This is a genomic window from Staphylococcus lugdunensis, from assembly GCF_002901705.1.
GTDB classification, from domain to species: domain Bacteria; phylum Bacillota; class Bacilli; order Staphylococcales; family Staphylococcaceae; genus Staphylococcus; species Staphylococcus lugdunensis.
The window spans coordinates 225,483-278,909 of sequence record NZ_PPPV01000012.1; the positions used below are offsets into that span (position 1 = coordinate 225,483).

The window sequence follows — 53,427 nt, forward strand, 5'->3', positions numbered from 1 at the left end:
TTTTAACTTGCGAGCTATCGTTTGTTTGGATTATTCTAGATACATAAGTAAATAATGAGGTGTTTATGTGAAAAAAGGTAGTAGAATAGTTGCATTTATATTACTTATTGTCCTCCTCTTTGCAGGAATGGGGCTTACATATAAGAATGTAATTAAAAATGTTAACCTTGGTTTAGATTTACAAGGTGGTTTCGAAGTCCTTTATCAAGTTAAGCCATTGCAAAAAGGCGATAAAATTGATAAAAAAGCGCTTCAATCAACGGCTCAAACTTTAGAAAATCGTGTCAATGTGCTGGGGGTATCAGAACCACGAATTCAAGTTGAAGATCCAGACAGAATTAGAGTTCAACTTGCAGGCGTTAAAAATCAAAACCAAGCTCGTGACGTATTATCTTCCCAAGCTAATTTAACAATTCGGGATGCGAATGATAATGTTAAACTGACAGGAAAAGATATCGTACAAGGTTCAGCAAAACAAGAATTTAAACAACAAACTAATGAACCTACCGTTACATTTAAATTAAAAGATCGTGATAAGTTTAAAAAGGTAACTGAAGAAATCTCTAAGAAAAAAGAAAATATGATGGTTGTATGGCTTGATTATGAAAAAGGAGATAGTTATCACAAAGAACTTCAGAAAAAGAATGAAAATGATAGAAAATATGTGTCAGCTGCTTCTGTAAATCAACCAATTAATTCTGATAGTGTTGAAATATCTGGTGGTTTCCATGGCCAAGAAGGGGTTAAAAAAGCTAAACAAATTTCAGAATTGCTCAATGCTGGTTCATTACCAGTTAAACTTGACGAGTTGACATCTACATCAGTTGGTGCACAATTCGGGCAAGATGCATTAGATAAAACTATTTTTGCCTCATTTATAGGTATTGCTGTTATTTATCTATTTATGGTTGGTTTCTATAGATTACCAGGTTTTGTAGCAATTATCGCATTAACGACATATATTTATTTAACACTTGTCGCATTTAATTTCATTTCTGGTGTATTAACATTACCTGGTCTAGCTGCGCTTGTTTTAGGCGTAGGTATGGCAGTGGATGCCAATATCATTATGTACGAGCGAATAAAAGATGAATTGCGAATTGGTCGAACGCTTAAGCAAGCTTATACTAAAGCAAATCGAAGTTCGTTCCTTACCATTTTTGATTCAAACTTAACAACAGTTATTGCAGCCGCTGTATTATTCTTCTTTGGTGAAAGTTCGGTTAAAGGTTTTGCGACAATGCTGTTATTAGGGATATTAATGATTTTTGTAACTGCAGTCTTCCTTTCTAGAGGGCTATTATCATTACTGGTATCATCTAATTACTTCAAGAAAAAATTCTGGTTATTTGGTGTTAAGAAAAAACAATGTCATGATATCAATGAAGGTAAAGATGTTCACGATTTGAAAACATCTTTCGAAAGATGGAACTTTGTAAAACTAGCCAAACCGTTAATTGGTTTGAGTATTCTTATCTTAATCGTTGGTATTGTTATTCTAAGTATTTTCAAACTGAATTTAGGTATTGACTTCTCAAGTGGTTCTCGTGTTGATGTTGAATCGAATCATTCACTATCACAAGCTAAAGTTGAGAAGACAATGAAAGATGTTGGCTTAAAAGCCGATGAAATACAAATTAATGGTGATGGTAAAAAGCAAGCAACTATTATGTTTAAACATGATTTAGCTAAAAAAGACATTGCCAAATTAAATGATAAATTTAAAAATGAATTTGGACATAGTCCTTCTGTAAATACAGTGTCACCTGTCATAGGTCAAGAGTTAGCTAAAAATGCTTTGAAGGCTTTAATATATGCTTCAATCGGTATTATCATTTATGTATCATTGCGTTTTGAATGGCGTATGGGATTGTCCTCAGTACTCGCATTATTGCATGATGCCTTTATGATTGTGGCAGTCTTTAGTTTATTCCGTATCGAAGTAGATATCACGTTTATAGCTGCTGTATTAACAATCATTGGTTATTCCATCAACGATACGATTGTAACGTTTGACCGCGTACGTGAAAACTTGCATAAGCTAAAAGTAATTACGTCGCCAGAACAAATTGACGATATCGTTAACCGATCAATTCGACAAACAATGACACGCTCAATCAATACTGTGCTTACCGTCATAGTTGTTGTAGTTGCCATATTACTATTCGGTGCACCAAGTATCTTTAATTTCTCGTTAGCTTTACTTGTAGGATTAATTTCTGGTGTATTCTCTTCAATCTTTATTGCTGTACCGCTTTGGGGTATTATGAAAAAACGACAATTAAAAAAATCTGATAAAGGTAAGTTGGTTGTCTATAAAGAGAAAAAATCAAATGACGAAAAAATTCTAGTTTAATCAACTGAAACATCATCGAATCATCTAATTAGTGGTTCGATGATGTTTTTTATTGCTATATTACTTAAGAACAACAGATTTTTTAAAATGCTTGGCAAAATTATGATTTTCTTTACGCTTTCTACTAACTTTATAAAAAAACGATAGTACTTCTACAAAGAAGATTTTTACAAACATCATAAAACTTAAAAAAATATATGTTGAAGCTTTTTATTTAAGCAGATTTTCGATATAATGGCTTTTGGAAATGAGGAAGGCTAATGATTAAATCAAAATATACTTGGAATCACAATGAACCAACTCAATATATAGATGAACAAATAGCAAAGAAATATAAACTTTCTCCAATTATAAAAAAAGTGTTAGAAAGTAAACATATCGTAAATGAAAAAGATATTGAAGGATTATTGAATGGGCAACAACAATTGCATGAGCCATGGCTATTAAGTGATATGACCAAAGCCATAGAACGCATTAATTTGGCAATTGATAAACACGAGCGCATTTTAATCTATGGTGATTATGACGCAGATGGTGTGACATCAACAACGATTATGGTAAAAACGCTTCAATCTTTAGGAGCAGAAGTAGGTTGGTATATTCCAAATCGTTTTTCTGAAGGTTATGGTCCGAATGAGTTAGCGTTTAAAAATGCTTATGATGAAGGTGTTTCACTTATCATTACAGTTGATAATGGTATTCAAGGACATCGTGAAATTGAAATGATTCAAGAATTAGGCGTAGATGTTATTGTTACAGATCATCACGAAATGGGAAGCACTTTACCAGATGCTTTTGCGATTGTTCACCCCATGCACCCAGAATTCGACTATCCATGTCCGAACCTTTGTGGTGCAGGGGTCGCTTATAAGGTTTCGCAAACGCTACTAAAAAATAATGTACCGCCATATTATATTGCTCTTGCTTCAATAGGAACCATTGCCGATTTAGTATCGTTAACAGATGAGAATAGAACCATTGTAAAAACGGGGTTATCTATATTAAATGATTATCAGCCTATTCAAATTGCAGCACTATTAAATGAAGCAAACTATAACGATCCCATTGATGAAGAAACAATTGGCTTTATCATCGGCCCGAGATTAAATGCTGTTGGACGATTAGAAGACGCATCATTAGCTGCTGAATTACTTATGACAGAAGATGCTGAAGAAGCAGCATTTTTAGCAGAGCAAGTTAATCATTTTAACAACGAACGAAAAGATATTGTATCAAAAATTACAGAAGAGGCTTTGTTACTTGCCAAAGAAGAAGTGGCTAAAGGGCGTCAATTTCTGCTGTTAGCAAAAGAAAATTGGCACGAAGGTGTGTTGGGAATTGTAGCGTCTAGAATTGTAGAAACATATGGATTGCCAACGCTCATTCTTAATATTGATGATGAACAACATTATGCAAAAGGATCAGCTCGTAGCATTGAACAAGTTTCAATGTTTGAAATCTTAAGTGACCATCAAAATTTAATATCTAAATTTGGTGGCCATCATATGGCTGCTGGGATGACAATGCCTATCGAAAACATATCTGAATTGCGAGAAGGCCTAAATGCATGGATGGCAAATTTGGCTCAGACGACATCGTTTGATCAGAAAAAACAAATAGATGTGAAAATTACAGAAGACGAGATTACCGTTAATAACATTTACGATATAGAGCGATTAAAACCATTTGGAATCGACTTTAATAAACCATTATTTGAATTAGATGATGTCAATGTTAATTCATTGAAAGCGATTGGAAAAGATAAGAATCATTTAAAAATGACAATTGGTAACTCTAATTTGGCTACACTTTATTGGAATAGCGGAAGTTTAGTCGATGAGTTAGAGCTGAACCAACCAATTAACATGATAGGTCAGTTACAAATCAATGAATGGAATGGCAATCAATCACCACAATTTATCATTCAGGATATTGCTATCAATCAACAGCAAATTTTGGATTATAGAAGTAAACGGAAACAGCTATCAATCGATTTTCATGACGAGCAATTAGCCATATTAATTCATCCACAAAAAGAAAAATTAGATCATAATTATTATCATTATGGCGAAACTATTGATGAACATGTAAATCGTGTCGTATTACGTGATTTACCCCTTTCATTAGCACATTTATCAGAAAGTATGAATGGTCATCAATTTTCTCAAATATATGTTGTTTTACAACATCAACATTCAATTTATTTCGAAGGTATGCCTGATAAAAAAACATTCAAAGCTTGCTTTAAAATACTGATGTCAAAACAGAAAGTAAATTTAGTCAACGATGGGATGGCATTATCGAAATTTTTGGGGATTCAGCCTAATACATTAAAATTTATGTTAAAAGTTTTTCTTGAACTAGGCTTTATTATAGATAGCAATGGTATAATATCAGTAAATCAAAATCCTAATAAACAGGATATAGAAGCAAGTCAAGTTTATCAAACGAGAAAAGCAAGAATAGAAGTTGAAAAATTAATGCTGTATGATGATTTTCAGCATTTGAAACATTGGATTATCGAGCAAATGGGTTAACTATTAGGAGGAAACAAAGATGGATTTAAAGCAATATGTATCAGAAGTACAAGATTGGCCTAAGGCAGGGGTTAGTTTTAAAGATATTACAACAATCATGGATAATGGAGAAGCATATGGTTATGCAACTGACCAAATTGTTACTTATGCCAAAGAAAGAGAAGTAGATATTGTTGTAGGTCCTGAGGCAAGAGGATTTATTATTGGTTGCCCTGTTGCCTATTCAATGGGTATAGGTTTTGCACCAGTGAGAAAAGAAGGTAAATTACCACGTGAAGTTATTCGTTATGAATATGATTTAGAATATGGCACAAATGTATTGACTATGCATAAAGATGCTATTAAACCAGGACAGCGTGTTCTAATTACAGATGATTTGCTAGCTACAGGTGGAACTATTGAAGCCGCAATAAAGCTTGTCGAAGCGTTAGGCGGAATTGTTGTTGGCATCGCTTTTATTATTGAATTAAAATATTTAAATGGTATAGAGAAAATCAAAGACTATGACGTGATGAGTCTAATTTCATATGATGAATAAGCATAGAAGTTTATTATGAGCATTCTTTGCTCAACCATATTTTAATGGGAGTAGAATACAAAGTACAAATTTGACTTTGTTTCTCTACTCCCATTTATTTATCTTTTATGATGTAGTAAAATAGAGCTATTATTTATAAAAATTTAAACCACTTTATCACAATCTACTAATTTTGGTAGAATGAAAATGTATATACATAAATTTAGAAACAGTTGGGCGAAACGACATATTATATTTTTTAAAAGTAGGGGTGCTTATCGTGAATAACGAATATCCATATAGTGCAGATGAAGTTCTATTTAAAGCCAAATCATATTTATCACCAGATGATTATCAGTATGTACTGAAAAGTTATCACCTTGCATATGAAGCACACCAAGGGCAATTTCGTAAAAATGGGTTACCATATATTATGCACCCAATTCAAGTAGCTGGTATTTTAACTGAAATGCGCCTAGATGGACCAACCATTGTTGCTGGTTTTTTACATGATGTCATAGAGGATACCGCTTATACGTTTGATGATGTCAAAGAGATGTTCAACGAAGAAATTGCACGTATTGTTGATGGTGTAACTAAACTTAAAAAGGTCAAATACCGTTCTAAAGAAGAACAACAAGCTGAAAATCACCGTAAACTATTTATAGCCATAGCTAAAGACGTACGAGTTATTTTAGTAAAATTAGCTGACAGATTACATAATATGCGTACATTAAAAGCGATGCCAAGAGACAAACAAATCAGAATATCTAAAGAAACACTTGAAATTTACGCGCCTCTTGCAGATCGTTTAGGGATTAATACGATAAAATGGGAGCTTGAAGATACGGCCTTAAGATATATTGATAGTGTTCAGTATTTCCGCATTGTCAATCTCATGAAAAAGAAACGCAGTGAACGAGAGGCTTATATTAAAAATGCTATTGATATGATTGATGCTGAAATGATAAAAATGAAAATTAAGGGCGAAATTAACGGTAGACCAAAGCACATATATAGTACTTATCGTAAAATGATGAAGCAAAAAAAACAATTTGATCAAATCTTTGATTTATTAGCAATACGTGTAATTGTTAATTCAATTAATGATTGCTATGCAATTCTAGGTCTCGTTCATACTTTATGGAAACCAATGCCAGGGCGTTTCAAAGACTATATTGCAATGCCTAAACAAAACATGTATCAATCTCTACATACTACTGTAGTTGGTCCTAACGGAGATCCATTAGAAATACAAATTCGAACCTATGAAATGCATGAAATTGCAGAACACGGTGTTGCTGCACACTGGGCATATAAAGAAGGAAAGACTGTTGACGAGAAAACACAGGATTTTCAAAATAAATTAAATTGGTTAAAAGAGCTTGCTGAAGCGGATCATACCTCTAATGATGCACAAGAATTTATGGAATCACTTAAGTACGACTTACAAAGTGACAAAGTCTATGCATTTACACCTGCCAGCGATGTTATCGAATTGCCATATGGCGCTGTACCAATTGATTTTGCTTATGCAATTCATAGTGAAGTTGGAAATAAAATGATAGGTGCCAAAGCCAATGGCAAAATTGTTCCCATCGATTATGTAATACAAACCGGCGATATCATTGAAATAAGAACAAGTAAACATTCATATGGTCCTAGTCGTGATTGGCTTAAAATCGTTAAATCTTCAAGTGCTAAAAGTAAAATCAAAAGTTTCTTTAAAAAACAAGATCGCTCTTCAAACATTGAAAAAGGTAAGTTTATGGTAGAAGCTGAAATTAAAGAACAAGGATTTCGAACAGAAGATATTTTAACAGAAAAAAATATTGCAATTGTTAATGAAAAATATAATTTTGCAAATGAAGAAGATTTATATGCGGCTGTGGGTTTTGGTGGCGTGACTGCCCTTCAAATCGTCAATAAATTGACTGAAAAACAACGTATTTTGGATAAGCAAAAGGCATTAAATCAAGCGCAAGAAGTCACTAAGACATTACCAATTAAAGAAGACATTATTACTGATAGTGGCGTTTATGTCGAAGGAATTGAAAATGTACTTATAAAGTTATCAAAATGCTGTAATCCAATCCCAGGAGATGATATTGTAGGTTATATCACAAAAGGCCACGGTATCAAAGTCCACCGTACAGACTGTCCAAACATCAAAAATGAACATGAGCGTCTGATTCACGTAGAATGGGTGAAATCAAAAGATGCTACACAGCGTTACCAAGTTGATTTAGAAGTAAATGCCTATGATAGAAATGGCTTGCTAAATGAAGTGCTACAAGCCGTAAATTCAACAAATGGTAGCTTGATAAAGGTAGCGGGACGTTCTGATGTGGATAAAAATGCCATTATTAATTTAAGCGTTATGGTAAAAAATGTAAACGAAGTATATCGAGTAGTCGATAAAATCAAATCCCTTGGTGATGTATATACTGTAACTAGAGTATGGAATTAATGGAGGCGCATATCTATGAGAATTGTGTTACAACGTGTAAAACGTGCAAGTGTCAAAAATAATAATATTCACCATTCTATAAAACAAGGCTACTGTTTGTTAGTAGGCTTTGGTAAATCATCTACAGAACAAGATATTGAAACTTTGGCAAAGAAAATCGTTAATGCAAGATTATTTGAAGATGATGCAGGAAAATTAAATTTAAATCTTCAACAAGTTGAAGGTGAAATTTTGTCGATTTCACAATTTACCTTATTCGCCGATGTTAAAAAAGGAAATCGTCCTGGCTTTTCAAACTCGATGCCTCCGGATGAAGCAAATCAACTTTATGAAAAATTTAATAAAGCGTTAAATGATTATGGTATTAATGTTCAAACTGGAGAATTTGGTACTGATATGGAAGTAGAAATTATTAATGATGGACCTGTAACAATTATATATGAAAGTCAGGATGGCAAAATTTTATGAATAAAATACAATCCTGGCTATCAAAATATAAAATAAAAAATAAACCCACTATGATTGCATTGATTTCCTTTGTATTATTTTTAATCTTGTTATTTTTATTTTTGAATCATAACGACCAAAAAAGTGATCGTATTACTGTAGTTGAAAACTCAGAATTAAGAACCGGTCCTAACGCAGCATATCCCGTTATCGAAAAGGTAGATAAGGGCGAAGGTTTTACAAAGATTAATCAAACAGGCAAATGGATTGAAGTACAGAATCGGCAAGAAACTAAAAAAGGATGGATTGCAGGCTGGCATACGAGCTTAAATATCAAGAAAGATGTTAGTCAAAGTCAAGAACCATTAAAAGGGAAAACAATTGTACTTGACCCTGGTCATGGTGGTAGTGATCAGGGAGCTTCAAGTAGAACAAACAAAAAAAGCTTAGAAAAAAATTATACACTTAAAAGCGCCTTAGAACTAAAGACCTTACTAGAAAAAGAAGGCGCACATGTTAAAATGACCAGAAGTGATGATGAATACGTAAAACTTGAGGACCGTAAAGCATCAGGTGATATATTTATGAGCATACATAACGATTCTCTTGAAAGTTCTGTGGCAAATGGCGCTACAGTTTATTGGTATAAAGATAGTCAAAGCAAGTTAGCCGAAACGCTAAATGCATCAATCCAAAAAAAGGCATTATTATCTAATAGAGGTGCCAAACAAGAAAATTATCAAGTGTTACGACAATCTAAAATACCGGCAGTGCTCTTAGAACTTGGCTATATTAGTAATCCTACAGATGAAACAATGATTAGAGACCAACATCATCGTCATATTGTACTTGAAGGTGTTGTCGATGGGCTAAAACAATATTTTGCTTCATAAACTTGCAATTTAAGCGAAAAATCGTTAATATTAAATATGAAATTTATAAACAAAACCGGTCATATTCTTGAAAGAATTAATGAAAAGGTAGCAATCATTGCGTAGAGATATAATCCTTGGCTGTAAGATTATACGGAGTAATTAATGTCTTTGAACACAAGAACAGGTGCTTTATGAAAGTAAAGCCGTCATGCGTACGTTACACGTAATGAGTGGATTGAACTGATATATTTCAATCAATTAGGGTGGCAACACGGATATTCGTCCCTTGTATAGTTTTTTACTGTACAAGGGGCGTTTAATTTTTGAAAAAATTAATAGTAGGAGTGATGATATGATTAAGATTCCTCGTGGTACACAAGATATACTGCCAGAAGAAACTGCTAAATGGCGCTATATTGAAAATAAATTAGCTCAACTTATGAAATTATATAATTATCAAGAAATAAGAACCCCTATTTTTGAAAGTACAGATTTATTTGCACGTGGTGTAGGTGACTCTACTGATGTAGTACAAAAAGAGATGTACACTTTTAAAGACAAAGGTAATAGAAGTATTACATTGCGTCCTGAAGGTACAGCAGCAGTTGTAAGATCTTATATCGAAAATAAAATGCAAGGCTTACCTAATCAACCAGTTAAGTTATATTATAACGGACCAATGTTTAGATACGAACGTAAACAAAAGGGGCGTTATCGTCAATTTACACAATTTGGTGTTGAAGCAATAGGTGCTGAAGATCCAAGTATTGATGCTGAAGTTCTAGCAATGGTAATGCAAATATACCAATCTTTTGGTTTAAAGCATCTTAAATTAGTAATTAATAGCATTGGTGATGCAGAATCAAGAAAAGAATACAATGAAGCGCTAGTAAAACACTTTGAACCAGTTATTGATGATTTTTGTTCTGATTGTCAATCACGTTTACACACGAATCCAATGAGAATATTAGATTGTAAAGTAGACCGTGATAAAAAAGCCATTAAAACTGCACCAAAGATTACTGACTATTTAAATGATGAATCTAAGGCATATTATGAAGCTGTCAAACAATATTTAGATGATTTAAACATACCTTATGTTGAAGATTCAAACCTTGTGCGGGGCTTAGATTACTACACCCACACGGCATTTGAATTAATGATGGATAACCCTAATTATGACGGCGCGATAACAACTTTATGTGGTGGCGGTCGTTATAACGGTTTATTGCAATTATTGGACGGTCCTAATCAAACTGGTATTGGCTTTGCACTAAGTATCGAACGCTTATTATTGGCACTAGAAGAAGAAAATATCGACATCGTTGAAAATGAAACATTAGATTTATTTATTGTTACGATGGGAGAAGCAGCCAATCATTTTGCAGTAAAATTACTTAATGATTGTCGTAAAAATGGCATAAGTGCTGATAAAGATTATTTAAATCGTAAAATTAAGGGTCAAATGAAACAAGCTGATCGTTTGAATGCAACTTATACAATTGTTATTGGCGACCAAGAACTTGATAATCAAATTGTAGAAGTTAAACATATGGAATCAGGCAATTCAGAAACTGTTAAATTTGAGAATTTATTAAGTTATTTTAAATAAGTAAGAGAAAGGAACATGATACATGACTAAGAGAACAACATACTGTGGCCTTGTAACAGAAGAATTATTGGGAGAAAAAATAACGTTAAAAGGATGGGTGCATAATCGCCGTGATTTAGGTGGTTTAATTTTTATTGACTTAAGAGATAGAGAGGGTATTGTTCAAATCGTATTTAACCCTGCTTTCTCACAAGAAGCACTTAATATTGCAGAAACTGTTCGTTCAGAATATGTAGTTGAAGTACAGGGACAAGTAACAAAACGTGATCCAGAAACTATAAATCCTAAAATCAAAACAGGACAAGTTGAGGTTCAAGTTTCTCATATTGAAGTAATTAATAAATCTGAAACACCACCATTTTCAATCAACGAAGAAAATCAAAATGTAGATGAAAATATACGTTTAAAATATCGCTACCTAGATTTAAGACGCACCGAATTAGCACAAACATTTAAAATGAGACATCAAATTACGCAATCAATTCGTCACTATCTTGATAATAATGGCTTTTTCGACATTGAAACACCCGTTTTAACAAAATCGACTCCTGAAGGTGCCCGTGACTATTTAGTTCCTTCTCGTGTCCACGAAGGTGAATTTTACGCTTTACCACAATCTCCACAGCTATTTAAGCAATTATTAATGATTAGTGGTTTCGATAAATATTATCAAATTGTTAAATGTTTCCGCGATGAAGACTTACGTGCTGATCGCCAACCTGAATTTACTCAAGTCGATATTGAGATGAGCTTTGTAGACCAAGAAGATGTAATGGCTATGGGCGAAGAAATGCTACGAAAAGTTGTTAAAGACGTAAAAAGTATTGATGTTGAAGGGCCATTCCCACGCATGACATACAACGAAGCTATGAGTCGTTATGGTTCTGATAAGCCTGACACTCGTTTTGATATGGAATTAATTGATGTGTCGAAACTTGGAACAGAAATGGACTTTAAGGTATTTAAAGATACAGTTAATCAAAACGGTCAAGTCAAAGCAATTGTTGCCAAAGGTGCAGCCGACAACTATACACGTAAAGATATGGATGGGTTAACTGAATTTGTTAATATATACGGTGCTAAAGGATTAGCTTGGGTCAAAGTAGTTGAGGAAGGGTTAAGTGGCCCTATTGCTCGATTCTTTGAAGATGCTAATGTAGCGACATTAACTGAGTTAACGGGGGCAGAGCCAGGAGATTTGGTTATGTTTGTGGCTGATAAACCTAATGTTGTGGCACAAAGCCTAGGTGCACTGCGTATCAAACTTGCAAAAGAGCTAGGTTTAATTGATGAAACAAAGCTAAACTTCTTATGGGTAACTGATTGGCCATTACTTGAATATGACGAAGATGCAAAAAGATATGTTGCAGCACACCATCCATTCACTTCACCAAAAGAAGAAGATATTAAAAAATTAGATTCTGAACCTGAAAATGCGCAAGCCAATGCATATGATATTGTATTAAATGGCTATGAATTAGGTGGTGGTTCTATTAGAATTCATCATGGTGACTTACAAGAAAAAATGTTTGAAGTTTTAGGATTTACTAAAGAACAAGCCCAAGAACAGTTCGGCTTCTTATTAGATGCCTTTAAATATGGTGCACCGCCACATGGTGGAATAGCTCTAGGTTTGGACAGATTAGTTATGTTATTGACAAATCGAACTAACTTAAGAGATACAATTGCATTCCCTAAAACTGCATCAGCAACTTGTCTATTAACCGATGCACCTAGCGACGTGTCTGATAAACAATTACAAGAATTATCACTTAGAATTCGACATTAATTAAGAATGTTTATGTCAATCTTACAACTTTATTGCGCGTAACTTTTAACATATCGAATCGTTTTAGTTTCAAATTATCTATAATGGTGCTATGATGTAGTCATAAGATAGTCATCTGTGGTGTACGTAAGTTTGCTTTTTAATTTGGGCCTAACACTCTTTGATCAGGGAGCCTAATAGGTTTTCTTGCAGCGCACACGCCTCAATTGGAGGACTTGCAAAACAAGAAACAGGGCACCCACCTGTATATAGCAGGCCGAATGATCAAGCTATGATAACTACGGCACCTATGGACTCTATCGGTACGCAAGACTTTGTCTTGCGTATTTTATTTTGTCTTGCTTTTGGTAGAATACTGTTAAAAGTGATTTGAATAAGGAGTTAAATATGAAGCATCAATTTTCTAGAAATGAGTTAGCATATGGTAAAGAAGGTTTAGACTTACTAAAAGAAAAAACTGTTGTCGTATTAGGTATAGGTGGTGTAGGTTCATTTGCGGCCGAAGCATTAGCTAGGACAAATATTGGTCACATTATTTTAATAGACAAAGATGATGTTGACATAACCAATGTTAATCGACAAATACATGCGCTTACTTCAACCATAGGCCAAAGTAAAGTAACGCTTATGGAAGAAAGAATTAAATTAATTAACCCTGACTGTAAAGTAACACCATTACATATGTTTTATACTGAAGAAACATATGAAGATTTATTTAACAACTATGAAATAGATTATTTTATCGATGCTAGTGATACAATTATTTATAAAGTTCATTTAATGAGAGAGTGCTTTGAGAGAGGAATCAAAGTCATATCGAGTATGGGAGCTGCAAATAAAACAGATCCAACGCGCTTTAAAATTGAAGATATATCTAAGACATACATGGATCCAATGGCTAAAATTATTAGAAATAAACTTAGAAGGCTAGGTATTAAAAAAGGCATTCCTGTTGTTTTCTCGGATGAAAGTCCAATTGTCATCCGTGAAGATGTAAAAGCAACAGTAGGTGATGCGAATGCAATTAACCGCAAAGGTCAAATGCCACCATCTTCAAATGCTTTTGTACCAAGTGTCGTTGGTCTAATTTGTGCAAGTTATGTAGTCAATGATATTTTAAAAGATGTTCCTATCACAAGAATTAAGGACAAAGGTACACAAAGTAATAATAAACATTAAACAAAAATGATGGCGTAGTGAATTAACGCCATCATTTTTGTTGTTTTAAATTATCGTAAACAGCCTTAAACTGTTGTTCAGTTTTTGAAGTTGTTTTAGGGGTATAATACTCTCTGTTTTTTAATTTATCGGGTAAATATTGTTGAGCAACATAACCATTGTCATAATTATGGGGATATTTATAGCCAATTGCTCTGCCTAATTTTTTGGCACCAGAATAATGTCCATCCTTTAAGTAATCAGGTATTTGGCCGATATTTCCAGCATTAATATCGCTTAAAGCGCTATCCACTGCCGTTATCGCTGAATTTGACTTAGGAGATAAACACAGTTCAATAACAGCTTGACTCAACGGAATACGTGCTTCTGGAAAGCCTAAGCGTTCTGCCGCTTGTATTGCTGCTAATGTCCGTTGTCCAGCACCCGGAGAAGCTAAACCAATATCTTCGTAACTAATTACAAGCAAGCGACGTACAATCGTAGGAAGATCACCAGCTGCAATAAGTCTTGCCAAATAATGTAACGCTGCATTAACATCGCTGCCTCTAATAGATTTTTGAAACGCGCTCATAACATCATAGTGCATATCCCCGTCTTTATCACTTACAAACGCACCTTTTTGGAGACAATCTTGAGCGTCGGTTAGCGTTACATGGCGCTCACCATTGTCTTCATCTGCACTTAAGACAGCGAGTTCTAACGCATTTAACGCACTTCTAACATCTCCTTGGCTTTGCGTAGAAAAATATTCAATTGCATCCTCATCAATATGAGGATGATAAGAGGCCAATCCTCTAGAATCATCTTCAATTGCTCGCATCAACGCAACTTTTATATCTTCTTCATTTAATGGATATAATTCGAAAATTTGTGCTCTAGAACGTATTGCTGGATTAATCGCATGATATGGATTTGAAGTTGTTGCACCAATAAGTACAATTTTGCCATTTTCTAAATGCGGTAATAAGAAATCTTGTTTAGCTTTATCTAATCGATGAATTTCGTCTAATAATAAGATAACTTGCCCTGACATCTTGGCTTCTTCAACAACGAGCTGCATATCCTTTTTGGTATTCGTGACAGCATTTAATTGTCTGAATTTATATGCAGTACTACCAGAAATAGCTTTAGCAATACTTGTTTTACCAATACCTGGAGGTCCATAGAAAATCATCGAAGATAAACGTTTGGTTTCTACCATACGGCGTATAATACCTCTTGGACCAACCAAGTGTTGTTGAGAAATAATTTCATCTATATTTTTAGGTCGCATTCGAGAAGCTAATGGTTCATTAGTCACAATTTTTCATCCTTTCTAATTCTATATTAACTTAAAAAATGATAGAATGGGAATATATATCGAATTAAGTGAGGTAATGTTATGAAAATATCAACGAAAGGGAGATACGGTTTAACTTTAATGATATCTCTTGCAAAAAAAGAAGGGCAAGGCTGTGTATCATTGAAATCAATCGCTGCTGAAAACAGTTTAAGTGATTTATATCTTGAACAATTAGTAGGCCCTTTAAGAAATGCTGGTTTAATTCGAAGTGTGCGTGGTGCTAAAGGTGGCTATCAACTTAGAGTCCCAGCAGAAGAAATTACTGCTGGTGATATTATTCGCTTACTTGAAGGGCCCATCACATTTGTTGAAAGTATCGAATCCGAGCCACCTGCACAAAAACAATTGTGGTTGCGTATGCGTGATGCGGTACGAGATGTATTAGATAATACAACATTAAAATACTTAGCTGATTATGTTGAAACTGAAGCCGATTTAGATGGTTACATGTTTTACATTTAAATAGCTAAAAAATATGTTTATTTAGTTCTTAACCTGGGAAAATGTATCATAACAGCCATCGAAATAACAGATATTAAAATTATTTAAAATCTGAAAGGAGCATATTATTTATGGGTTTCATGGATAAAGCAAAAGATGCAGCTAACAAATTTAAAGATAGTGATAATGAACAGGTACAAAAAGCAAAAGATAAAATTAATGAATTTACAGATGGTAATGACAACAAAGATAAAGAAGATAAAAAAGATTAATCTTTGTTGTGTCATGGTAAAGTAATCATATAGAAGAGAAATATAGCTCAAAGATGAATTTAAACAAATTCATTTTTGAGCTTATTTTTCGTATACTTCAATTTTATAACTTACTATTCTACTTATTAACTTTAAACGATAGTCCTTTCGCAGTTATTTAATTATCTATTTTCTACTGATTTGCTGTTATAAATCTTTTACTCATTTGTCAGCTTCAATAATTCGTTTTAAACGACGATATGAATCAAGTTGTTTGTCTTGATCATAAATATAACTTACCGCCATTAATTCATCAATTTCTCCATATTTCTGAATAAAATCTTCAAGTTGTTGCTTCACACTTAATTCTGAGCCGATAAGTGAATATTTTTGCCGTTGCTTAACCATTTCGTACTCACGAGGCGTTAGCAAACTTTGTAAATTATCTGTTGGCGGTTGGACTGGTTGCATACGTCCACGGGTAATACTAATCATCACTTGAGCTTGAGTTGTAGACAAGTATTGAGCTTCTTCATCACTATCAGCAATAATAGCATTTAAACAGACTATGACATAAGGTTCACTAAGTACATCAGAAGGTTCAAATAATTCCTTATATATGTCTATGGCATCTTTCATTTGTTGTGGTGCAAAATGACCTGCAAAAACATAAGGTAAGCCTTTGCGTGCTGCTAAATGAGCAGAATCAGTTGAAGACCCCAATATATACAATGGTACTTGCTTATTCACAGCGGGGTAGGCTCTAACATAGTCTTGTTGATTTTCTGGTCCAAAATATTTTTGTAATTGTTCTACCTCATCAGGAAATTGATATACACCATTATGTTGATCTCTTCTTAATGCACTAGCTGTCATCATATCTGTACCTGGTGCACGACCTAATCCTAAGTCAATGCGATTAGGATATAGCGTGGCTAACGTACCAAACTGTTCTGCAACAATAAGTGGTGCGTGATTAGGTAACATAATTCCACCTGAACCTATACGCATATATGACGTATGTTCTAAAGTATGTTGTATTAGCAATGCAGTAGCAGAACTTACTAAGTTTGGCGCATTATGGTGCTCCGCAATCCAATAACGTTCATAATTTAATTTTTCAAGTTGTTGTGCAAGTGTAACCATATCAGCAAGCGCATCATTTTCATTTTGTCCTTCTCTAATAGGTACTAAATTTAATGCAGAATATTTTATCTTTTTCATAACTTTATATACCCCTTATGATAATAGTGCATAAAGTATAACAATTGTGAGAATACTTTTATATTTAGATGCTCAATTTAACACGAATTCAGTAAGTATATTATCTGTATCATTACTATTAATTAAAATGTTAAACTAATAAGTGAAAGTCATAAACAGAACTATAGAAAAATAATAGCATTGGTGCTATTATAGGAACATTGATATTATCTCAAGGAGTGTAAATTACATGGAAGTATATGCAGATTACGCGGCGACGACCCCAGTTAGACCTGAAGTTATTGATGAAATGATGAATATATATAAACAGCATTATGGTAATCCATCATCTATACATTCTGTTGGACGTGATGCACGTAAATATTTAGATCAATCACGCCAAAAAGTAGCAGAACTATTAGGTGCTAAGCGAAATGAGATTATTTTTACTAGTGGTGCAACAGAAGCTAATAATACTGCTATTAAGGGGTTAGTATATGCAAATGAGCATATCGGTAATCATATTATAACTACAAAGATTGAACATCACTCTGTACTACATGTTTTTGAACAACTTGAGCGTGAAGGCTATGACGTCACATATTTAGATGTAGATGATACTGGTCAAGTTGATTTAGATCAGCTAGAAGAATCACTTACTGATGATACCATCCTCGTGTCTATTATGTTTGTAAACAATGAAGTAGGAACAGTTCAACCTATATATGAAATAGAAACAATTGTAGCTGAGAGTAATGCATTGTTACATGTTGATGCTGTCCAAGCAATTGGGCATTTAGAAATTAATTTTCATGATTTTAAAATCGACACAATGAGTATTACTGGCCATAAATTCGGCGGACCAAAAGGTGTGGGTGTGCTGCTTGTTAAAGAAAATACGCCAATACAATTTTCACAATTAGGCGGAGAACAAGAAATGAAACGTCGTGCCGGAACTGAAAACGTACCACAAATTGTTGGTTTTACAAAAGCATTAGAATTAGCAAATAATGCTTTAAATGAAAATAACGTCAAATTAATGCAATTAAAAGAATTATTTTTAGTTAGCTTACAGGAACGTGCTATTCCTTTTGAGTTAAATGGTTCAATGACAGAAACAACGGGTCATATTTTAAATTTATATTTTCCATTTATAGATGTTGAAACGATGCTAACTTTATTAGATTTAGCAAATATCTATGTTTCGTCAGGATCCGCTTGTACTGCAGGATCAACCGAACCATCTCACGTGTTATCTGCCATGTATGAGGATGAAGAACGTTCAAAACATTCAATAAGATTTAGTTTCAGCGAGTTAACTACAGAACATGAAATCAAATATATCGTAGCGGAAATTCATAAAATTTATCATAAGTTTAAGGAGGAATCATAGTGTCTAATAAAGATATTCGCGTTGTCGTTGGCATGTCAGGCGGTGTTGATAGCTCGGTTACCGCATATTTATTAAAAGAACAAGGTTATGACGTTATAGGTATTTTCATGAAAAATTGGGATGACACTGATGAAAATGGCGTATGTACAGCTACAGAAGATTATAATGATGTGATTGCTGTATGTAATCAAATTGGCATTCCTTATTATGCTGTAAATTTTGAAGAAGAATATTGGAATAAAGTATTTACTTATTTTTTAGATGAATATAAAAAAGGACGTACACCAAATCCTGATGTGATGTGTAATAAAGAAATAAAATTTAAGGCCTTTTTAGAACACGCACTTAAACTTGGTGCTGATTATGTAGCAACTGGTCATTATGCTCGCCTTAAACGTTATGACGACGGCCACGTTGAAATGCTACGTGGCGTTGACAATAATAAAGATCAAACATATTTTTTAAATCAATTATCACAGCAACAATTATCCAAAGTCATGTTTCCTATTGGAGATATAGAGAAAAAAGAAGTACGTCGAATAGCGGAAGAACAAGGGCTAGCTACAGCAAAGAAAAAAGATTCTACAGGCATTTGTTTTATTGGTGAAAGAAACTTCAAATCATTTCTATCACAATATTTACCTGCTCAAGCCGGCGATATGCGAACACTTGATGGTAAAAAAATGGGCGTGCACAGTGGTTTGATGTATTATACGATAGGACAACGTCATGGTTTAGGTATTGGTGGAGATGGTGATCCTTGGTTTGTTGTTGGCAAAAATTTAGTAGACAACGTATTATACGTTGAACAAGGTTTCCATCACGATGCATTATATAGTGATTATTTAATAGCATCAGATTATTCATTCGTCAATCCAGTAGATTTAGAACGCGGATTTAACTGCACTGCTAAATTTAGATATCGTCAACAAGATACGGAGGTATCTGTTGAACGCGTCGATGATCACTCGATAAAAGTGACTTTTAAAGAACCAGTTCGAGCGATTACTCCTGGTCAATCAGTTGTATTCTATGATGGTGAAATCTGTTTAGGTGGCGCAACGATTGATGATGTTTACAAAACTTCTGGGCAATTAAGCTATGTCGTTTAATTACTTTTAAATAAACTTTACTGTTGTTAATTAGAGTTGATATTCAACCGTTTATTCACAAGTGCTATTTAGAATAAGCGGTTGTTTTTATTTATTAAAAGTTTGGACATGATATAATGATGAATGAAATGAGGTATTCTAGTGACTGAACAAGAACAAATATATCAATACATACAAAAAGGGCAGAGAGATAAAGCCCTGAAAGCATTATTTAATAACATAGAAGAAAATCCAAACGTGATTGAAAATTACATTAATGCTGGCATTATTCTGGCTGATATTGGAGAAATCGTACAGGCTGAAAAGTTTTTTCAACGTGCATTAACAATTGATGATACAAACGGTGCAATTTATTATAATTTAGCAAATATTTATTATAATCAAGGTCGTTTCAATGAAGCCATCAAACTCTATCAAAAATCATTAAAATATCACATGGATATGGTTGATTGTAATTATATGATAGGTATGGCATTCAACCAATTAGAAGCATTTAAAGAAGCCTTGCCATATTTAATGACTGCAGCTGAAAAAGATGAAAATAGGGATAGTGAAATTCAATTTCAATACGGACTTGTATTATGTCAATTAGAAATGTTTGAACAAGCTATTCAACAACTTAAATACGTCTTACAACTTGACCCATCACATACTGACGCATTATACAACTTAGGATTAGCGTTATATATGGAGACTGAAGACATAGATACAGCTATTTCGTATTTTGAGCGGGCAATTGCCATTGATCCTAAACATTTATTAAGTCAACACGCAAAAGCCGCTTTTTTATCTATGAAGAACAAGGAGGATTAATATGGATAACCCTACACTTTTTGAACCGACGATGTTAAAGGGCACCGTCGAAGTTATTTTGTTCCAAAATCAAGATAATTTCTATACTGTACTTAAAGTTGATACCATTGAATCTAACGAATCGTTCGATACGATGCCAACGGTTGTAGGGTTTTTCCCAAATATTGTTGAAGGCGACGTATACACCTTTAAAGGACAGGTTGTTGCGCATCCAAAATATGGCAAACAACTAAAAGCTGATACATTTGAAAAAGAATTACCACAAACGAAAGATGCTATTATTACCTACTTATCAAGTGATTTATTTAAAGGTATTGGTAAAAAGACAGCACAAAATATTGTTAATACTTTGGGAGAAAATGCAATAAATGATATTTTAGCTCATCCAGACATATTAACAAAAGTTTCAAATCTTTCTAAAAAGAAACAAGAGCAAATTGCACAACAAATAGCAGCCAATCAAGAATCAGAAAAAATCATGATACACTTACATGATTTAGGATTTGGCCCTAAACTATCAATGGCAATCTATCAGTTTTATCAAAGTGAAACAATAAACGTCGTTGATAATAACCCGTATAAACTTGTATATGATATTAAAGGAATTGGATTTAATAAAGCTGATACATTAGCACGTAATATCGGCATCGACTTTAATGACCCAGAACGATTAAAAGCTGGCATATTATTCACACTAGAGGAAGAATGTATTAAACAAGGGCATACTTATTTACCTACTGAAACAATTCTTAAATCAGCACAAACAATGTTAAGTACGCAAGGGGATGAAATAATTGAAATACATCAACTTGAAGAAATGTTGCAAATTTTAATGGAAGAAGATAAGTTGATTCTTGATCAACAAAAAATTGCCATCCCAAGTCTTTACTACTCAGAATTAAAAAGCGTACAAAACTTATATCGTATATTAACTCATACCCATAAATTAAATGAACTTGAGCAATCTGATTTACAGTTGCATATTGGAGAGATAGAAGATAGCAATGAAGTACATTATGCTGCATCACAAAAAGAAGCTTTACAAACAGCTATAAACTCAAAAATCATGTTATTGACTGGCGGACCTGGAACTGGTAAGACAACTGTCATTAAAGGTATTATAGAGTTATACGCTGAAATTCATGGACTTTCTTTAAATTATGCGGATTACACTGATGATGATTTCCCAGTAGTATTAGCAGCTCCTACAGGCAGAGCATCGAAACGTTTACAAGAAGCTACTGGCTTAGAGGCAATGACCATCCACCGACTTATAGGATGGAATCAAGATACACAACCAGAAGACATTTTAGATAATGAAATTAAAGCAAAATTAATTATCATAGATGAAATGTCTATGGTTGACACTTGGTTATTTCATCAGTTTTTAAATGCGGTACCTTTAGATGCCCAAATTGTATTTGTTGGAGATGAAGACCAACTGCCTTCTGTTGGGCCTGGACAAGTATTTAAGGACTTAATCCAGTCTAAAAAAATACCACGTGTCAATTTAACTGAAGTCTACCGACAACAAGATGGTTCAAGTATTATTGAATTAGCTCACCACATGAAACAAAACGAATCCATAGATATTACAAAACGTTATCATGATAGAAGCTTCATTAATTGTAGTGCAGAACAAATTCCTGACGTTGTTAAGAAAGTAGTATCCAGTGCAGTTAGTAAAGGATATGACATGAGTGATATTCAAGTACTTGCTCCCATGTATAAAGGAAGTGCAGGTATTAAACGTTTAAATCAAATTCTGCAAACAATTTTAAATCCTAAAGAACCAGACGCCCGTGAAATTGAATTTGGTGATGCTGCATTCCGCAAAGGCGATAAAGTATTACAGTTAGTAAATCGTCCTAATGACAATATTTTTAATGGAGATATTGGTATTATTGTTGGCATTTTTTGGGCAAAAGAAAATGCTTTAAATAAAGATGTTATTATCGTCGATTTTGACGGTAATGAAATTACATTTACACGACAAGACTTAATTGAATTAACGCATGCATATTGCACTTCGATTCATAAGTCCCAAGGTTCAGAATTCCCAATCGTTATTATGCCCGTAGTGAAACAATATTTTAGAATGTTACAAAAACCTATTCTTTATACTGGTTTGACTAGAGCTAAACAATCTTTAGTATTACTAGGGGATCCACAAGCCTTTGACATTGGCCTTAAAACAAATGGTCAAGTTAGAATGACGCAATTATATGATTTATTAGAAGCATATTTTGGACACGAAACGCAGAATTCTACTGATGATAATATCATAGCTAAACATAAAAAAGTTACATTATCAGCAGCGACAATTTATCAAATAGATCCGATGATCAACATGAATCAAATGACGCCATATGACTTTATTGAACGTTGACAATTTAGACAACACAACTTAAAATAAAATGTGAATAAACATGAAGATGAGTAAGCAAATGAGTATTCAAAGAGATGTGCTGGTTGGTGTAAAGTACAATACAGTTTGCTGAACGCTACTTTGTGCTAATATGGATAAGACAATGAAGTGATAAAGTGGAATCAATAGTGATTCGTATCTTTATAACTAGGGTGGTACCGCGAAAACGTTCGTCCCTTGTGGATGAACGTTTTTAATTGTGACTAAGAATTTGAGGAGTGAAACCCAATGAAAAATTTAAAAGCTAGTGAAATAAGACAAATGTATATTGATTTCTTTGTAGAAAAAGGACATATGGTTGAACCATCTGCACCTTTAGTTCCTATTGATGATAATTCATTACTATGGATAAATTCAGGTGTAGCAACATTAAAAAAATATTTTGATGGTCGAGAAACACCAAGAAAACCTAGAATCGTAAATTCGCAAAAAGCAATTAGAACGAATGATATTGAAAATGTAGGTTTTACAGCACGTCATCATACATTCTTTGAAATGCTAGGTAACTTTTCTATTGGGGACTATTTCAAAAAAGAAGCTATTGAATTTGCTTGGGAATTTTTAACAAGTGACAAATGGATGGCAATGGAACCAGACAAACTGTATGTAACCATTCATCCCGAAGATACAGAAGCATATCATTTATGGCATAACGATATCGGCTTAGAAGAAAGTCGCATTATACGTATTGAAGGCAATTTTTGGGATATTGGAGAAGGACCATCAGGACCAAACACAGAAATCTTTTATGACCGTGGTGAAGCATTTGGCAAGAACGACCCTGCTGAAGAAATGTATCCTGGTGGTGAAAATGAACGTTATTTAGAAGTATGGAACCTTGTGTTTAGTGAATTTAATCATAATAAAGATCATACTTATACGCCATTACCAAATAAAAACATTGATACTGGTATGGGCCTAGAACGCATGGCTTCTGTAGCACAAAATGTGCGTACAAATTATGAGACAGACTTGTTCATGCCTATCATTGAAGAAGTTGAAAAAGTTTCCGGCAAGAAATATCTTGAAATACCGGAACAAGATGTGGCGTTTAAAGTCATTGCTGATCACATTAGAACAATCGCATTTGCAATTTCAGATGGTGCTTTACCGGCAAATGAAGGACGTGGCTATGTTTTACGTCGTTTGTTACGTAGAGCTGTACGTTTTAGCCAAACATTAGATATTCAAGAACCATTTATGTACAAGCTCGTTGATATTGTTGCAGATATCATGGAACCTTATTATCCAAATGTTAAAGAAAAAGCTGATTTCATTAAACGGGTCATTAAATCAGAAGAAGAACGATTCCACGAAACATTACAAGAAGGGCTATCAATTTTAGATCAACTGATTGCTAAAGCAAAACTGACGACAAAAGAAATTAATGGTTCAGATGCATTTAAATTATATGACACATATGGTTTCCCAATCGAATTAACTAAAGAAATAGCTACACAAGAAGGCATCACTGTTGATATGGAAACATTTGAAAATGAAATGCAACAACAACGTGACCGTGCTAGACAGGCACGCCAAAATTCACAATCAATGCAAATTCAAAGCGAAGTGCTTAAAAACATAACTACAAAAAGCAAATTTGTTGGATATGAAACGACTGATTATCAAACTGAGATTACAGATCTTATCTACAATGGCCAAGCTGTTAGTCATGCAGAAGCTGGAGACATCATTTATTTTGTTTTAAAAGAAACGCCATTTTATGCGGTCAGTGGTGGTCAAGTTGCAGATCATGGTACAGTTGGTAACGACAATTTTGAAATTGCTGTTGAAGAAGTAACGAAAGCACCAAATGGTCAAAACTTGCATAAAGGAACCGTTCAATTTGGTCATGTAACTGTTAATAGTCATGTTGATGCAAACGTTAATAAAGATGAACGACGAGATATTCAAAAGAACCATAGTGCAACACACTTACTGCATGCCGCTCTGAAAGAAGTATTAGGCGATCATGTTAACCAAGCAGGCTCTCTCGTTGAAAGTGAACGTTTACGCTTCGACTTCTCACACTTTGGTCCAATGACAAATGAAGAAATCGAACACGTTGAGCGACGTGTTAACGAAGAAATATGGCGTGGTATTTCCGTAAATATTCAAGAAATGCCAATTGCTGAAGCTAAAGAGATGGGTGCAATGGCTTTATTTGGTGAAAAATATGGCAATGTAGTTAGAGTTGTAAATATGGCACCATTTTCTTTGGAACTTTGTGGTGGTATTCATGTTCAAAACACATCTGAAATCGGCTTATTTAAAATTATTAGCGAATCAGGTACTGGTGCAGGCGTCAGACGAATTGAGGCCTTAACAGGTAGAGCAGCATTCTTGTATCTAGAAGGTATTCAGCATAAATTTAATCAAACTAAAACATATTTAAAAGTCAAATCCGATGATCAAGTTATGGAAAAAGTCGTTCAGCTTCAAGAAGAAGTGAAACATGTAAATAAACAATTAGAACAACGTAATAAAGAAATTACAACATTAAAAATGGGTAATATTGAAGACCAAGTTGAAGAAATCAATGGTTTTAAAGTATTAGCTACACAAGTAGATATTGCTAATCCAAAAGCAATCAGAGAAACAATGGATGATTTTAAATCTAAATTACAAGACACAATTATCATATTAATAAGTGAAGTTGAAGGCAAAGTTTCATTGATAGCTACAGTACCAAAAGCTGATACCAGCAAAATTAAAGCTGGCGATATCATTAAAAATATGGCTCCTATTGTTGGCGGCAAAGGTGGTGGCCGTCCGGATATGGCACAAGGTGGCGGTACACAACCAGAAAATATCACAGAATCTTTACGCTTTATTAAAGATTACATTAAAAAACTATAACTATATACCTTTCTAGTGTAATATAAAATATGTAAGTTAAATCGTAGATAGAGGAGTGTCAATCAATGGAAAATTTTGATAAAACAATGAAATTTGATTATGAAGAAATTCCTAAAGAGAATGTCAGATCTGTGTTAAGCAACGTGCATCGTACATTAGAAGAGCGTGGATATAATGCTGTAAACCAAATTGTTGGTTATTTATTATCTGGTGATCCTGCTTATATACCACGTCAAAATGAAGCTAGAAATCAAATACGACATGTGGATAGAGATGTCATTATGGAAGAACTTGTCTCATACTATCTTAAAGAGAAAAATAATTAATATATGCTCCAGCATAAAATATTAGGATTAGATGTAGGAAGCAAGACTGTAGGCATTGCAATTAGCGATTTAATGGGCTGGACGGCTCAGGGATTAGACACTCTACGCATCAATGAAGAACAAGAAGAATATGGTATTGAACAACTCACTAATATTATTAAGTCCAATAACGTTGACACAATTGTTATTGGTTTACCAAAAAATATGAATAATTCTATAGGGTTTCGTGGAGAAGCTTCCATATACTATAAAGAATTAATTCTTGAAGCGATGCCTGATATGAAAGTTATTATGTGGGATGAACGACTAAGCACAATGGCAGCAGAACGTTCATTGTTAGAGGCCGATGTTTCTAGACAAAAAAGAAAAAAAGTAATAGATAAGATGGCCGCAGTTTTTATACTTCAAGGCTATTTAGACTCTATCCAATAAAGGAGAATTTAAATGACTGAACATAATCACGACACTGAATTAGAACTTAATAACGAAGAAGAACTTTTAACATTATATGATGAAGATGGCAATGAAGTACTTTATCGCAAAATATTAGAATTTTATCATCCAGAATTCAAAAAAGAATATGTTATTTTGTCTGAAGAAGGTGCACAATCTGATGATGATGACATGATTGAATTAATCCCAATGATAAATCAACCAGACGAATCAGGAGATGGCGGTAAATTAATTCCTATCGAAACAGATGAAGAATGGGATATGATTGAAGAAGTAGTCAATACTGAAATTGATGAATAAAATACAACTTTGAATTTATATTAATAAAAACATTAGATATATGATTTAATTACTGAGTCAAAATCACAGAAAATTTTTCTCTGTGCATGAAAATTTAAAGTAATTAGCGTAATGATTTGTTTTGTGGGGCGGAAGATAAAGTCGAATTTGGCTTTATCCCGCTCCTTTTTAAGATAGCACTTAATTTAATGCATAATTTATGATAAAATATGTAAAGTTAATTTCGTATTTGCTAAGTACACAGCAATCAAAATAATCCAATCAGTCAGTTTATTTGATCCTACACGTAATTAATCAATAACCACGACTGATTGATTTTTATTTTCATTATTTATAACTTTTTAAGAAGGAAGTAACGTCTATGGAGGACAATGAACGCTATTTAGTAGATTTACATAAGCATTTAGATAATCCTATTGAACGGCTCAGACCATATGCAATTGAGCATGCTGTGCCAATCGTCGACCGCTTAACACTTGATTTGATAAAACAGTTAATTAGAATCCACAAACCACAGTCAATTCTAGAAATTGGAACAGCGATAGGATATAGTTCAATGCAATTTGCATCAGTTGATTCAAACATACATATCACAACGATTGAACGTAATGATGATATGTTTCAACAAGCCCAACACAATGTTAAAACATTTGGCTACGAATCACAGATTGACATTATAAAAGGCGACGCACTGGAACAATTTACTCAGCTGAAAAATAAACATTTCGATATGATATTCATTGATGCAGCGAAAGCACAATCACGTAAATTTTTTGAACTTTATACACCATTATTAAATAACGGGGGTATAGTAATTACTGATAATGTCCTTTACCATGGTTTTGTTGCAGACATATCAATTGTACGTTCACGAAATGTCAAACAGATGGTTAAAAAAGTACAACAATATAATGAATGGCTCATGTCACAATCAAATTATTCTACTAATTTTGTCAATATAGATGATGGACTAGCAATTTCTATCAAAGGAGAATCAGAATGACTGAATTACTTGTAACACCTAAATCAGTTGCGCATTTAAAAACACTTATTGATTTTGGTGCAGATGCGTTTGTCATTGGCGAACAAAAATTCGGATTACGCTTAGCCGGTGAATTTAAACGTACCGATATGAAAAAGGCTGTGGAAATAGCCCACAAACATAATAAAAAAGTTTATGCTGCTGTTAACGGTATATTTCATAATTATCATTTGGAGGCACTTGAAGACTATATAACATTTTTACATGAAATCAATGTAGATCGTATTATATTTGGAGATCCTGCCGTTGTTATGTACGTCAAAGCTCAACCACATCCAATTGCATTAAATTGGGATGCTGAAGCATTAGTAACAAATCATTTTCAATGTAACTACTGGGGACAAAGAGGTGCGAAACGTGCCGTTCTTGCTCGTGAATTAAGCTTAGAAGAAATAATCAATATTAAAGAGCAATCAGATGTTGAAATAGAAGTGCAAGTTCATGGCATGACTTGCATGTTTCAATCGAAAAGAATGTTGCTAGGTAATTATTACACATTCCAAGATAGACAAATGAAAATAGAGCGTCAACAGGATGAACAGTACTTATTATTATATGATGAAGAAAGAGATAATAAATATCCTGTTTTTGAAGATTACAATGGTACACATATAATGTCTCCAAATGATATTTGTTTAATTGAAGAATTAGAACCATTATTTAGTGCAGGAATTGATTCGTTTAAGATAGATGGTATCTTGCAAACTGAAGAATATATTAATGTAACAACACGTCAATATCGCGAGGCTATTGATTTATATAATGATGATCCTGAAACCTATGAGGATGAAAAATTCATGCTTGTTGATCCAATTGAAGATATACAGCCAGCACATCGTCCTTTTGATGAAGGTTTCTTATTTAAACAAACCGTATATTAGGAGGCTTAATCATGCAAATTTTAGAAAAAGCATCACCATCACAACAAACTAAAATGAAAAAGCCTGAACTACTTGCTCCTGCTGGAAATTTAGAAAAGTTAAAAATAGCTGTACATTACGGCGCAGATGCAGTATTTTTAGGCGGTCAAGAATATGGATTACGTTCAAATGCTGATAATTTTACTATGGAAGAAATTGCTGAGGGTGTCCAATTTGCTAATACTTACGGCGCAAAAATCTATGTTACTACCAATATCATTGCACATGATGAGAATATCCCAGGCTTAGAAGCATATTTAATACAATTACAAGCTACAGGAGCTACGGGAATTATTGTAGCAGATCCTCTAATCATTGAAACATGCAAACGTGTTGCACCTAACTTAGAGATACATCTATCTACTCAGCAGTCTCTAACAAATTATAAGGCGGTAGAATACTGGAAAGAAGAAGGATTAAACCGTGTTGTGTTAGCTAGAGAAACTGGTGCCATGGAAATGAAGGAAATGAAAGAAAAGGTTGACATAGAAATAGAAGCATTTATTCATGGTGCCATGTGTATTGCATACTCTGGTCGTTGCACACTTAGCAATCATATGACAGCACGAGACTCAAATCGTGGTGGCTGTTGCCAAAGTTGTCGATGGGATTACGATTTATTATCCATTGATCAAGATGGCGATTTAGATATGTATTATCAACAAGGTGATATCATCCCTTTTGCTATGAGTCCCAAAGATCTAAAATTAATAGAAGCCATTCCTAAAATGATGGATATCGGCGTTGATTCATTAAAAATAGAAGGCCGTATGAAATCTATTCACTATATAGCTACAGTTGTATCAGTTTACCGTAAAGTCATCGATGCTTATGCTGAAGATCCAGCAAATTTCAAAATTGACCCTGAATGGCTAATAGAATTAGATAAATGTGCCAATCGTGATACAGCTCCTGCTTTCTTCGAGGGGACACCAGGTTATGAAGAGCAAATGTTTGGTATGCAACAATCCAAAAAATCACCATATGATTTTTGCGGTTTAGTTCTTGAATATGATGCAAATACACACATCGCCACGATACAACAACGTAATAATTTTAAACCTGGACAAGAAATTGAATTTTTCGGACCTGAAATTAATAGCTTTAAACAAGTTATTGATGCAATTTATGATGAAGAAGGGAATTCTTTGGATGCTGCAAGACATCCACTACAAATTGTACAAATTAAAGTTGACCACCCAATCTACCCAAATAATATGATGAGAAAGGAAATTAGCTAATGTCTCAAACAACGATTATCGGTATTGCTGGTGGCTCAGGCTCAGGTAAAACCACCGTAACTAATGAAATTATGAAAAATTTAGCAGGTCATAGTGTTGCTTTATTGGCCCAAGACTATTATTATAAAGACCAATCCCACCTCACGTTTGAAGAACGGTTAGAAACAAATTATGACCATCCTTTTGCCTTTGATAACGATTTATTAATAAAAAATTTAAAGGATTTAAAAAATGGTCAATCAGTAGAAGTGCCTACTTATGACTATGCAAATCATACTAGAAGTGATGAAACCATTGCATTTGAACCAAAAGATGTTATTATCGTAGAAGGTATCTTTGCTTTAGAAAACAAAACACTACGTGATATGATGGATGTTAAAATATATGTTGATACGGATGCAGACATTAGAATCTTAAGAAGATTGATAAGAGATACTAAAGAGCGCGGACGGTCAATGGAATCTGTAATTAATCAATACTTGAATGTAGTTAAGCCGATGCATAATCAATTTATCGAACCTACTAAAAAGTATGCAGATATTATTATTCCTGAAGGTGGTAGTAACAAAGTTGCTATCGATATTATGACAACCAAAATACAAACACTTGTAAGTAAACAAGAGTAATATCAAGAAAAGGAAGATGACGTAATGGAAAATCAAAAACAATATCCTATGACACAAGAAGGATATGACAATTTAGAACAAGAGTTAGAAGAACTTAAGACAGTTAAAAGACCTGAAGTTGTAGAAAAAATCAAAGTAGCACGTTCTTTTGGAGATCTATCTGAGAACTCTGAGTATGACGCTGCAAAAGACGAACAAGGGTTTATTGAACAAGATATTCAACGTATAGAACATATGCTAAGATACGCACTTATTATCGAAGACACAGGCGATAATAACGTCGTACAAATCGGGAAAACTGTCACATTTGTAGAATTACCTGGTGATGAAGAAGAAAGCTACCAAATCGTTGGTTCTGCAGAAGCCGACGCATTTAAAGGGAAAATTTCAAACGAATCTCCAATGGCGAAATCTCTTATTGGCAAAGGATTAAACGATGAAGTTCGAGTACAGCTACCTAACGGTGGTGAAATTAGAGTTAAGATTGTAGATATTAAATAAGACAATATCCTCATTAATAAGCTATATAGTAAAAACCAGTTTAGCATTCTGCTTACTGGTTTTTTATTTATAGTATTTTTATGTTGTGCCACACACTTTTGTTAAACTTGTTTTCTCCATGACAATTAATTACAAGTATGATTTAATTGAATATGTACAACTTTTTAAAGTAGAATCAACCGATCTACAAAGCGTAATATTTATTACTTATCGCTTTTAATTACAAATGATTATTAAACAGACAGATAAGATAAATGATATAATTCTTATTGAATTAGTCATTTATAATTTTATTTGTCTATGTTTCTATTTTTTTATACAAAGGGGGTTAGAAAATGGAAGCAACTATCATTAACGAACAAACCTTAATGATTTATTTCAAAAACGAAATTAGTGAAGACACATATAATCAAATTATTTATACAACTCAATACATTAAAAATAAAAACTTGCAAGCTATCAATGAAATTATTCCATCTTATAGAGCCATCATGGTTACTTTTAACCAACATAAAATTGATATCGATGAGTTGATTCAACAACTTCAACTTGATTCTATTAATTATAAGCACATTGATAAAACATCTAATAATAAAGTTGTACATATTCCCGTCTTATATGGTTCAGATGCAGGGCCAGATTTATCTGAAGTAGCAAAGTATAACGGACTTACCTCTGAAGAAGTAATAGAGATACATACAAGTAAACAATATTTAATTTATATGCTTGGCTTTATGCCTGGCTTCCCATACTTGGGTGGTTTAGATTCACGCATACATATGCCTAGACGCACTGAACCTCGAGTACGTATTGCTGCAGGCTCAGTTGGAATTGCTAATAATCAAACTGGCTTATATCCTCTAGACTCACCAGGAGGTTGGCAAATTATTGGTCGTACGCCTATTAGAGTATTTAATAAAGATGATCAGCCTATGACGCTTTATCAAGCTGGTGATAAAATAAAATTTTATGCCATCGATCAACAAACTTATCAACAAATTCAAGATGACATTGATAAGGGATGCTTTAATAAAGAAAAGTGGGTGACAATTCGTAATGGGAATTAAAATTATACAACCTGGTTTATTTTCAACTATACAAGATTTAGGACGTACAGGATTTCAACATCTAGGTATTTCAAGCGCTGGTGCCATAGATCAATATAGCTATCTTATTGGACAAACATTAATCCAGCAAGATGGGCCTGCAATCGAATTTACAATTATTGGCCCTAAAATTGAATTCTCCAGCGAAAATTCATTTGTTTTAACAGGGGCTATTTTTGCAGCCAAATTAAATGGTACTGCTGTAAACCAAAATGTGGTTGTACAAGCAAATAAAGGAGATATTTTAGAAATTGGTCCTGTTCAACAAGGTGCTAGGGGGTATATATTTTTTGGTCAACCACTTGATATACCAATCGTAGCAAATAGCTATGCCACTCATACTAGAACACAAATGGGTGGTTTTTATGGACGTACATTGAAGAAAAACGATAGCATTCCTGTTGTTACAAATCAATCTTATAAACAACAATTGGGCAAAACTATTGAATTCAATGCAGTACCAGAAGATAATATCGTTCATATCATCAAAGGACCTCAATATGATGCATTTTCTACAGAATGTCATGAACAACTAACAGCACAAGTATATGAGATATCAGATAGTTCTGACAGAATGGGCATTCGACTTAAAGGAACGCCTATACCGCCTATAGAAAGTGCGGATATCATTTCAGAGCCCGTTGCATTAGGCAGTATTCAAGTTCCTAATGATGGTCACCCCATCATATTATTACACGATAGACAGACCGTAGGAGGTTACACTAAGATTGCTAGTGTATCCCAAGCCGATATACATAAACTGGCTCAATTTAAACCAGGAGAAGAAATTCTATTCAAATGGATAACGATTGAACAAGCAATCAAAAATTTAAAACATTTTGAGCAAGTCTTTAGTTCAACAATAAATGAAATAGAATCAACTCCAAAATTCGAACTCAAGCATTTACGTCCGACATCAAAAAAAATAGCTCAATTAATTAGGGAGGAACAGTAAAAATGAATTTAGATAAGATAGAACAAATAATAGATTTAGTTAAAAAGAATGAAGTTAAAAAATTTAAATATAAAGATTTTGAACATGAAATAGAATTAGATTTTACAGAAGATATTTCACCCGTAAGTGCTAATAAAAATGATATACAAACAACTTCTACAAATCATAGCGATTCAAATAAACAAGACGAAGCAAATCCTAAAGAAGAAACGCAACAAATCAAAGCTTCAATGGTAGGTACATTCTTTTTGCAAGATAGTAAAGAATTAACTCAACCAGTTGTACAAGTGGGTGATAAAATTCAAGAAGGAGACATTGTAGGTTATATTGAAGCGATGAAAGTGATGAACGAGGTTACAAGTGATGTATCAGGAGAAATTGTTGAAATTTTAGTTGATCACGGTACAAATGTGGAATATGACCAAGCATTGATACAAATAAAATAAGGGGGGCTAGCTATGTATCGTTGTTTAATTGCAAATAGAGGAGAAATCGCTGTGCGTATCATTCGTGCTTGTCGCGAATTAGGAATAGAAACCGTAGCGATATATGCTAAAGGTGATGAAGCTAGTCTTCATGTAAGCTTAGCTGACCAGGCAATTTGTATTGGTGAAGCAAATCCACTTGATAGTTATTTAAATATCGAACGTATTATCGGTGCTGCAGAATTATCCGGGGCTAATGCAATTCACCCAGGTTATGGCTTCTTATCAGAAAGCACAACATTTGCTGAAAAAGTTGAAGAAAACGACATTCATTTTATTGGTCCAAATAAAAAAACTATGGAGTTAATGGGAGATAAGATAATCGCTCGACAAACAGTTGATGCTGCTGGCGTACCTGTAATTCCGGGATCGAAAGACGCAGTTAACAATGTATCAGAAATTGAAAAGTTAGCTGAAGATATCGGATATCCTGTTGTTTTAAAGGCTGCTAGTGGCGGTGGTGGTAAAGGAATTAGAATTGTTAAAGATCCAGCTGATTTAGAAAAGTCTTTAAAAGAAGCTCAAAGTGAAGGACAAAAGTATTTCAACGATAGCCGTGTATATGTAGAGGCCTTTATACCTGTAGCAAAACATGTTGAAGTTCAAGTCATTGGTGATGGCAAAGATAATTATGTACATTTAGGAGAAAGAGACTGCTCAGTTCAACGAAAAAATCAAAAGCTAATAGAAGAGTCACCATGTGCGGCACTTACTGAAGAACGCCGAGAAAAAATTTGTAATGATGCTGTTAAAGTAGCTAGAGCCTCAAAATATAGAAGTGCAGGTACAATCGAATTCTTAGTTACTGAAGATGCGCATTATTTTATTGAAATGAATGCGCGAATTCAAGTTGAACATACCGTCACAGAAATGAGAACTGATCGTGATTTATTAACTGCACAATTATACTTGTTAATGCATGATAAGTTACCATTTGCACAACAAGACATCACATTTAATGGTCATGTCATTGAAGCGCGCATCAATGCTGAAAATCCTGAGAAAAAATTTCAACCATGTCCTGGCGTAGTGAAACGTTTACATCTACCACAAGGATTTAATGTCAGAGTAGATTCACTACTTTATTCGGGTTATCAAGTTTCACCTTACTATGATTCTCTAGTAGCAAAGGTCATCGTTAAATCAGAAAACAGAGCGAGCGCCATCAATAAACTCAAAGTAACTTTGGATGAAATGGTCATTGATGGATTTACAACGACAGCTGATTTCTTATATGCTGTCCTTAGCTACCCATTATATGCTGATGGCGATGCAAGTGAAGTAGATATTAAATTCTTAGAAAAACATCAAATCGTAAAAGGGGTGACTTTGTAATGGTAACCGTCGATTTAAATTGTGATCTAGGTGAAGCCTATGGAAATTATTCATTTGGTAATGACGAAGCAATTATTCCGCTCATTACCTCAGCTAATATCGCTTGTGGTTTTCATGCTGGAGATGAAAATGTACTTAATGAAACCGTTAAATTAGCAGTTAAACACCAAATTAAGATAGGTGCACATCCTGGATTTCCAGATTTGAAAGGGTTTGGAAGACGTAAAATGGCGCTCTCTTATCAAGAAATTTATAATGCAATTATTTATCAACTCGGTGCTTTGAATGGATTTTGTAAATTATATAATACTAAAATTCATCATGTAAAACCGCATGGTGCCCTTTACAATATGGGGGCTATTGATAGTACAGTTGCTCAAGCTATAGCGCAAGCTGTATATGATTTTGATTCAGAACTCATTTTAGTTGGTTTAGCTAATACATTACTGATTTCTGAAGCAGAAAAAATTGGTTTACACGCAGCTTCTGAAGTTTTTGCTGATCGCCGATACGAGAATAATGGTCAATTGGTCAATCGTCGTGAAAATGATGCGGTGATAACTGATACTGACGAAGCATTACAACAAGTCATAAAAATGGTTAAAGAAAATAAAGTGACCTCAAGAGATGGAAAAGATATTACGTTACAGGCAGATACGATTTGTGTGCACGGCGATAGTGCACATGCACTAGATTTTGTATCTCAAATAAGAAAGACATTAATGAAAGAAGGCATTGATATTCAATCATTATAGGGGGTAAATTATATGGGAGAAAAACTAAATAAAAAGGAAAAAGATTTTACTTTTACTAAAGGTCACAGGCGCTTACTTTATGGATCAGTTTTCTTAATGGCTACGTCTGCCATAGGTCCAGCCTTTTTAACTCAAACAGCAGTATTCACAGCAGAGTTTTATGCAAGCTTTGCCTTTGCAATATTGATTTCTATTCTCATCGATATAGGTGCACAAATCAATATTTGGCGAGTATTAGTAGTTACTGGATTACGTGGTCAAGAGGTGTCTAATAAAGTTTTACCTGGTTTAGGTACAATCGTGTCAATATTAATAGCTTTTGGCGGTTTAGCCTTCAACATTGGTAATATCGCTGGGGCTGGACTTGGTTTAAATGCAATGTTTGGCTTAGATATCAAATGGGGTGCCGCAATTACTGCAGTTTTCTCAATTTTAATTTTTGTTAGCAGAAGTGGTCAAAAAATCATGGATGTCGTATCAATGATACTTGGTGTCGTTATGATTGTTGTAGTTGCTTGGGTTATGGTAGTATCTAATCCACCTTATGGCGATGCAGTAGTACATATGGTTACGCCTGAACATCCACTTAAATTGATTTTACCAATTATAACTTTAGTTGGCGGTACAGTAGGCGGCTATATTACCTTTGCTGGTGCACATAGAATTTTAGATTCAGGCATGAAGGGTAAAGAATATTTACCATTTGTTAACCGTTCTGCAATAGCTGGTATTTTAACAACAGGCGTCATGAGAACATTGCTATTTCTAGCTGTATTAGGTGTTGTTATTACAGGTGTGACTTTAAGCGCAGACAATCCACCAGCTTCTGTATTTGAACATGCTCTAGGACCTATTGGTAAAAATATATTCGGTGTTGTCATTTTTGCAGCTGCTATGTCATCAGTTATCGGTTCTGCATATACAAGTGCAACATTCTTAAAAACACTTCATAAATCACTGTTTAATAAAAATAATTTGATTGTCATAACATTTATAGTAATATCTACACTGATTTTCTTATTTATCGGCAAACCAGTTAGCTTACTTATTATTGCTGGAGCTATCAATGGTTGGATTTTGCCAATTACTTTAGGTGCCATACTTATCGCAAGCAAAAAGAAATCGGTTGTAGGAGACTATAAACACCCAACTTGGATGTTGTTATTTGGTATAGTTGCAGTTATTGTGACAATTGTAACAGCTATCTTTTCACTTCAAGACTTAGCTGCACTATGGCATAGTTAACAATGAGCTTAATAAAAAAAGATTCTCTATTTAATAGAGAGTCTTTTTTATTATGTATTATAATAAACTTTATTCTTGTGTATCGTGGTAAAGGCTAAAATATGATAGAATAACATTTGCTAAGAAATATAAATGAGGTGGATTTATGATTGGCATTATAGGTGCTATGGAAGAAGAAATTACAATTTTAAAAGAAAAATTAATAAATACACAATATCATACGATTGCTCATGTTGAATTTTATCAAGGAAAATTAAATGACGTCGATGTTGTACTTACACGAAGTGGCATTGGTAAAGTCAATGCAGCTATTTCTACTACGCTGCTCATTCAACAATTTAAACCTGAAATGATAATTAATACCGGTTCAGCAGGCGCTCTAGATGAAGACTTATCAATAGGTGATGTTGTAGTAAGTGACAGCGTTATTTATCATGACGTAGATGCAACAGCTTTTGGCTATCAGTATGGTCAAGTACCACAAATGCCACTCCATTTTGAAGCTGATAAACATTTACTAGATAATGTGTTAGTTGTTTTAAAAGCACAGTCTTTAAATGCAAAAGTTGGACTTATTGTTAGTGGTGATAGCTTTATCGGAAGCACAGACCAACGCCTTTTGATTAAAGAAAGATTTCCGCAAGCGTTAGCAGTTGAAATGGAAGCCACTGCCATAGCACAAACATGCCATCAGTTTAAACAACCATTTATTATCACACGAGCAATCTCAGATTTGGCAAACGGCAACGCCGATATCACATTTGAACAATTTATTGAACAAGCTGCCGTGTCTTCTAGTAAAACAGTTGAACGTTTAATTAAACAAATATAAATATAATTTAAAGGTGAAAATTATGGGTATTATAAAAAAATATTTTATGCCGAATTCATATGTGAAATCGGTATTTGAAATTGATATAGATAAACTTGCAAAATCCGGAGTTAAAGGTATTATTACAGATTTAGATAATACACTAGTAGGCTGGGATGTAAAAACACCTACTATAGAAATCAAAGAGTGGTTTAGAAAAGCAAGTGAAGCTGGAATTACAATCACTATTGTTTCAAACAACAATGAGCAACGTGTTGCTAGTTTTTCAAAAGATTTAGATGTTGATTTTATTTTTAAAGCTCGTAAACCAATGGGTAAAGCATTTAAAAAGGCATTAAAGTATATGAATATACAAGCCGAAGAAGCTGTAGTTGTCGGCGATCAAATGTTGACTGATGTCTTTGGTGGCAATCGCAATGGTTTGTATACAATCATGGTAGTTCCAGTTAAACGAACAGATGGATTTATAACTAAATTTAATAGAATTATCGAAAGACGACTCTTAAACCACTTCAAAAATAAGGGCTATATCTCATGGGAGGAAAATTGATTGACTGAGACTTTAAAATGTATTGGTTGCGGTGCACCATTGCAATCCGAAAATAAAAACGCGCCTGGTTATGTACCAGAACACAATTTATTTCGCGAAGATGTAATTTGTCGACGATGCTTTAGATTGAAAAACTATAATGAAGTACAAGATGTAGGAATGAATAGTGAAGATTTTTTAAATTTATTAAATGGTCTATCTAATCGCTCGGGTATCATTGTTAATGTTGTAGATATTTTTGATTTTGAGGGGTCTTTTATTAATGCCTTAAAACGCATTGTAGGTAATAAAAAAATCATACTCGTTGCTAATAAATTAGACTTATTGCCGAAACAAATTAATCATCGTCGTATGAAAGAATGGTTAAAACGCTCAGCAAAAAAATATGGTTTAGAAGCTGAAGAAGTTGTGCTAATTTCTGCTGAAAAAGGGTGGGGAATTGAAGACTTATTAACAGCTATTAATCAAAACCGTGACCATGATGATGTTTATATTGTAGGTACGACAAATGTGGGTAAATCGACACTAATTAATAAATTAATTGAGTTAAGTGTTGGTGAAAAGGATGTTGTTACAACTTCTAGGTTCCCAGGCACAACATTAGATATGATTGATATTCCATTAGATGAAACATCATTTATGTATGATACACCTGGCATTATTCAAGAACATCAAATGACACATTTAGTTACTGAAAAAGAATTGAAAACGATTATACCCAAAAAAGAAATTAAACAACGTGTATACCAATTAAATGAATCACAAACATTATTTTTAGGGGGACTCGCTCGAATTGATTATGTTTCAGGTGGAAAAAGACCACTCATTTGCTTCTTTTCAAATGATTTAAATATACACCGCACTAAAACAGTAAAAGCCAATGAGTTATGGAAAAACCAATTAGGTGATTTACTCACACCCCCAAATAATGTTTCAAATTTCAATCTGAAAGATATAAAGGCTGTGCGCTTAGAAACAGGAAAAGAAAAACGAGACATTATGATATCTGGGTTAGGTTTTATTACGATTGATTCAGGTGCCAAAATCATTGTCAGAGTACCCAAAAACGTCGATGTAGTGTTAAGAAATTCAATTTTATAAGGTGTGATATTTATGAAATTTGCAGTTATCGGAGATCCGATTTCACATTCTTTATCGCCATTAATGCATAATGCTAACTTTAAAGCCCTTAATATGAGACATACGTATGAAGCTATTCATGTTCCAAGAGAACACTTTCATCATATTAAAGACATTATAGCCGAAAAGGAAATTGATGGTTTTAACGTGACAATACCTCACAAAGAAGCCATCATTCCATACTTAGATGTTATAGATGATACTGCTAAAAACATAGGAGCAGTGAATACCATTGCAATAAAACAAGGTAAATGGATTGGCTACAATACAGATGGTATAGGTTATGTAACTGGGTTAAAGCATATTTATCCTGATATTGAGCATGCCTACATATTGATACTAGGTGCTGGAGGTGCCAGTAAAGGCATTGCCCATGAACTTATAAAATACGTTGAACCTAAAATAACGGTAGCCAATCGGACAGCTAAACGTTTTGATTCATGGACTTTAGACGTAAATAAAATTTCGTTGGAAACCGCTGAACGACATTTAAATCAATTTGATATTATAATTAATACAACGCCTGTAGGTATGTCTCAAAGTAAAGCATCAGTTGTATCACTTTCAAATTTATCACCACAAACTTTAGTAAGTGACATTGTATATATACCTGCAAAAACACCATTTTTAGACCAAGCTGAACAAAATGGTAATCCGATATATAATGGCTTAGATATGTTTATATTACAAGGAGCAGCAAGTTTTAATATATGGACTGGCCAAACTGCAAACATAAATACAATGAAGCAAACAGTAATTAATAAACTAAAAGGAGCATCCTCATGTTAACTGGTAAACAAAAAAGATATTTAAGAAGTTTAGCACATAATACGGATCCAACATTTCAAATTGGCAAATCTGGAATAAATGAAAACATGTGTAACCAAATTAGCGATACATTAGAAAAAAGAGAACTTGTAAAAATTCATATTTTACAAAATAACTTTGATGATAAAAATGATTTAGCAATACAATTAGCTAGTTCAACTAAAAGCGAAGTCGTTCAAATAATCGGGTCAATGATTGTGTTATATAAAGAATCAGAAGAAAATAAGCACATCAATTTACCTTAAATGACTAAAAAAATTGTTTTATATGGCGGACAATTCAACCCGATACACACGGCGCATATGGTGGTTGCTACTGAAGTTTATCATTTTATCCAACCAGATCATTTTTATTTTTTACCTAGTTATATGTCACCATTAAAAGATCATAAACAACACCTTAACACAAAGCATAGAATAAAAATGATTCAACTTGTTATTGATATATTAGGTTTTGGAGAGATTTGCTATGAAGAGCTGGAACGCAAAGGAACAAGTTACACTTTCGATACGATACAATCTTTGATTAGTAAAAATCAAGATGCAGAATTTTATTTTGTCATTGGAACAGACCAATACAATCAACTTGAACAATGGCATAACATCAATCAGCTTAAAGAAATAATTACATTTGTTATCGTAAATAGAGATACGTCACATCAAATAGTTGATCCGTCAATGATTTCAATAGATATTCCTAGGATAGATATTAGTTCTACCATGATACGTAATCGAGTTCAAAACAATAAAAACATCCAAGTACTCGTTCCACCAAATGTAGAAAGCTATATCAGAGAGGAAGGATTATATGAAAATTAAAAAAGCTGTCAAACTAACAAAAGAAAAGTTACCTAAAAAACGTTTCGATCATTCTTTACGTGTTGCTGAAACTGCAGTGAAATTAGCAGAAATATATGATGGCGATGTTGCTAAAGCTGAATTAGCAGGTGTATTACATGACTACTGTAAATATGATGATTTAAGTTCCATGTATCAAGTTGTAAGACAATATGATTTGGATAATGATTTACTTAGTTATGGTGGTGAGATACTACATGGCCCTGTTTGTGCTGCGTTGATGAAAGCCAAATATGGTATTGAAGATGAAGAGGTATTATCAGCGATTCATTATCATACTACAGGTCGACAACACATGACTAAAACAGAAAAATTAGTATTTATTGCAGATTACATTGAACCTGGAAGAAAAACCCCAGGAGTTGAAGAAATTCGAGATATGGCATACAATCAAGGTAGCTTAGATAAAACAATTTATGAAATTTCTAAGCGAACAGTATTATTCTTAATTGACAAAGATATTACAGTGTATGGTGCAACGATAGCATGTTTAAACTATTATAACTATAGTGATCAAAGAATAAAGGATGATTAAATGAGCTCAGAACAATTGTTAACAATGACTGTCAAAGCGACAGAAAATAAGAAAGCTGAAGATATTGTTTCTCTAGATTTGAAGGGAATCAGTGATATGACTGACTATTTTGTTGTGTGTCACGGTAACAATGAACGACAAGTTCAATCCATTGCAAGAGCTGTTAAAGAAATGGCTCAAGAACAAGGTCTTAACTTAAAACGTATAGAGGGTTATGAAAGTGCACGCTGGATTTTAATAGATTTAGTCAATGTCGTTGTTCATGTATTCCATAAAGACGAAAGAAGCTATTATAATATTGAGAAACTATATCAAGATGCGCCAATAGAATCATATGGTCAGGCTGTATATTAAATGATGCAATATCAAGACATGAGTAATTTTTATGATTTATTTACTCAAGACCAACCATATGACTTGTGGTTCGATATTGTTCAACAACTATCTGTAAGTTTACCTTCAAATCCCAAAATACTTGATATCGGTTGTGGTACTGGGACTTTAACATCAATGCTAACAAATATTGGTGAAGTTACAGGTATGGATTTAAGCGTGGACATGTTAGCAATTGCAACACAAAAATCTAATCAAGTTCAATGGCTTGAAGGTGATATGACTGATTTTGATTTAAATCTTTCATTTGATTTAATAACAATATTTTGTGATTCATTAAATTATTTACCTGAAACGAATGATGTTACACAAACTTTTGCTAATATTTTCAATCATCTTTCCGATGATGGTATATTTATTTTTGATGTACATACACCATACAAAATGGAAACATTATTTAATAATCAGAATTATATAGAAGAACAAAATGATACTTTTCTAGCATGGCAAGCCTTCCGTGGAGAAGTACCATTAAGTGTTTATCATGAAATGACTTTCTTTAAGCTTAATAATCATAAAAATTATCAACGCTTTGACGAATCACATTATCAAAGAACTTTCGATGAAACACAGTATCGACTAATGTTGAAGCAAGCAGGTTTCAATCATATCAAAACTTTTACTGATTTTAATATGAATGAGCATTCAGATAACGGACTCAGATTGTTTTTTATCGTTCAAAAGTAATTTTTATAGCATAAGTAGTAAATATTAAGAATTTAAATAACAAACTCAAGTAAACTCACGCTTTCTATCGTTTATATCTTTAGAGAGGTGAGTTTTTTGTTTCAATGGAAGCAACAGTTGATAAACATATTTACTAGATGGAAATATTATTTTTTAATTGCGCTAGCTTGCATAATACTATTGATAGGTTATTTTTGTATTTCAGATGCATCAGCCTTCTGCAAACATGGATAATGACGGTGTCGCATTGATAGATAACGATCAACAACAAAATTCTAGCGTAAAAGAGTCTAAAGATCAGAAAAGAAAAGCATCAGATTCACAAAAGGGAACAGTTTTTGTCGATTTGAAGGGGGCTGTAGAACACCCAGATGTTTATGAAATGCCGTCAACAGCAAGAGTAAATGATTTAATCAAAAAAGCAAAGTTAAAATCAAACGCAGATATTTCACATATAAATCTGTCAGAAAAGCTTGTTGACCAAAAGATGATTTATATACCGACCAAAAATGAGCAATATGTATCAACTAATAACAATCAACAACCAACAAACTCAAATGAAACTATTCAAGGGCAAAGTCAAATCAATTTAAATACTGCTAATGAAGCATCACTTACAAAAGTTCCTGGTATCGGTCCTTCAAAAGCAAAAGAAATTTTAAATTACAAAGAACAGCACGGCCAATTTACCAGTGTTGATGAATTAAAAAAAATAAAAGGTATTGGTGAAAAAACATTTGAAAAATTAAAGCAATACTTTACTGTTTAAATTTTTCTATAATAATTAGGGCACACACTAGCAAGCGTGGAGTGATAACGCTTGACTACAGCCCCTGTTATGTATGACAATTTGTTTCCTTAATTACGAGGTTTAGACTGTTAGAAAGCGTTTTTCAATCGAGTGCGCAACGGGCGTAACGTAGCGAGTTTACTTTGCGTAAATGAGCAAGGCACACACTAGCAAACGTGGAGTGATAACGCTTGACTACGGTCTAAAAAAGATTGAAAAATAATAAACAACATATATACTAAAACCATAGAACTTAGCAAAGTACATCACGGAGGTAAAAAATGGAAAGAATAAAATGGGAAGAATACTTTATGGCTCAAAGCCATTTGTTAGCATTACGTTCAACTTGTCAACGTTTATCTGTAGGAGCAACGATTGTGAAAGATAATCGTATTATTGCTGGTGGATATAACGGCTCAGTAGCTGGAGAGGTTCACTGTATTGATGAAGGCTGTTTAATTGAAGATGGTCATTGTATACGTACAATTCATGCAGAAATGAACGCGTTATTACAGTGTGCGAAACAAGGTGTATCAACTGAAGGGGCAACGATTTATGTTACTCATTTTCCTTGCTTAAATTGTACAAAGTCAATTATTCAAGCAGGTATTACAACAATTTATTATGCTCAAGATTATCATAACCATGAATATGCAATACGTTTATTGGATCAATCTGGTATTACATACAAAAAGATTCCATTTTCTGCTGAATATGTAGCAAAATATTTAACACAGTCGTGATTTAAGTGTTTTATATTGCATTAGCATTTCTTGCCGGAGCACTTTGGTATTCTAATTTTTATATTTCACTATTAATTTTTGTATGCTTACTTTATTTTGTTGCTATTAAAAGGTTAACACTTATTTGTTTTGTGCTTTCAATTTTCATTTCAATATTAAGCTACAATATCTATAGCAACCTTAACAATTCAATCAAAGAGCAGGAGATTTTTAATAAACATCATGAGCAAATCTCAGCATTTGCTCATGTCACATCAGCCATTGTCCAAAATAACGATTTTATTAAAGGACATCTTATAGTCTATAATCGAGAATATAATTATATTTACTATATTAAAAAACAAGATAAAGGTAAGTATATTCACAAGTTAAAACATTACACTTGCAAAATAAACGGCAATCTTACTCATTCAGAATCTCAAAATGCCCTTCTTGTAGTAAAAAGCATAGATTTTAAAAGCTGTAAAATAAATTCAAATCCTAATTTCATTCAACGTCACATTGATTTTATTAATAATCAGATTGTTCATTCAGGTACAAAATATCCATACCGCATTATCGCCTTAATAACTGGAGATACTTCTCAATTAAACAGTACTATAAAAGACGCTGTTAAGGACATAGGTATATATCATCTTTTAGCTGTGAGTGGCTCCCATGTTGCTGTAATCACATTGATTATTTACCAATCGCTAGTAAGATGGAATACACCACTTATTACTATTAAATTACTTTGTGTCTGCATTTTAGTTATTTTTGCTGTTGAAACTCAGTTTGCACCAAGTGCACTAAGATCAATTATTGCTATGATAATTATATTATTTAAGCCAAAAAGGACCTCACTATCAGGCCTAAATATATTAGCTTTCGTCTTTTTATTACTCCTTATCGTACAACCTGATTTTTTATATGATATCGGATTCCAATTTTCTTTCTTAATTTCGCTTTTTCTTATATTAGCACAGCCATCAATTCATCATCTGTCAAGATTAAAGGCCTTTTTTGTAATCACATATATTGCACAGTTAGGCGCATTACTTATACAAATTTACCATTTTAACCAAGTTCAATGGATTGGCATTTTGACAAACTTAATTTTCGTACCTCTATATTCCTTTATTTATTTTCCTTTAACTCTATTTTTCTTTTTAATCTCTCACATTTTCATAAATATTAAATTATTAAATTTCATCATCGATTATTTATTTGCTTTACATGACCAATTAGTATATTTCTTTTTAAAACTAAATAATTACCAATGGAACATTCCACAATTAAGTAATATGACTATAATGTTTTTAAGTATCTTAGTGATTTTAAGTTTCATCATTTTCATTCACAAAAAGTATATTCAGTCTTTAGCACTTATAATTTTAAGTTTAATCATTGTAAGCTATACTGCACATAGTCACGTACCTACATTAACTAGCTTTGACGTTGGCCAAGGTGATAGCTTGCTGTATCAAACATCAAGAAATCATAATATACTTATCGATACAGGGGGAAAAACAGCACAAAATCATTCTACAATTACACATAATATTGCCAAATATCATATTATCCCATCATTAAAAAAACGTGGCGTATCCAAATTAGATGAAGTCATTATTACACATCCACACGTTGATCATATGGGTGAATTAACTTATCTTATGCAGCATATTAGAATCAAACAACTAGTAATAAATAGTAAAAGCTTTCCTATTTCTCAATTAAATGTGATAAAAAAATGGTGTTCAAAATACAATATAATACTGATTAATGCTGATCATATCAACACTATGCACTTTGATGATTCAACAATTCAATTTTTGAGAAGTTATATTTATGACAGTCAAGATAAAAACGAACAGTCTATTGTTTTATTAATCAAATACCATTACAAAACGATATTGCTAATGGGCGACGCTAGTCAACGTAATGAAAAAATACTTATGAAAAAGTACCATTTACCTCACATAGATATTTTGAAAGTAGGGCATCATGGCAGCAAAACGAGTAGCTCTATGATATTTTTAAAACAAATTCAACCTAAAATAAGTATTATTTCTAGCGGTAAACATAACAAATATCATCATCCATCTATAGAAACTATTCATAAATTATTATCTATACACAGTAAATTATTTAATACGCAAGATAAAGGCGAAATCAGTGTGTCACTTGATTCCAAATTAACGATAAAATTAAATCATGGTAATCACTAGAGCTAAAAGATATATCAATGCTATAATTATAAGATACCTTACATAAATGAATAAGGAGATATAAGCATGCCTCAAAACTTAATTGCCGTCTATGGTGATGTTCCAGAATTAGTGGAAAAACAAAGCTTAGAAATCATTCAAACATATCTACAACAAGAAAGAGATGATTTTAATTTTGTGAAATTTAATTTATACGAACATGATATATCGACTATTATTGAAGAAACACTGACATTACCTTTCTTTTCAGAAAAAAAGGCTATCTTAGTTAAAAATGCTTATGTATTTACAGGAGAAAAAGTTCCAAAAGATTTATCAACAAACACTGATAAATTATTAGAATTTATTGATAAATATGATGGTGACAATCTTATTATTTTTGAAGTATACCAAAACAAATTAGATGAACGAAAAAAGTTAACAAAAGCGCTTAAAAAGCATGGACAAATTAAAAAAATTGAACAAATGTCAGAAGAAGATATAAAAAATTGGATTCAGCAACAATTACACGAAAATTATAAAGACATTAAACAAGATGCTTTAAATCTATTTATTGAATTGACAGGAATTAATTTTAACATTGTGCAACAAGAGTTGGAAAAGCTAATGTTGTTCATAGGGGATAGACCAACAATCAATAAACAGGATGTCAGCATGATTATCAATCGTAGTTTAGAACAGAATGTCTTTTTGCTCACTGAATACATTCAAAAGAATCAAAAACAAAAAGCAATAAATTTAGTTAAAGATTTAATTATTATGAAAGAAGAACCAATTAAATTACTCGCATTAATTACTAGTAACTACCGTCTTTATTATCAATGTAAAATATTAAGCCAAAAAGGATATAGCGCACAGCAAATTGCCAAAACGGTGAATGCACATCCATATCGCGTTAAATTAGCATTAGGACAAATACGACACTATCAATTGAATGATATTTTGGATATTATTAATGCTTGTGCTGAAACTGACTATAAGCTTAAATCTTCATATATGGATAAACAACTTATACTAGAGTTATTTATTCTTTCTATTTAAAAATAAAAAACAGTCTGGAAATGATATCCAGACTGTTAATTTAATATTTACTTTGCACTCATGAGTTGAGATTTAATTCGATCAGCTTTGTTTGAGTGGATTAAATTACTTTGAGCAGATTTATCAACTAATTTAATTGCAAAATTAACTAATTCTGCTTTGTTGTCAGCATTTGAAGCAATAGCTGCTTTAGCATTTTTTACTGCTGTACGCATCGCATTTTTTTGAGAAATATTACGTTCTTCAGCTGTTTGAGTTGTTTTCACACGTTTAACTGCAGATTTGATGTTTGGCATTACTGTCACCTCCTAAAAGTGAAGTTATCTTATCAAATTATATTTGATTGCAACAAGAAATATTTTATCAAAACTACTATGTTTGTGCAATCATTAATTGACCCTTGCGGAATTAAAACAGATATTTTACTTATTTATATTGGAATGCGTAATAGAACACTTTATAATTATACTATAAATAAAAATGATAAAAATTACTTGAGCTCATATATTTATCGATCAATTGCATGACCTTTAAAATTGAAGCATTTCAATTTCTGAAAAGACATATTTGCAAATGAATGTTAAAAACGTTATTATGTCAAAGATGTATACATATAAGGGTTAAATTTATGAAAGTGAGAAGGATTAATATAATGGATAAGCAAAATCGCTATGATAGAAGGGAAAACATCCGAAATTTCTCTATTATCGCACATATAGATCACGGCAAATCTACGTTAGCAGACAGAATATTAGAAAATACTAAATCTGTTGAATCTCGTGATATGCAAGACCAATTATTAGATTCTATGGATTTAGAAAGAGAACGTGGTATCACAATTAAATTAAATGCTGTACGGTTAAAATATGATGCTAAAGATGGACAGACTTATACTTTCCATCTTATTGATACACCAGGACATGTCGATTTCACATATGAAGTTTCTCGTTCACTTGCAGCATGCGAAGGTGCAATTTTAGTTGTAGACGCAGCTCAAGGAATTGAAGCACAAACTTTGGCCAATGTCTATCTTGCTTTAGACAATGATTTAGAATTATTGCCAGTAGTAAATAAAATTGATTTACCTGCCGCGGAACCTGAACGTGTGAAACAAGAATTAGAAGATGTTATTGGTTTAGATAAGGACGATGTTGTTTTAGCAAGTGCAAAATCAAACATTGGAATCGAAGATATATTAGAAAAAATTGTAGACGTCATACCACCACCAGATGGCGATCCAGAAGCACCATTAAAAGCACTTATTTTTGATTCTGAATATGATCCATACCGCGGAGTTATTTCGTCTATTCGTGTGATTGACGGTGTTGTAAAAGCTGGAGACCGTATTAAAATGATGGCAACTGGCAAGGAATTTGAAGTTACCGAAGTTGGAATTAACACACCTAAACAATTACCGATTGAAGAATTAACAGTTGGCGATGTCGGTTATATCATTGCGTCGATTAAAAACGTAGATGATTCTCGTGTGGGTGATACCATTACGCTTGCAAATAATCCAGCCGAACAACCATTAAAAGGGTATAAAAAAATGAATCCTATGGTTTATTGTGGATTGTTCCCAATAGATAATAGAGATTACAACGATTTACGTGAAGCTTTAGAAAAATTGCAGTTAAATGATGCGTCATTAGAGTTTGAACCAGAATCATCTCAAGCATTAGGATTTGGATATCGTACTGGCTTTTTAGGTATGTTGCATATGGAAATCATTCAAGAACGTATAGAACGCGAATTTGGCATAGAATTAATTGCCACTGCACCTTCAGTAATCTATCAATGTTTGATGAAAGATGGTTCTAAAGTGACTGTAGATAACCCAGCACAAATGCCTGAACGTGATCGTATTGAAAGTATATACGAACCCTATGTAAGAGCCACGATGATGGTACCAAATGACTATGTAGGTGCTGTAATGGAGCTGTGTCAACGGAAACGTGGACAATTTATTAATATGGATTATTTAGACGATATTCGCGTTAATATCGTGTATGAAATACCATTATCAGAAGTAGTATTCGATTTCTTTGACCAATTAAAGTCTAATACAAAAGGCTACGCTTCTTTCGATTATGAATTCATTGAAAACAAAGAAAGCAACCTTGTTAAAATGGATATTTTACTCAACGGTGATAAGGTTGATGCATTAAGCTTTATTGTCCATCGAGACTTTGCTTACGAGCGAGGTAAAGCTCTAGTTGAAAAGTTGAAAACATTAATCCCTAGACAGCAATTTGAAGTCCCTGTACAAGCTGCAATCGGTCAAAAAATTATTGCGCGTACGAACATTAAATCTATGGGTAAAAATGTGTTATCCAAATGTTATGGCGGGGACATTAGCCGTAAGCGTAAATTATTAGAAAAACAAAAAGCAGGTAAAGCTAAAATGAAAGCAGTGGGTAACGTTGAAATACCACAAGATGCTTTCCTAGCCGTCTTAAAAATGGATGATGAATAATGAAAATAGAGGTCAAGATACAAGAACACATACGTTTAAAGTTAAATAACGTTTCCACATTCGACGCTAACGTGGTCTTCAATTGAACTGAAGTAATAACGTTATTAGCTTTAGCAATAGATGTTTTTTGTCTTAGCCTCTATTTCGTTTGATTACTATGATAAAGTAGAGAAGGTGGCAAAATGACAATAAATAGTGCTTATATCCATATCCCATTTTGCGTAAGAATTTGCACCTACTGTGATTTTAATAAATATTTTATAGCAAAACAGCCAGTTGATGACTATTTAGATGCTTTAATAAAGGAAATGCATACAAGACTTAATCCAAATATTGAAACAATGTATGTTGGTGGCGGAACTCCAACTGCCTTAAATATTAAACAGTTAGAAAAGTTATTAAAAGCGATTAATAAGTTATTTACAATTTCAGGTGAATATACGTTCGAAGCTAATCCCGATGAATTAACCTTTCAAAAAGTTAAATTACTAAAAGATTACGGCGTAAATCGCATTTCAATGGGCGTACAAACATTTAAACCTGAACTATTAACAATTTTAGGACGTACACATAATACACAAGACATCTATCAAGCTGTTGACTATGCAAACAAGGTGGACATTTCTTCCATAAGTTTAGACTTAATGTATCATCTGCCACAACAAACTTTAGACGACTTTAAAGATAGTATAGAACGAGCGCTTAGTATGGATATAAATCATATCTCGAGTTATGGTTTGATTTTAGAACCAAAAACTCAATTTTATAACTTATATCGTAAGGGAAAACTAAAATTACCAAATGAAGATTTAGGCGCTGATATGTATCAGTATTTAATGCATCGTTTAAATCACTCAAAGTTTCAGCAATATGAAATATCGAACTTTGCTGAAAAAGGTCATGCTTCTACGCACAATATGACCTATTGGAAAAACGAGGAATACTATGGTTTTGGCGCCGGTGCAAGTGGCTATGTAAATGGCAAAAGATATACCAATGTTAATCCAGTAAATCACTATATCAAAGCAGTACAAGCTGATAAACCTCCAATATTATCTTTCACAATACCTACAATCAAAGAACAAATGGAAGAAGAAATGTTTTTAGGTTTAAGAATGAATAAGGGCGTTAATATTATCCGTTTCAAACAAAAATTTGACCAATCCATTTATCAAGTCTTTGGTCAAACAATTCATGATTTAAGTCAAAAGGAATTAATTAAACAAAATAGTAACTATTTCGCATTAACTGAACGCGGAAAAGTCATTGGTAATGAAGTATTTGAAGCATTTTTATTAAGCTAAAAATTTTTTTACAAATCCAAGCCTTTAACATTGACTTACTTTGACCAATTTGATAAATTATAATTAGCACTTGGAAGAAAAGAGTGCTAATGAGGTGGAAACATGATTACTGATAGACAATTAAGCATATTAAATGCGATTGTTGAAGATTATGTTGATTTTGGACAACCAATTGGTTCTAAAACCTTAATTGAAAATCATCATCTTGATGTTAGTCCGGCAACCATTAGAAATGAAATGAAATTTTTAGAGGATTTAAACTTCATTGAGAAGACACATACCTCATCTGGACGTATTCCATCTGAAGAAGGTTTTAGATTTTATGTTAATCAATTATTAGAAGATACATCTCATCAAACGTTTAAAAAAGAACAACGTTTTCATCAATTGTTGATTGAAAATCACTACGATATTTCATCGGCATTGAGTTATTTTGCAAATGAGTTGTCAACTGAATCTCAATACGCAACTTTGGTTATTCGTCCAAATCACAAACTGGATGTACTAAATAAAGTTCATTTGATTCAAGCTAACCCATTACTTGTTATTCTTATTATGATTTTTTCATCAGGTCATGTAGAAAATGTTCATATTGCAACTAAAGATAAATTATCTAGTGCTCGATTGGTTCAAATTTCAAGTTTTATTAGTGATTATTTTAATCGCCAGCGCACTTTTAATTTAATGGCCGAGTTAAACCGATTTTCGCAGTCAGATAGCGAAAAGAACTTTATTATTAAAGTCATAACAATGATGAGGCAACATATTCATAAACAAAGTAATAGCATTTACATGGGTGGAAAGGTTAAACTAATCAATACGTTAAATGAAACGAATGTTTCATCAATTCAACCTATTCTACAATATATTGAATCAAATCGAATTATGGAACTTTTAGATGATTTTGCAAACTCTCAAGTAGATGTCAAAATTGGCAAGGAGATTGACGCAAATCTGAGCGATATTTCAATTATTGCAAGTGACTATCACTTCGATGATTCGCTCAAAGGTCAGATTGCTGTTATTGGACCAACAGCAATGCATTATCAAAATGTAATTCAATTACTTAGTAGAATTTGGTAGTAATTTGGATTATTTCGGAGGGCAGAAAATGGCAGAAGAAAAAGAATCAGTGAAACAAAATAATGCTGAAGAAGTAGAACAAACAGATCACACTGTTAATGCTACGGAAACTGACGATGAAGCAAGTCAAGCTGATCAAAGTTCAGAACAGAATCAACAAGAAGAAGCAAACAATGAATCTGAAAAAATTGATTCACAAGAAGAAAAAATTAACGAGCTAGAACAATTAGCTAATGATAATGAAGAAAAATATTTGAGATTATATGCAGAGTTTGAAAATTATAAACGTCGTATTCAAAAAGAAAATGAAACAAATCGTGCATACAAAGCTCAAAGCGTGTTAACCGATATTTTACCTACGATTGATAACATTGAACGTGCATTACAAATTGAAGGTAATGATGAATCATTTAAATCGCTGCAAAAAGGTGTTCAAATGGTTCATGAAAGCTTATTAAGAGCTTTAAAAGACAATGGTCTTGAAGTGATTGAAACTGAAGGTCAAACATTTGATCCTAATGTGCACCAAGCTGTAGTTCAAGATGATAATCCAGATTATGAATCTGGTGAAATTACTCAAGAACTGCAAAAGGGGTACAAATTGAAAGACCGCGTATTAAGACCATCAATGGTTAAAGTAAATCAATAAAACGTTGACGAAAATAACCAAATATATTACAAAACGAACATTGGAGGAATTTTATTATGAGTAAAGTAATTGGAATCGACTTAGGTACAACAAATTCATGTGTCGCTATTTTAGAAGGTGACGAGCCTAAAGTAATTCAAAATCCTGAAGGTGCCCGCACAACACCATCTGTTGTTGCATTTAAAAACGGTGAAACACAAGTTGGTGAAGTTGCAAAACGTCAAGCAATCACTAACCCAAATACTGTTCAATCAATTAAACGTCACATGGGTTCAGATTATAAAGTAGATATTGAAGGAAAATCATACACACCTCAAGAAATTTCAGCTATGATTTTACAAAACTTAAAAAATACGGCTGAAAGTTATTTAGGAGAAAAAGTTGATAAAGCAGTAATT

50 protein-coding genes, 1 other RNA gene and 2 pseudogenes are annotated in these 53,427 nt (G+C 33.1%); 50 read left to right on the forward strand and 3 right to left on the reverse strand.

All coding sequences use genetic code 11. The features are described 5' to 3' along the window. Positions 1 to 67 precede the first annotated feature (67 nt). The 10 genes from secDF (at position 68) to CD041_RS01865 (ending at position 13,782) form a co-directional block, all read left to right on the forward strand. A complete protein-coding gene (gene secDF / locus CD041_RS01820) occupies positions 68 to 2,356 on the forward strand; it encodes a protein translocase subunit SecDF (protein ID WP_070648431.1) in 2,289 nt (762 codons plus the stop codon). 260 nt (positions 2,357 to 2,616) lie between these two features. Next, complete coding sequence (gene recJ / locus CD041_RS01825) at positions 2,617 to 4,893, forward strand: single-stranded-DNA-specific exonuclease RecJ (RefSeq protein WP_070648433.1); 2,277 nt, start codon at positions 2,617 to 2,619, stop codon at positions 4,891 to 4,893. Between the two features lie 19 nt (positions 4,894 to 4,912). Continuing rightward, positions 4,913 to 5,431, forward strand: coding sequence for an adenine phosphoribosyltransferase (locus CD041_RS01830; RefSeq protein WP_002458930.1), 519 nt, complete (start codon positions 4,913 to 4,915; stop codon positions 5,429 to 5,431). Between the two features lie 259 nt (positions 5,432 to 5,690). Next, the gene (locus tag CD041_RS01835; protein WP_080606561.1) at positions 5,691 to 7,880 is read left to right on the forward strand and encodes a RelA/SpoT family protein; all 2,190 of its coding nucleotides are present in this window, start codon (positions 5,691 to 5,693) and stop codon (positions 7,878 to 7,880) included. A 15-nt stretch (positions 7,881 to 7,895) separates the two neighbouring features. After that, positions 7,896 to 8,348 (forward strand): D-aminoacyl-tRNA deacylase, encoded by a 453-nt coding sequence (gene dtd / locus CD041_RS01840; protein ID WP_002458932.1) that lies wholly within the window; start codon positions 7,896 to 7,898, stop codon positions 8,346 to 8,348. Continuing rightward, positions 8,345 to 9,220, forward strand: coding sequence for an N-acetylmuramoyl-L-alanine amidase (locus CD041_RS01845; RefSeq protein WP_002458933.1), 876 nt, complete (start codon positions 8,345 to 8,347; stop codon positions 9,218 to 9,220). The genes dtd and CD041_RS01845 overlap by 4 nt, the downstream gene beginning before the upstream one ends. A 334-nt stretch (positions 9,221 to 9,554) precedes the next feature. Then, positions 9,555 to 10,814, forward strand: a complete 1,260-nt coding sequence (gene hisS / locus CD041_RS01850) for a histidine--tRNA ligase (protein ID WP_002478086.1) — start codon at positions 9,555 to 9,557, stop codon at positions 10,812 to 10,814. 22 nt (positions 10,815 to 10,836) lie between these two features. Then, a complete protein-coding gene (aspS, locus tag CD041_RS01855; protein ID WP_070648435.1) occupies positions 10,837 to 12,603 on the forward strand; it encodes an aspartate--tRNA ligase in 1,767 nt (588 codons plus the stop codon). A gap of 109 nt (positions 12,604 to 12,712) precedes the next feature. Next, positions 12,713 to 12,903: non-coding RNA, 6S RNA (gene ssrS / locus CD041_RS01860), on the forward strand. 87 nt (positions 12,904 to 12,990) lie between these two features. After that, positions 12,991 to 13,782, forward strand: a complete 792-nt coding sequence (locus CD041_RS01865; protein ID WP_070815397.1) for a tRNA threonylcarbamoyladenosine dehydratase — start codon at positions 12,991 to 12,993, stop codon at positions 13,780 to 13,782. A 31-nt stretch (positions 13,783 to 13,813) separates the two neighbouring features. Here CD041_RS01865 and CD041_RS01870 read toward each other — a convergent pair whose 3' ends face one another. Then, positions 13,814 to 15,082, reverse strand: coding sequence for a replication-associated recombination protein A (locus CD041_RS01870; protein WP_002458937.1), 1,269 nt, complete (start codon positions 15,080 to 15,082; stop codon positions 13,814 to 13,816). 81 nt (positions 15,083 to 15,163) lie between these two features. Here CD041_RS01870 and cymR point away from each other — a divergent pair, with 81 nt between their 5' ends. Together cymR and CD041_RS01880 are read left to right on the forward strand one after the other, a co-directional pair. Continuing rightward, complete coding sequence (cymR, locus tag CD041_RS01875; RefSeq protein ID WP_002458938.1) at positions 15,164 to 15,586, forward strand: cysteine metabolism transcriptional regulator CymR; 423 nt, start codon at positions 15,164 to 15,166, stop codon at positions 15,584 to 15,586. 110 nt (positions 15,587 to 15,696) lie between these two features. Next, entirely contained in the window at positions 15,697 to 15,837 is a 141-nt protein-coding gene (locus CD041_RS01880) for an SAS049 family protein (RefSeq protein ID WP_002458939.1), read from the forward strand. A gap of 201 nt (positions 15,838 to 16,038) precedes the next feature. Here CD041_RS01880 and CD041_RS01885 read toward each other — a convergent pair whose 3' ends face one another. After that, positions 16,039 to 17,040, reverse strand: coding sequence for an LLM class flavin-dependent oxidoreductase (locus CD041_RS01885; RefSeq protein WP_002478089.1), 1,002 nt, complete (start codon positions 17,038 to 17,040; stop codon positions 16,039 to 16,041). A gap of 229 nt (positions 17,041 to 17,269) precedes the next feature. Between CD041_RS01885 and CD041_RS01890 the strand changes: the two genes are divergently transcribed. The 33 genes and pseudogenes from CD041_RS01890 (at position 17,270) to holA (ending at position 47,517) form a co-directional block, all read left to right on the forward strand. Beyond that, positions 17,270 to 18,412 carry a cysteine desulfurase family protein gene (locus CD041_RS01890; RefSeq protein ID WP_002458941.1) on the forward strand — a complete coding sequence of 381 codons (1,143 nt, stop codon included), beginning with the start codon at positions 17,270 to 17,272 and terminating at the stop codon, positions 18,410 to 18,412. After that, positions 18,412 to 19,524, forward strand: coding sequence for a tRNA 2-thiouridine(34) synthase MnmA (gene mnmA, locus CD041_RS01895; RefSeq protein WP_002458942.1), 1,113 nt, complete (start codon positions 18,412 to 18,414; stop codon positions 19,522 to 19,524). Before CD041_RS01890 ends, mnmA begins: the two co-directional genes overlap by 1 nt. A gap of 141 nt (positions 19,525 to 19,665) precedes the next feature. Beyond that, complete coding sequence (locus tag CD041_RS01900) at positions 19,666 to 20,337, forward strand: tetratricopeptide repeat protein (RefSeq protein ID WP_070648439.1); 672 nt, start codon at positions 19,666 to 19,668, stop codon at positions 20,335 to 20,337. A 1-nt stretch (position 20,338) separates the two neighbouring features. Then, the gene (gene recD2 / locus CD041_RS01905) at positions 20,339 to 22,726 is read left to right on the forward strand and encodes an SF1B family DNA helicase RecD2 (RefSeq protein WP_070815398.1); all 2,388 of its coding nucleotides are present in this window, start codon (positions 20,339 to 20,341) and stop codon (positions 22,724 to 22,726) included. Positions 22,727 to 22,993: 267 nt separating this feature from the next. Beyond that, positions 22,994 to 25,624 carry an alanine--tRNA ligase gene (gene alaS, locus CD041_RS01910; RefSeq protein WP_070648443.1) on the forward strand — a complete coding sequence of 877 codons (2,631 nt, stop codon included), beginning with the start codon at positions 22,994 to 22,996 and terminating at the stop codon, positions 25,622 to 25,624. Positions 25,625 to 25,689: 65 nt separating this feature from the next. Beyond that, complete coding sequence (locus CD041_RS01915) at positions 25,690 to 25,950, forward strand: IreB family regulatory phosphoprotein (RefSeq protein ID WP_002458946.1); 261 nt, start codon at positions 25,690 to 25,692, stop codon at positions 25,948 to 25,950. Positions 25,951 to 25,953: 3 nt separating this feature from the next. Further along, positions 25,954 to 26,382 (forward strand): Holliday junction resolvase RuvX, encoded by a 429-nt coding sequence (gene ruvX / locus CD041_RS01920; protein ID WP_070481250.1) that lies wholly within the window; start codon positions 25,954 to 25,956, stop codon positions 26,380 to 26,382. Between the two features lie 12 nt (positions 26,383 to 26,394). Continuing rightward, on the forward strand, positions 26,395 to 26,703 hold the full coding sequence (locus CD041_RS01925) for a DUF1292 domain-containing protein (RefSeq protein ID WP_002458948.1): 309 nt from the start codon (positions 26,395 to 26,397) through the stop codon (positions 26,701 to 26,703). Positions 26,704 to 27,064: 361 nt separating this feature from the next. Further along, the gene (locus CD041_RS01930; RefSeq protein ID WP_002478093.1) at positions 27,065 to 27,706 is read left to right on the forward strand and encodes an O-methyltransferase; all 642 of its coding nucleotides are present in this window, start codon (positions 27,065 to 27,067) and stop codon (positions 27,704 to 27,706) included. After that, a complete protein-coding gene (locus CD041_RS01935; RefSeq protein ID WP_002458950.1) occupies positions 27,703 to 28,626 on the forward strand; it encodes a peptidase U32 family protein in 924 nt (307 codons plus the stop codon). Before CD041_RS01930 ends, CD041_RS01935 begins: the two co-directional genes overlap by 4 nt. 11 nt (positions 28,627 to 28,637) lie before the next feature. Then, a complete protein-coding gene (locus CD041_RS01940) occupies positions 28,638 to 29,906 on the forward strand; it encodes a peptidase U32 family protein (protein ID WP_002478095.1) in 1,269 nt (422 codons plus the stop codon). Continuing rightward, positions 29,906 to 30,532, forward strand: a complete 627-nt coding sequence (gene udk, locus CD041_RS01945; protein WP_002458952.1) for a uridine kinase — start codon at positions 29,906 to 29,908, stop codon at positions 30,530 to 30,532. Before CD041_RS01940 ends, udk begins: the two co-directional genes overlap by 1 nt. Positions 30,533 to 30,556: 24 nt before the next feature. Continuing rightward, positions 30,557 to 31,033 carry a transcription elongation factor GreA gene (greA, locus tag CD041_RS01950; RefSeq protein WP_002458953.1) on the forward strand — a complete coding sequence of 159 codons (477 nt, stop codon included), beginning with the start codon at positions 30,557 to 30,559 and terminating at the stop codon, positions 31,031 to 31,033. Between the two features lie 335 nt (positions 31,034 to 31,368). Continuing rightward, positions 31,369 to 32,100, forward strand: coding sequence for a 5-oxoprolinase subunit PxpB (gene pxpB / locus CD041_RS01955; RefSeq protein WP_070648445.1), 732 nt, complete (start codon positions 31,369 to 31,371; stop codon positions 32,098 to 32,100). Beyond that, positions 32,090 to 33,094, forward strand: a complete 1,005-nt coding sequence (locus CD041_RS01960) for a 5-oxoprolinase subunit C family protein (protein WP_070648447.1) — start codon at positions 32,090 to 32,092, stop codon at positions 33,092 to 33,094. Before pxpB ends, CD041_RS01960 begins: the two co-directional genes overlap by 11 nt. Before the next feature lie 2 nt (positions 33,095 to 33,096). Further along, positions 33,097 to 33,205 (forward strand): annotated as a pseudogene (locus tag CD041_RS12415) (acetyl-CoA carboxylase biotin carboxyl carrier protein subunit); the annotation flags it as partial. Between the two features lie 101 nt (positions 33,206 to 33,306). Next, positions 33,307 to 33,540, forward strand: a pseudogene (locus CD041_RS12420) (acetyl-CoA carboxylase biotin carboxyl carrier protein); the annotation flags it as partial. A 12-nt stretch (positions 33,541 to 33,552) separates the two neighbouring features. Then, on the forward strand, positions 33,553 to 34,914 hold the full coding sequence (locus CD041_RS01970) for an acetyl-CoA carboxylase biotin carboxylase subunit (RefSeq protein WP_080606562.1): 1,362 nt from the start codon (positions 33,553 to 33,555) through the stop codon (positions 34,912 to 34,914). Next, positions 34,914 to 35,669 carry a 5-oxoprolinase subunit PxpA gene (gene pxpA / locus CD041_RS01975; RefSeq protein WP_002478099.1) on the forward strand — a complete coding sequence of 252 codons (756 nt, stop codon included), beginning with the start codon at positions 34,914 to 34,916 and terminating at the stop codon, positions 35,667 to 35,669. The genes CD041_RS01970 and pxpA overlap by 1 nt, the downstream gene beginning before the upstream one ends. Positions 35,670 to 35,681: 12 nt before the next feature. Beyond that, positions 35,682 to 36,914 (forward strand): NRAMP family divalent metal transporter, encoded by a 1,233-nt coding sequence (locus CD041_RS01980; RefSeq protein ID WP_002458959.1) that lies wholly within the window; start codon positions 35,682 to 35,684, stop codon positions 36,912 to 36,914. A gap of 145 nt (positions 36,915 to 37,059) precedes the next feature. Next, positions 37,060 to 37,746, forward strand: coding sequence for a 5'-methylthioadenosine/adenosylhomocysteine nucleosidase (locus tag CD041_RS01985; protein WP_002458960.1), 687 nt, complete (start codon positions 37,060 to 37,062; stop codon positions 37,744 to 37,746). 22 nt (positions 37,747 to 37,768) lie between these two features. Beyond that, entirely contained in the window at positions 37,769 to 38,296 is a 528-nt protein-coding gene (locus CD041_RS01990; protein ID WP_002458961.1) for a YqeG family HAD IIIA-type phosphatase, read from the forward strand. Next, on the forward strand, positions 38,297 to 39,397 hold the full coding sequence (gene yqeH / locus CD041_RS01995) for a ribosome biogenesis GTPase YqeH (protein WP_080606563.1): 1,101 nt from the start codon (positions 38,297 to 38,299) through the stop codon (positions 39,395 to 39,397). It begins immediately after the preceding gene. Positions 39,398 to 39,409: 12 nt separating this feature from the next. After that, on the forward strand, positions 39,410 to 40,225 hold the full coding sequence (aroE, locus tag CD041_RS02000; RefSeq protein ID WP_002458963.1) for a shikimate dehydrogenase: 816 nt from the start codon (positions 39,410 to 39,412) through the stop codon (positions 40,223 to 40,225). Continuing rightward, positions 40,219 to 40,509, forward strand: coding sequence for a ribosome assembly RNA-binding protein YhbY (gene yhbY / locus CD041_RS02005; protein WP_002478102.1), 291 nt, complete (start codon positions 40,219 to 40,221; stop codon positions 40,507 to 40,509). The genes aroE and yhbY overlap by 7 nt, the downstream gene beginning before the upstream one ends. Further along, the gene (locus CD041_RS02010; protein WP_002458965.1) at positions 40,510 to 41,082 is read left to right on the forward strand and encodes a nicotinate-nucleotide adenylyltransferase; all 573 of its coding nucleotides are present in this window, start codon (positions 40,510 to 40,512) and stop codon (positions 41,080 to 41,082) included. It begins immediately after the preceding gene. After that, entirely contained in the window at positions 41,072 to 41,656 is a 585-nt protein-coding gene (gene yqeK / locus CD041_RS02015; protein WP_002458966.1) for a bis(5'-nucleosyl)-tetraphosphatase (symmetrical) YqeK, read from the forward strand. The genes CD041_RS02010 and yqeK overlap by 11 nt, the downstream gene beginning before the upstream one ends. Further along, positions 41,657 to 42,010, forward strand: a complete 354-nt coding sequence (gene rsfS, locus CD041_RS02020; RefSeq protein WP_070648453.1) for a ribosome silencing factor — start codon at positions 41,657 to 41,659, stop codon at positions 42,008 to 42,010. Further along, on the forward strand, positions 42,011 to 42,736 hold the full coding sequence (locus tag CD041_RS02025; RefSeq protein ID WP_070648456.1) for a class I SAM-dependent DNA methyltransferase: 726 nt from the start codon (positions 42,011 to 42,013) through the stop codon (positions 42,734 to 42,736). Between the two features lie 205 nt (positions 42,737 to 42,941). Then, entirely contained in the window at positions 42,942 to 43,505 is a 564-nt protein-coding gene (locus tag CD041_RS02030) for a helix-hairpin-helix domain-containing protein (protein ID WP_051490858.1), read from the forward strand. 302 nt (positions 43,506 to 43,807) lie between these two features. Next, entirely contained in the window at positions 43,808 to 44,269 is a 462-nt protein-coding gene (locus tag CD041_RS02035; protein ID WP_002458970.1) for a ComE operon protein 2, read from the forward strand. Positions 44,270 to 44,274: 5 nt separating this feature from the next. Further along, positions 44,275 to 46,476: a DNA internalization-related competence protein ComEC/Rec2 gene (locus CD041_RS02040; RefSeq protein ID WP_062077686.1), complete on the forward strand. Its 2,202-nt coding sequence runs from the start codon at positions 44,275 to 44,277 to the stop codon at positions 46,474 to 46,476. Positions 46,477 to 46,542: 66 nt separating this feature from the next. Beyond that, entirely contained in the window at positions 46,543 to 47,517 is a 975-nt protein-coding gene (gene holA / locus CD041_RS02045; RefSeq protein ID WP_002478106.1) for a DNA polymerase III subunit delta, read from the forward strand. A 47-nt stretch (positions 47,518 to 47,564) separates the two neighbouring features. Here holA and rpsT read toward each other — a convergent pair whose 3' ends face one another. After that, a complete protein-coding gene (rpsT, locus tag CD041_RS02050) occupies positions 47,565 to 47,813 on the reverse strand; it encodes a 30S ribosomal protein S20 (protein WP_002458974.1) in 249 nt (82 codons plus the stop codon). 356 nt (positions 47,814 to 48,169) lie between these two features. Here rpsT and lepA point away from each other — a divergent pair, with 356 nt between their 5' ends. From lepA to CD041_RS12255, 5 genes are all read left to right on the forward strand, one after another. Continuing rightward, on the forward strand, positions 48,170 to 49,993 hold the full coding sequence (gene lepA, locus CD041_RS02055; RefSeq protein WP_002478107.1) for a translation elongation factor 4: 1,824 nt from the start codon (positions 48,170 to 48,172) through the stop codon (positions 49,991 to 49,993). Between the two features lie 182 nt (positions 49,994 to 50,175). Continuing rightward, complete coding sequence (gene hemW / locus CD041_RS02060; protein ID WP_062077684.1) at positions 50,176 to 51,297, forward strand: radical SAM family heme chaperone HemW; 1,122 nt, start codon at positions 50,176 to 50,178, stop codon at positions 51,295 to 51,297. 102 nt (positions 51,298 to 51,399) lie between these two features. Further along, positions 51,400 to 52,380 (forward strand): heat-inducible transcriptional repressor HrcA, encoded by a 981-nt coding sequence (gene hrcA, locus CD041_RS02065; RefSeq protein ID WP_070544800.1) that lies wholly within the window; start codon positions 51,400 to 51,402, stop codon positions 52,378 to 52,380. Between the two features lie 28 nt (positions 52,381 to 52,408). Further along, positions 52,409 to 53,029 (forward strand): nucleotide exchange factor GrpE, encoded by a 621-nt coding sequence (grpE, locus tag CD041_RS02070; protein WP_070648459.1) that lies wholly within the window; start codon positions 52,409 to 52,411, stop codon positions 53,027 to 53,029. A gap of 56 nt (positions 53,030 to 53,085) precedes the next feature. Then, positions 53,086 to 53,427: Hsp70 family protein (locus CD041_RS12255; RefSeq protein ID WP_258027195.1), on the forward strand; the 342-nt coding region annotated here is incomplete at its 3' end.

What these genes read in the sequence shown, in the direction of transcription:
- CD041_RS01845 (WP_002458933.1), top strand. Translation starts at nt 8,345, where the DNA reads ATGAATAAAATACAATCCTGGCTATCAAAATATAAAATAAAAAATAAA.
- grpE (WP_070648459.1), top strand. Translation starts at nt 52,409, where the DNA reads ATGGCAGAAGAAAAAGAATCAGTGAAACAAAATAATGCTGAAGAAGTA.
- CD041_RS01925 (WP_002458948.1), top strand. Translation starts at nt 26,395, where the DNA reads ATGACTGAACATAATCACGACACTGAATTAGAACTTAATAACGAAGAA.
- aspS (WP_070648435.1), top strand. Translation starts at nt 10,837, where the DNA reads ATGACTAAGAGAACAACATACTGTGGCCTTGTAACAGAAGAATTATTG.
- CD041_RS01885 (WP_002478089.1), bottom strand. Translation starts at nt 17,040, where the DNA reads ATGAAAAAGATAAAATATTCTGCATTAAATTTAGTACCTATTAGAGAA.
- CD041_RS02025 (WP_070648456.1), top strand. Translation starts at nt 42,011, where the DNA reads ATGATGCAATATCAAGACATGAGTAATTTTTATGATTTATTTACTCAA.
- yqeK (WP_002458966.1), top strand. Translation starts at nt 41,072, where the DNA reads ATGAAAATTAAAAAAGCTGTCAAACTAACAAAAGAAAAGTTACCTAAA.
- hisS (WP_002478086.1), top strand. Translation starts at nt 9,555, where the DNA reads ATGATTAAGATTCCTCGTGGTACACAAGATATACTGCCAGAAGAAACT.
- CD041_RS02030 (WP_051490858.1), top strand. Translation starts at nt 42,942, where the DNA reads ATGCATCAGCCTTCTGCAAACATGGATAATGACGGTGTCGCATTGATA.
- rpsT (WP_002458974.1), bottom strand. Translation starts at nt 47,813, where the DNA reads ATGCCAAACATCAAATCTGCAGTTAAACGTGTGAAAACAACTCAAACA.
- CD041_RS01890 (WP_002458941.1), top strand. Translation starts at nt 17,270, where the DNA reads ATGGAAGTATATGCAGATTACGCGGCGACGACCCCAGTTAGACCTGAA.
- cymR (WP_002458938.1), top strand. Translation starts at nt 15,164, where the DNA reads ATGAAAATATCAACGAAAGGGAGATACGGTTTAACTTTAATGATATCT.
- pxpA (WP_002478099.1), top strand. Translation starts at nt 34,914, where the DNA reads ATGGTAACCGTCGATTTAAATTGTGATCTAGGTGAAGCCTATGGAAAT.
- hrcA (WP_070544800.1), top strand. Translation starts at nt 51,400, where the DNA reads ATGATTACTGATAGACAATTAAGCATATTAAATGCGATTGTTGAAGAT.
- aroE (WP_002458963.1), top strand. Translation starts at nt 39,410, where the DNA reads ATGAAATTTGCAGTTATCGGAGATCCGATTTCACATTCTTTATCGCCA.
- CD041_RS02010 (WP_002458965.1), top strand. Translation starts at nt 40,510, where the DNA reads ATGACTAAAAAAATTGTTTTATATGGCGGACAATTCAACCCGATACAC.
- CD041_RS01940 (WP_002478095.1), top strand. Translation starts at nt 28,638, where the DNA reads ATGCAAATTTTAGAAAAAGCATCACCATCACAACAAACTAAAATGAAA.
- ruvX (WP_070481250.1), top strand. Translation starts at nt 25,954, where the DNA reads ATGCTCCAGCATAAAATATTAGGATTAGATGTAGGAAGCAAGACTGTA.
- CD041_RS01985 (WP_002458960.1), top strand. Translation starts at nt 37,060, where the DNA reads ATGATTGGCATTATAGGTGCTATGGAAGAAGAAATTACAATTTTAAAA.
- greA (WP_002458953.1), top strand. Translation starts at nt 30,557, where the DNA reads ATGGAAAATCAAAAACAATATCCTATGACACAAGAAGGATATGACAAT.
- lepA (WP_002478107.1), top strand. Translation starts at nt 48,170, where the DNA reads ATGGATAAGCAAAATCGCTATGATAGAAGGGAAAACATCCGAAATTTC.
- CD041_RS01980 (WP_002458959.1), top strand. Translation starts at nt 35,682, where the DNA reads ATGGGAGAAAAACTAAATAAAAAGGAAAAAGATTTTACTTTTACTAAA.
- CD041_RS01935 (WP_002458950.1), top strand. Translation starts at nt 27,703, where the DNA reads ATGACTGAATTACTTGTAACACCTAAATCAGTTGCGCATTTAAAAACA.
- udk (WP_002458952.1), top strand. Translation starts at nt 29,906, where the DNA reads ATGTCTCAAACAACGATTATCGGTATTGCTGGTGGCTCAGGCTCAGGT.
- alaS (WP_070648443.1), top strand. Translation starts at nt 22,994, where the DNA reads ATGAAAAATTTAAAAGCTAGTGAAATAAGACAAATGTATATTGATTTC.
- CD041_RS01915 (WP_002458946.1), top strand. Translation starts at nt 25,690, where the DNA reads ATGGAAAATTTTGATAAAACAATGAAATTTGATTATGAAGAAATTCCT.
- recD2 (WP_070815398.1), top strand. Translation starts at nt 20,339, where the DNA reads ATGGATAACCCTACACTTTTTGAACCGACGATGTTAAAGGGCACCGTC.
- hemW (WP_062077684.1), top strand. Translation starts at nt 50,176, where the DNA reads ATGACAATAAATAGTGCTTATATCCATATCCCATTTTGCGTAAGAATT.
- holA (WP_002478106.1), top strand. Translation starts at nt 46,543, where the DNA reads ATGCCTCAAAACTTAATTGCCGTCTATGGTGATGTTCCAGAATTAGTG.
- CD041_RS01970 (WP_080606562.1), top strand. Translation starts at nt 33,553, where the DNA reads ATGTATCGTTGTTTAATTGCAAATAGAGGAGAAATCGCTGTGCGTATC.
- CD041_RS01830 (WP_002458930.1), top strand. Translation starts at nt 4,913, where the DNA reads ATGGATTTAAAGCAATATGTATCAGAAGTACAAGATTGGCCTAAGGCA.
- pxpB (WP_070648445.1), top strand. Translation starts at nt 31,369, where the DNA reads ATGGAAGCAACTATCATTAACGAACAAACCTTAATGATTTATTTCAAA.
- rsfS (WP_070648453.1), top strand. Translation starts at nt 41,657, where the DNA reads ATGAGCTCAGAACAATTGTTAACAATGACTGTCAAAGCGACAGAAAAT.
- CD041_RS01880 (WP_002458939.1), top strand. Translation starts at nt 15,697, where the DNA reads ATGGGTTTCATGGATAAAGCAAAAGATGCAGCTAACAAATTTAAAGAT.
- CD041_RS01930 (WP_002478093.1), top strand. Translation starts at nt 27,065, where the DNA reads ATGGAGGACAATGAACGCTATTTAGTAGATTTACATAAGCATTTAGAT.
- CD041_RS02035 (WP_002458970.1), top strand. Translation starts at nt 43,808, where the DNA reads ATGGAAAGAATAAAATGGGAAGAATACTTTATGGCTCAAAGCCATTTG.
- CD041_RS01865 (WP_070815397.1), top strand. Translation starts at nt 12,991, where the DNA reads ATGAAGCATCAATTTTCTAGAAATGAGTTAGCATATGGTAAAGAAGGT.
- dtd (WP_002458932.1), top strand. Translation starts at nt 7,896, where the DNA reads ATGAGAATTGTGTTACAACGTGTAAAACGTGCAAGTGTCAAAAATAAT.
- recJ (WP_070648433.1), top strand. Translation starts at nt 2,617, where the DNA reads ATGATTAAATCAAAATATACTTGGAATCACAATGAACCAACTCAATAT.
- yhbY (WP_002478102.1), top strand. Translation starts at nt 40,219, where the DNA reads ATGTTAACTGGTAAACAAAAAAGATATTTAAGAAGTTTAGCACATAAT.
- CD041_RS01960 (WP_070648447.1), top strand. Translation starts at nt 32,090, where the DNA reads ATGGGAATTAAAATTATACAACCTGGTTTATTTTCAACTATACAAGAT.
- CD041_RS01990 (WP_002458961.1), top strand. Translation starts at nt 37,769, where the DNA reads ATGGGTATTATAAAAAAATATTTTATGCCGAATTCATATGTGAAATCG.